This window comes from Weizmannia agrestimuris (genome assembly GCF_943193165.1).
Lineage (GTDB): Bacteria > Bacillota > Bacilli > Bacillales > Bacillaceae_C > Weizmannia > Weizmannia faecalis.
In genome coordinates, this window is the sequence record NZ_CALPDC010000023.1 from 1 (window position 1) to 43,847 (window position 43,847).

The 43,847-nt window shown below is 45.5% G+C and carries 50 protein-coding genes; 18 read left to right on the forward strand and 32 right to left on the reverse strand.

The genetic code is table 11. The annotated features are described in order from the left end of the window. Window positions 1-311 precede the first annotated feature (311 nt). The 4 genes from NFR98_RS09735 to NFR98_RS09750 all read right to left on the reverse strand — a co-directional run bounded on the left by NFR98_RS09735 (window position 312) and on the right by NFR98_RS09750 (window position 6,009). Window positions 312-1,505, reverse strand: a complete 1,194-nt coding sequence (locus tag NFR98_RS09735; RefSeq protein ID WP_026684080.1) for an MFS transporter — start codon at window positions 1,503-1,505, stop codon at window positions 312-314. A 410-nt stretch (window positions 1,506-1,915) separates the two neighbouring features. After that, window positions 1,916-3,100: an amidase gene (locus NFR98_RS09740; protein WP_026684079.1), complete on the reverse strand. Its 1,185-nt coding sequence runs from the start codon at window positions 3,098-3,100 to the stop codon at window positions 1,916-1,918. A 63-nt stretch (window positions 3,101-3,163) separates the two neighbouring features. Beyond that, a complete protein-coding gene (gene ggt / locus NFR98_RS09745; RefSeq protein ID WP_026684078.1) occupies window positions 3,164-4,750 on the reverse strand; it encodes a gamma-glutamyltransferase in 1,587 nt (528 codons plus the stop codon). Next, entirely contained in the window at window positions 4,747-6,009 is a 1,263-nt protein-coding gene (locus NFR98_RS09750; protein ID WP_026684077.1) for an MFS transporter, read from the reverse strand. The genes ggt and NFR98_RS09750 overlap by 4 nt, the downstream gene beginning before the upstream one ends. Window positions 6,010-6,387: 378 nt before the next feature. On the opposite strand from NFR98_RS09750, the gene chrS reads away from it, so the two are divergent. Genes chrS through chrA form a run of 3 tightly spaced genes read left to right on the forward strand, consistent with a single transcriptional unit; the run spans window position 6,388 to window position 8,012 of the window. Beyond that, entirely contained in the window at window positions 6,388-6,864 is a 477-nt protein-coding gene (gene chrS, locus NFR98_RS09755) for a chromate efflux transcriptional regulator ChrS (protein ID WP_013858842.1), read from the forward strand. 12 nt (window positions 6,865-6,876) lie between these two features. Then, on the forward strand, window positions 6,877-7,476 hold the full coding sequence (gene chrB / locus NFR98_RS09760; protein WP_013858841.1) for a chromate efflux transporter ChrB: 600 nt from the start codon (window positions 6,877-6,879) through the stop codon (window positions 7,474-7,476). Continuing rightward, window positions 7,473-8,012 (forward strand): chromate efflux transporter ChrA, encoded by a 540-nt coding sequence (chrA, locus tag NFR98_RS09765; RefSeq protein WP_026684076.1) that lies wholly within the window; start codon window positions 7,473-7,475, stop codon window positions 8,010-8,012. The genes chrB and chrA overlap by 4 nt, the downstream gene beginning before the upstream one ends. Window positions 8,013-8,076: 64 nt before the next feature. On the opposite strand, the gene NFR98_RS09770 is transcribed toward chrA, so the two are convergent. Then, complete coding sequence (locus NFR98_RS09770) at window positions 8,077-10,068, reverse strand: acetoacetate--CoA ligase (protein WP_026684075.1); 1,992 nt, start codon at window positions 10,066-10,068, stop codon at window positions 8,077-8,079. 268 nt (window positions 10,069-10,336) lie between these two features. Here NFR98_RS09770 and NFR98_RS09775 point away from each other — a divergent pair, with 268 nt between their 5' ends. Next, on the forward strand, window positions 10,337-10,531 hold the full coding sequence (locus tag NFR98_RS09775) for a hypothetical protein (protein ID WP_026684074.1): 195 nt from the start codon (window positions 10,337-10,339) through the stop codon (window positions 10,529-10,531). A gap of 58 nt (window positions 10,532-10,589) precedes the next feature. Here the strand turns inward: NFR98_RS09775 and NFR98_RS09780 are convergent, their stop codons facing one another. The 5 genes from NFR98_RS09780 to NFR98_RS09800 all read right to left on the reverse strand — a co-directional run bounded on the left by NFR98_RS09780 (window position 10,590) and on the right by NFR98_RS09800 (window position 16,980). Next, entirely contained in the window at window positions 10,590-10,829 is a 240-nt protein-coding gene (locus NFR98_RS09780; RefSeq protein WP_013858837.1) for a YkuS family protein, read from the reverse strand. Between the two features lie 137 nt (window positions 10,830-10,966). Continuing rightward, window positions 10,967-11,443, reverse strand: coding sequence for a hypothetical protein (locus tag NFR98_RS09785; RefSeq protein ID WP_026684073.1), 477 nt, complete (start codon window positions 11,441-11,443; stop codon window positions 10,967-10,969). Window positions 11,444-11,539: 96 nt separating this feature from the next. Beyond that, window positions 11,540-13,351 carry a M3 family oligoendopeptidase gene (locus NFR98_RS09790; RefSeq protein ID WP_026684072.1) on the reverse strand — a complete coding sequence of 604 codons (1,812 nt, stop codon included), beginning with the start codon at window positions 13,349-13,351 and terminating at the stop codon, window positions 11,540-11,542. Between the two features lie 479 nt (window positions 13,352-13,830). Further along, the gene (locus NFR98_RS09795) at window positions 13,831-15,084 is read right to left on the reverse strand and encodes an MFS transporter (protein ID WP_026684071.1); all 1,254 of its coding nucleotides are present in this window, start codon (window positions 15,082-15,084) and stop codon (window positions 13,831-13,833) included. Window positions 15,085-15,639: 555 nt separating this feature from the next. Then, on the reverse strand, window positions 15,640-16,980 hold the full coding sequence (locus NFR98_RS09800) for a C1 family peptidase (protein WP_026684070.1): 1,341 nt from the start codon (window positions 16,978-16,980) through the stop codon (window positions 15,640-15,642). 231 nt (window positions 16,981-17,211) lie between these two features. On the opposite strand from NFR98_RS09800, the gene NFR98_RS09805 reads away from it, so the two are divergent. Further along, a complete protein-coding gene (locus tag NFR98_RS09805; protein ID WP_013858831.1) occupies window positions 17,212-17,397 on the forward strand; it encodes a DUF8096 family protein in 186 nt (61 codons plus the stop codon). Between the two features lie 365 nt (window positions 17,398-17,762). On the opposite strand, the gene NFR98_RS15825 is transcribed toward NFR98_RS09805, so the two are convergent. The 6 genes from NFR98_RS15825 to NFR98_RS09830 form a co-directional block, all read right to left on the reverse strand. After that, window positions 17,763-17,852 carry an archaellin/type IV pilin N-terminal domain-containing protein gene (locus NFR98_RS15825; protein WP_017554202.1) on the reverse strand — a complete coding sequence of 30 codons (90 nt, stop codon included), beginning with the start codon at window positions 17,850-17,852 and terminating at the stop codon, window positions 17,763-17,765. Window positions 17,853-17,928: 76 nt separating this feature from the next. Beyond that, on the reverse strand, window positions 17,929-19,179 hold the full coding sequence (locus NFR98_RS09810; RefSeq protein ID WP_026684069.1) for an ABC transporter permease: 1,251 nt from the start codon (window positions 19,177-19,179) through the stop codon (window positions 17,929-17,931). Further along, the gene (locus NFR98_RS09815; RefSeq protein ID WP_026684068.1) at window positions 19,172-20,071 is read right to left on the reverse strand and encodes an ABC transporter ATP-binding protein; all 900 of its coding nucleotides are present in this window, start codon (window positions 20,069-20,071) and stop codon (window positions 19,172-19,174) included. Before NFR98_RS09815 ends, NFR98_RS09810 begins: the two co-directional genes overlap by 8 nt. A gap of 407 nt (window positions 20,072-20,478) precedes the next feature. Then, the gene (locus tag NFR98_RS09820; protein ID WP_026684067.1) at window positions 20,479-21,240 is read right to left on the reverse strand and encodes an SDR family oxidoreductase; all 762 of its coding nucleotides are present in this window, start codon (window positions 21,238-21,240) and stop codon (window positions 20,479-20,481) included. A 217-nt stretch (window positions 21,241-21,457) separates the two neighbouring features. Then, window positions 21,458-21,793, reverse strand: a complete 336-nt coding sequence (locus NFR98_RS09825) for a hypothetical protein (protein ID WP_026684066.1) — start codon at window positions 21,791-21,793, stop codon at window positions 21,458-21,460. Between the two features lie 315 nt (window positions 21,794-22,108). After that, entirely contained in the window at window positions 22,109-22,984 is an 876-nt protein-coding gene (locus NFR98_RS09830) for an ROK family protein (protein WP_014095690.1), read from the reverse strand. A 590-nt stretch (window positions 22,985-23,574) separates the two neighbouring features. Here NFR98_RS09830 and NFR98_RS09835 point away from each other — a divergent pair. Both NFR98_RS09835 and NFR98_RS09840 read left to right on the forward strand, forming a co-directional pair. Beyond that, complete coding sequence (locus NFR98_RS09835; protein WP_164931346.1) at window positions 23,575-23,718, forward strand: hypothetical protein; 144 nt, start codon at window positions 23,575-23,577, stop codon at window positions 23,716-23,718. After that, complete coding sequence (locus tag NFR98_RS09840) at window positions 23,715-24,017, forward strand: hypothetical protein (protein ID WP_251460044.1); 303 nt, start codon at window positions 23,715-23,717, stop codon at window positions 24,015-24,017. Before NFR98_RS09835 ends, NFR98_RS09840 begins: the two co-directional genes overlap by 4 nt. Before the next feature lie 329 nt (window positions 24,018-24,346). On the opposite strand, the gene NFR98_RS15765 is transcribed toward NFR98_RS09840, so the two are convergent. Both NFR98_RS15765 and NFR98_RS09845 read right to left on the reverse strand, forming a co-directional pair. Continuing rightward, window positions 24,347-24,481 (reverse strand): hypothetical protein, encoded by a 135-nt coding sequence (locus NFR98_RS15765; RefSeq protein ID WP_014095693.1) that lies wholly within the window; start codon window positions 24,479-24,481, stop codon window positions 24,347-24,349. Between the two features lie 15 nt (window positions 24,482-24,496). After that, on the reverse strand, window positions 24,497-24,658 hold the full coding sequence (locus tag NFR98_RS09845) for a hypothetical protein (RefSeq protein ID WP_225620978.1): 162 nt from the start codon (window positions 24,656-24,658) through the stop codon (window positions 24,497-24,499). 274 nt (window positions 24,659-24,932) lie between these two features. On the opposite strand from NFR98_RS09845, the gene NFR98_RS09850 reads away from it, so the two are divergent. From NFR98_RS09850 to NFR98_RS09875, 6 genes are all read left to right on the forward strand, one after another. Next, a complete protein-coding gene (locus NFR98_RS09850) occupies window positions 24,933-25,079 on the forward strand; it encodes a hypothetical protein (protein ID WP_155641221.1) in 147 nt (48 codons plus the stop codon). Between the two features lie 358 nt (window positions 25,080-25,437). Then, window positions 25,438-25,641: a hypothetical protein gene (locus NFR98_RS09855; protein ID WP_251460040.1), complete on the forward strand. Its 204-nt coding sequence runs from the start codon at window positions 25,438-25,440 to the stop codon at window positions 25,639-25,641. Window positions 25,642-25,876: 235 nt separating this feature from the next. Continuing rightward, entirely contained in the window at window positions 25,877-26,074 is a 198-nt protein-coding gene (locus NFR98_RS09860) for a hypothetical protein (RefSeq protein ID WP_014095696.1), read from the forward strand. Window positions 26,075-26,438: 364 nt separating this feature from the next. Further along, the gene (locus NFR98_RS09865; RefSeq protein ID WP_014095697.1) at window positions 26,439-27,170 is read left to right on the forward strand and encodes an alpha/beta hydrolase; all 732 of its coding nucleotides are present in this window, start codon (window positions 26,439-26,441) and stop codon (window positions 27,168-27,170) included. 67 nt (window positions 27,171-27,237) lie between these two features. Then, entirely contained in the window at window positions 27,238-27,750 is a 513-nt protein-coding gene (locus NFR98_RS09870) for a 2'-5' RNA ligase family protein (RefSeq protein ID WP_014095698.1), read from the forward strand. A gap of 5 nt (window positions 27,751-27,755) precedes the next feature. Further along, window positions 27,756-28,184 (forward strand): GNAT family N-acetyltransferase, encoded by a 429-nt coding sequence (locus tag NFR98_RS09875; RefSeq protein ID WP_014095699.1) that lies wholly within the window; start codon window positions 27,756-27,758, stop codon window positions 28,182-28,184. Window positions 28,185-28,360: 176 nt separating this feature from the next. Here the strand turns inward: NFR98_RS09875 and NFR98_RS09880 are convergent, their stop codons facing one another. The 8 genes from NFR98_RS09880 to NFR98_RS09915 all read right to left on the reverse strand — a co-directional run bounded on the left by NFR98_RS09880 (window position 28,361) and on the right by NFR98_RS09915 (window position 33,965). Beyond that, window positions 28,361-28,615, reverse strand: coding sequence for a hypothetical protein (locus NFR98_RS09880; protein WP_014095700.1), 255 nt, complete (start codon window positions 28,613-28,615; stop codon window positions 28,361-28,363). Window positions 28,616-28,716: 101 nt separating this feature from the next. Continuing rightward, window positions 28,717-28,974, reverse strand: a complete 258-nt coding sequence (gene spoVIF, locus NFR98_RS09885; protein WP_014095701.1) for a sporulation-specific transcription regulator SpoVIF — start codon at window positions 28,972-28,974, stop codon at window positions 28,717-28,719. 1,577 nt (window positions 28,975-30,551) lie between these two features. After that, entirely contained in the window at window positions 30,552-30,683 is a 132-nt protein-coding gene (locus NFR98_RS09890; RefSeq protein ID WP_017551778.1) for a YjcZ family sporulation protein, read from the reverse strand. 84 nt (window positions 30,684-30,767) lie between these two features. Continuing rightward, window positions 30,768-31,124: a stage V sporulation protein AE gene (gene spoVAE, locus NFR98_RS09895; RefSeq protein ID WP_014095703.1), complete on the reverse strand. Its 357-nt coding sequence runs from the start codon at window positions 31,122-31,124 to the stop codon at window positions 30,768-30,770. 190 nt (window positions 31,125-31,314) lie between these two features. Further along, window positions 31,315-32,325 carry a stage V sporulation protein AD gene (gene spoVAD / locus NFR98_RS09900; protein WP_014095704.1) on the reverse strand — a complete coding sequence of 337 codons (1,011 nt, stop codon included), beginning with the start codon at window positions 32,323-32,325 and terminating at the stop codon, window positions 31,315-31,317. Further along, the gene (gene spoVAC / locus NFR98_RS09905) at window positions 32,325-32,801 is read right to left on the reverse strand and encodes a stage V sporulation protein AC (RefSeq protein WP_014095705.1); all 477 of its coding nucleotides are present in this window, start codon (window positions 32,799-32,801) and stop codon (window positions 32,325-32,327) included. Before spoVAC ends, spoVAD begins: the two co-directional genes overlap by 1 nt. Window positions 32,802-32,817: 16 nt before the next feature. Then, complete coding sequence (locus NFR98_RS09910) at window positions 32,818-33,282, reverse strand: sporulation protein (protein ID WP_014095706.1); 465 nt, start codon at window positions 33,280-33,282, stop codon at window positions 32,818-32,820. A gap of 326 nt (window positions 33,283-33,608) precedes the next feature. Continuing rightward, window positions 33,609-33,965: a DUF1360 domain-containing protein gene (locus NFR98_RS09915; protein WP_014095708.1), complete on the reverse strand. Its 357-nt coding sequence runs from the start codon at window positions 33,963-33,965 to the stop codon at window positions 33,609-33,611. Between the two features lie 148 nt (window positions 33,966-34,113). Here NFR98_RS09915 and NFR98_RS09920 point away from each other — a divergent pair, with 148 nt between their 5' ends. Then, window positions 34,114-34,554: a CotY/CotZ family spore coat protein gene (locus NFR98_RS09920; RefSeq protein ID WP_014095709.1), complete on the forward strand. Its 441-nt coding sequence runs from the start codon at window positions 34,114-34,116 to the stop codon at window positions 34,552-34,554. Window positions 34,555-34,601: 47 nt separating this feature from the next. Here NFR98_RS09920 and NFR98_RS09925 read toward each other — a convergent pair whose 3' ends face one another. Further along, on the reverse strand, window positions 34,602-35,306 hold the full coding sequence (locus tag NFR98_RS09925) for a spore coat CotO family protein (protein WP_251460042.1): 705 nt from the start codon (window positions 35,304-35,306) through the stop codon (window positions 34,602-34,604). A gap of 268 nt (window positions 35,307-35,574) precedes the next feature. Between NFR98_RS09925 and NFR98_RS09930 the strand changes: the two genes are divergently transcribed. Further along, window positions 35,575-36,273 (forward strand): hypothetical protein, encoded by a 699-nt coding sequence (locus NFR98_RS09930; protein ID WP_061577773.1) that lies wholly within the window; start codon window positions 35,575-35,577, stop codon window positions 36,271-36,273. Window positions 36,274-36,402: 129 nt separating this feature from the next. Here NFR98_RS09930 and fabI read toward each other — a convergent pair whose 3' ends face one another. Beyond that, window positions 36,403-37,182 carry an enoyl-ACP reductase FabI gene (gene fabI / locus NFR98_RS09935; protein ID WP_035182031.1) on the reverse strand — a complete coding sequence of 260 codons (780 nt, stop codon included), beginning with the start codon at window positions 37,180-37,182 and terminating at the stop codon, window positions 36,403-36,405. A 211-nt stretch (window positions 37,183-37,393) separates the two neighbouring features. On the opposite strand from fabI, the gene prpE reads away from it, so the two are divergent. Then, window positions 37,394-38,131 carry a bis(5'-nucleosyl)-tetraphosphatase PrpE gene (prpE, locus tag NFR98_RS09940; RefSeq protein ID WP_014095713.1) on the forward strand — a complete coding sequence of 246 codons (738 nt, stop codon included), beginning with the start codon at window positions 37,394-37,396 and terminating at the stop codon, window positions 38,129-38,131. A gap of 59 nt (window positions 38,132-38,190) precedes the next feature. On the opposite strand, the gene NFR98_RS09945 is transcribed toward prpE, so the two are convergent. The 4 genes from NFR98_RS09945 to NFR98_RS09960 are packed head-to-tail and all read right to left on the reverse strand — an operon-like array spanning window position 38,191 to window position 40,944. Beyond that, window positions 38,191-39,063, reverse strand: coding sequence for an RluA family pseudouridine synthase (locus tag NFR98_RS09945; RefSeq protein WP_017551789.1), 873 nt, complete (start codon window positions 39,061-39,063; stop codon window positions 38,191-38,193). An 8-nt stretch (window positions 39,064-39,071) separates the two neighbouring features. Further along, window positions 39,072-39,866: an NAD kinase gene (locus tag NFR98_RS09950; protein ID WP_014095715.1), complete on the reverse strand. Its 795-nt coding sequence runs from the start codon at window positions 39,864-39,866 to the stop codon at window positions 39,072-39,074. A 36-nt stretch (window positions 39,867-39,902) separates the two neighbouring features. Next, on the reverse strand, window positions 39,903-40,538 hold the full coding sequence (yjbM, locus tag NFR98_RS09955) for a GTP diphosphokinase (protein WP_172653432.1): 636 nt from the start codon (window positions 40,536-40,538) through the stop codon (window positions 39,903-39,905). Between the two features lie 22 nt (window positions 40,539-40,560). Beyond that, window positions 40,561-40,944, reverse strand: a complete 384-nt coding sequence (locus tag NFR98_RS09960) for a UPF0738 family protein (protein WP_014095717.1) — start codon at window positions 40,942-40,944, stop codon at window positions 40,561-40,563. Between the two features lie 136 nt (window positions 40,945-41,080). Between NFR98_RS09960 and NFR98_RS09965 the strand changes: the two genes are divergently transcribed. Both NFR98_RS09965 and NFR98_RS09970 read left to right on the forward strand, forming a co-directional pair. Continuing rightward, window positions 41,081-41,665 carry a CYTH domain-containing protein gene (locus tag NFR98_RS09965; RefSeq protein WP_014095718.1) on the forward strand — a complete coding sequence of 195 codons (585 nt, stop codon included), beginning with the start codon at window positions 41,081-41,083 and terminating at the stop codon, window positions 41,663-41,665. Next, entirely contained in the window at window positions 41,662-42,456 is a 795-nt protein-coding gene (locus NFR98_RS09970; protein WP_014095719.1) for a lytic transglycosylase domain-containing protein, read from the forward strand. Before NFR98_RS09965 ends, NFR98_RS09970 begins: the two co-directional genes overlap by 4 nt. The last annotated feature ends 1,391 nt before the right edge of the window (window positions 42,457-43,847 follow it).

The following is a 43,847-nucleotide window of genomic DNA, read 5'->3' on the forward strand; positions in this document are numbered from 1 at the left end:
TGGCTTCTTTTAAAACATCCAAATTTAGGTTAAACTGTAAGTGAGTCATTTTATCTCCTCTTTTCATTGTTTATTGTTGTTGAAAACAGTGTTGCCAAGAGTTGATAAAATGACTCCTTCTTTTTACACAATTATACGGACTTAATCCGTCTATGTTAAGGAAGCATGCAGAAGCGTGGCCATTCCTTCACATAGAGGGCGCCTACGTTAAGGAAACGCGGAAAATTGACGGCCTTCCTTTACGATTTTAAAACCTGCTTCCTGCTGCGCTCTAAAAAAAGTAACATTCGCCCTTTCGTCGACCGTATTTTTCAATATTCTTTTATGGAAGTTGTAAAACCGAAAAGCGCAATCAGCATAATGATACAGCCTGCTAATCCTATTGCCGTCGAAGACTTCATGACATCCCCCACTATTCCCCACACTAAAAATCCAACAGGCGATAAAAATGTGGATATGCTTGCAATTCCGAGTACCCTGCTTCTGTATTCTTCCAATGAAAGTTCATACAAAATCAATGTTGATATATAACTTGTGATAGCAAACGAACTTCCTACTAAAAAGAAGATGATATAAAGCAAAAAGGGCGTTTTAACAAAAAATACGGTTGTATAAAGCAGCCCTGCTACACACAAACTCGTTAAATAAATATATCCTCGGAACTTTTTTATTTTATAAACACTCAATAATAAATTGATTAAAAAAGATCCTGCTGAATAAAAAGTAAGGACTACACCGTATACATTTGCGCTTAAATTCAGATCATTTTGGATCATGTTAACGAGGTTAACGTTATAACTAACCACTGCAATATTTGCGAAGGAAATCAGAACAACCGACCAAAAAATAATCTTATTTTCCCAAAAATATTTCAATCCGCTTTTCAAATGATCAAATGGGCTGGCCTTTTTTTGTATCGTTTGATTTTTGTTCTCATATTTTATAGGTAAAGTAAACAGCGCCGCAATTAAAAAAGTAATGCTATTCAGGATGATAAATTGGTTGAATTGCAATTTTATGATGGCTATGCCAGCAAACGTTGGCGCTAATATGGAAGCAATTTTAAATACCATTTGGTTAATAGAAACCAGCCGGGATAAATTATCTGTATTTGCGACCTCGGGCAAGATGGCGTTATAAATAGGATTGAATACCGCATCAATTAGAGACAAAATAAAAGTATAAATATAAACTTCTACGATATTGAAAGCATGATAGAATAAAGAAACTCCCCAAACAAATGTTATGATAAATCTAAGCAAGTCGATAAATAAGATGAATTTCTTTTTGGATATTCTGTCTCCAAACACTCCTGAAATAATTGAAAATACAATTCTCGGTAATAATCCAACTAACAAAACAGTTCCCATAACAAATGGCGACTTTGTTTCATTTATAACGTACCATGAAAGTGCCATAGAGTATACGATCGATCCTATACTGGAAATCCCCTGACCCGTCCATAAGAAAAAAACCGAATGATTTTTGGAAAGAAGTGATCTCATCTTTACCAATTGCCCCCATTTTTAACCCAATTGATAAACCCTTGATATGCAATATCCATCATTTTATGTAAAAAAAACTGCACATAACACTAAAAATCCAGCTTCTCCCCCCACATCTGTGGGCATTTTTTGTCTGGGGAAGCGGTTTTTGGAAATGGCGGTGATTTTGGCACCCACTGCCATTAAAATAGCTTTTTTGTGCCTGGTTTTTTTCTGTTTTTTATCGAGAATCCCTGTATGAGCGTTCGGCCAAAGATTTTTTGTTTAGCAGACCGAAATTTATAATATGCTTATAATGTCATAAAATTTCCATGAATGCAAGTGTTGATTATGTTTCAAATTAATTGGCCGGGGAACACTGCTTTCCCCGGCCTTAACGGCTGCAGCCTAATATCCACGTTTTGCAAGAATCAGGCCGCTGATAACATCAGCTCTTCTACCCAAGCCAAAAGTTTTACATCTTGTCTGTATCCGGCAACTACCGACAGGCCGATGGGTTCTCCTGTTGCGGTGAGAAAAGGGATTGTAAGTTGCGGCAGGCCGGCCAATCCCGCTATACAGCTTAGCTGCATTGTATGTTCCCGCGTTTTTTCTATCTCTTCCATGGATCTCCCGGTTGCGGGCGCCGGGCCGGGGGTTGTCGGCAGTACAAGAAGTCCTGAAGAACCCAGTAATCCCCTTAGTTTATCTCGAATATTCAGTCGAAGTTGATTTGCTTTTTCCCAATGGCTGTCTTCCGTGATCGTAGACGCCCATTTGAATCTTTCGGCAATATCCGGGCCGAATTTTGGGCGGGCCTTTTCAATCCAAGCACCATGTGTTTTCCAAACTTCTCTTCCTTGCAGCAGGCGGAAAGCATGGCTCCACGACTTTAACGTCTGATCCGCAATGGCCGTTCTGACAACATGTTGTACACGATTTTTTAGCAAGTGGTGCCATTTACTTTCAAGTAGCTTTCGCGTCTCTTCCCCTGCCAGCTCCCACGCATCCTCCGCAAAAAATAAGGACTCAAATTGCGGACGGATGTCCTGTTCAGGCTTAAAGAGCACCTGCCCGACCTTATATAAAATACCGGGATCCTTGGACATCCAGCCGATCGTGTCAAACGAGGGCGCCAGCGGAATAACGCCTTCCATTTTGATTACCCCATGAGAGGGGCGGAAACCAAAGATGCCGCAATAGGCGGAAGGAATCCGAACAGACCCGCCTGTGTCTGTCCCAATCGCAAAATCTGCACACCCGGCTGCTACAGCGACTGCGGAGCCGCTGGATGATCCTCCTGGAATACGATCTTTCAGAACAGGATTGACGGGTGTCCCGTAGTGAAAATTTTCTCCATTCAGGCTGTACATTAATTCGTCTGTATGTGTCATTCCAGTTAGCCGTGCGCCTTCATTTAAGAGCAAGTCAATGACAGGGGCATTTTCCCCGGCTTCAGGGTGGAAGTCATACCAATCGGGATTTCCGGCAGCATTTCTGTGGCCTTTTACAGCAAAAACGTCTTTAACAGCAAAAGTATAGCCATCCAATAAGCCATTTCTTTTTGGCCATACAGTCACGTCCGGGTCAATAAAAGCATTCCATTTATCTTCCATATTTTAGCACTTCTCCTTGTTTTATTGTGGCACCGGTATCGAAGTCAAGGCAGAAACCATATACTACCAGCCAATGGCAGCCCCGTCACAGCGCGGGTCTGTTCCGCCGATTCTAAAGCCGTGTTCGTTAATTTGGATCATATGGGCATGCCCCATTACGCCATCATATGCAGAAACTTTTCGGACCACATGCCCGGCTTTTGAAAGCGCATTGCATACCTCACTGCCCACTCTTTCTTCCATTTTTAATTCTTCCGTTGGTTCTCCCCAAGTCCTCCCCCAAACCCATCGTGGTGCAGATACGGCCTGCTGAGGGTTCATGCCATAGTGAACAACTCTTGTGATCAGGGCCGTTTGGGTCTGCGGCTGGCCTTCTCCTCCCTGTGTGCCATATAAAATGCTTGGTTTCCCATCCAAAAACGCCATCGCAGGCATTAATGTATGGAAAGTGCGCTTATGTGGTTCCAAAGTATTCACATGGCCTGCATCCAAAGAGAAAAACGACCCTCTGTTTTGCATTAAAATACCGGTTGAACCCGCTACAAATGCTGAACCGAATTCGAAATAGAGGCTTTGAATAAAAGAAACCGCATTCCCTTCATCATCCACTACTGCTGCGTAGGCTGTGTCCCTCCCTAACGGTTCCGCGTTATATTCCATCGCACGATCCCAATGGATTTCTTCTGCAAGCTTTGCTGCATATGTTTTGCTGAGTAATTTTTCCAGCGGAACAGGGGAAAATTCCGGGTCCGTCAAAACTTCATTCCGATCGTGAAATACTTTTTTCAATGTTTCGATTAAAATATGGTAATATTCATAAGATCCATGTTCGATCAACCTGAAATCAAAATTTTCCAATATATTGAGCGCCATTAACGCTGAAAATCCTTGAGAATTTGGCGGAGCTTGATAAATTTGGTAATCATGGTATTGGGTAAAAATCGGATCGGTCCAATTTCCATAGTGGCTAGCAAAATCGTCAACCAGCAAGTAGCCGCCGTCCGCTTTCATTGCCGCAACAATCTCTTTTGCAATCGGCCCTTTATAAAAAACATCTCTCCCTTTTTCTGCTATTTTCATAAGTGTGCGGCCCAACTCTTTTTGAACAAATTTCTGCCCGATATGCGGCACTTTTCCATTGGGAAGATAGATGTCGGAAGTGCGTTTTGTTTTCATTAAAATGGCACGGGCCATCACTGTATTTTTGTACTGGTCAGGGGACAGCGGAAAACCGTTCAATGCATATTCAATTGCCGGCTCCAGCACTTCCTTGAGGGTAAACTTGCCGTATTCTTTTAAAATGGCGTCCCAACTGTCTGCCATTCCGGGAACAGTAATGGCACTTCTGGCGCCTCTTAAAGGAATCTTGTCCTCATTTGCATAATTTTCCCGTGTGACACAATAGCCTGATCGGCCGCTTCCATTATATGCCCGGAGCACGCGATCGGAATGGTGCCATGTGAGCCAAAAGGAATCCCCGCCCAACCCTGTCATATGCGGATAAACAACAGCCAGACATGCACTAACGGCGACGGCTGCATCAAAGGCATTTCCTCCTTTTTCCAGGATTCTTGCACCTGCGGCCGAGGCAAGGTAGTGGGGGCTGACAATCATTGTTTTTGTACCGATTTTCGGGTCATTTAATTTCATGGATTTTCCCTCCCTGGAACAAATTTGGCTTCATATCGTTGTGCCCGTCTTTGCTTTTTCACCGCTGCTTTAAAAGGTTGTCCATCAGAAAATAAGAAAAGAAAGCCGCCAAATAGCAATAATATCCCTGACAGATAGAAACCAATTTCCATGTTTCCTGTGACTTCAGCTAAATAGCCTGTTATATATGGCGCGAAAATAGAGGATAACATACCTGCAAAATTAAAAATTCCAAAAACCCTTGCATACATAGCAGATGAAGTATGATCTGCGATAAAAGAAATTAAAACCGGATCAAGCGCCAGCTTTCCAATTAATCCGTAAACAACCAATCCGGCAATCATGAAAGAAAAACTGTCGGAATACGGAACAATAAATTGGCAAATCGTCCCTAAGACTGCCAGTGTGAAAACCATTATTTTCTTGTTTTTGATTTTGTCCGACAAGTATCCGAAAAACAGCGCACCCGGAATCGAGGACCAGGGAACCAAAGAAGCGATCACACCTGTCTGTGATCCCGGAACCCCCCGTTCTGTTTGCAAATAATAAGGAAGCCAGGTCATCATACTGAAAAATCCATACAATGAACAGAAAATGAGTACATACGTGATGAGATGATTTTTGCTAAACAGTTCCCTTACATTTTCGGGTTCCGTGACACTTGTTCCCGTTGATTTGACCCTGGAACGGTGATGAGGATCTTTAATCAACAGCCCCATCAGGATGGCGACGAGCACCGTCAAAATACCGAATACATAAAAGGAAAACTGCCAATCTTTTTTTAGTGTAAACGTAAAGTAGCTGGAAGCAATAAATCCGAGCGATATCCCAACAGCCATCCCACTGTTTATCAATGCCGAAGAGATTCCCCGGTATTTTTGAGAAATGGCAACGGATGAAATCGCGTACTGGGGCCCATAGTAAGTGCCTTCGCCCAGGCCGGTGACAAATCTAATCATTAGAAAAGCAAGCAGCCCCGGTGCCATTCCGCTCATTATGGTCCCGACACCAAACAGAATATAGCCTGAAACCAATACTTTTACCCTGCCGATACGGTCTGCTAAAAATCCTGCAGGAATCTGCATGGCAGCATAAGCCAGAAAAAATATGGTTGACATTAAACCCAGTTCACTTTTAGATAAACCCCAATCATCCTGAATAACTCCCATCACCGGCGACAATATATTCCGATCCGCATACATAAAAGCCCAGCCTAAAGCAAATGACACAACGTAAACAACAGGATGCCTCGTTTTCAAATAAACCGCCTCCCCTTTTTAGGTATTGTAAGATTTTCTTACATATATTGCATTATAGCTCTTTTTGTTTCTTATGATGTCATTAAACATAACATGAAAAATTTTGTCAATATTTCACTTTTTCTGCTCGCGCGATGTTTCCGTCTTTTTTCCTTCAAAAAGAAGGGAACGCACCCCATTCTATTTCGTTTAGAAAGCAAAGCCTTATTTGTAAGCGCAACCAATGGAAATTTGTAAAAATTTCAAAACTACTTTTTTACGTTCTGTCATTCATTTTGCAAAATGGATTGTATTTCGTTCGCTTTTTCAGTATATTAATACATATAGATACTTGCAGATTAGAATTTGCTTACATTTTGAAATAAAGGAGAGGAGTCTATGCCCAGGCAATATGATGGTGCTGCCGTTCAGCTGGATGAAATTGACCGCCAAATCATCCAGCTTTTAAACGGAAATGGCAGAATTTCGTTTACAGATTTGGCAAAAGAAGTCAAACTTTCCCGTGTGGCTGTACAATCACGCGTCCATTCCCTGGTTGAAAATGGTGTGATTGAATGTTTTACCGCTGTCGTGAACCCTGAAAAAATTGGCCTTCACCAGTCCGCTTTTTTTAATGTTGAAGTAGAGCCGAAACATTTACAGGAAGTGGCCGAAACATTGGCCAAAGATCCGGCGGTTTCAAGCCTTTATCATATGTCAGGCCCCAGCAAACTTCATATGCACGGCTTATTTAAAGACAACGAGGAAATGGAACTGTTTCTTAAAGAACGGTTATATCCGCTGCCCGGCATTATGAGCGTCGATTGCCAGATTTTACTCAAACGTTATAAAAGCCGGATAGGAATGAAACTGTAAGGGGGTTGCATTGTGGAAAAACAGCAAAACGCTTATGCCCAGCTTGCCATGGCGATGCTGCGGACCGGCATTCTCGGCTATGGCGGCGGCCCGTCTGTCATGCCGCTTTTCCGGTATGAGGCGGTGACAAGGTACAAATGGCTGGATGATGACGAATTCGGGGAAACATTGGCAATCGCAAACGCGCTCCCCGGCCCGATTGCGACAAAAATGGCCGCTTACCTTGGGTACAAGTTGAAAAAGACAACCGGCGCCGTGTTCGCCATTTTATTCCATATTCTTCCGAGCAGCATCGCCATGATTGCGTTGCTGTCGCTTGTATCGGTATTAAGCCATTCAAAGATTGTGGCCGGAATGATCGCAGGGGTCATGCCGGTTGTTGCCGTTATGCTTGGCCAGATGGCTTACGATTTCGGGGAAAAAACGGTCAAGGGCCTTGGGAAGGTTTTCGGAATCGCGATGTTTGTTATTTCCTTTCTCCTACTTCAAACGATCCATCTCCACCCGGCTATTGTCATTCTGATTTTTCTTGCGTACGGAAGCATCCACTTTCGACTCGTTGCAAAATGGGGGAGAGATGAAAAAAAGAAGAAAAGGGATGAAGCGGGATGATCTGGTTCCAATTGATGCTCGGTTTTTTCATTGCAAATATCCTTGGCTACGGCGGGGGGCCTTCCTCCATTCCATTGATGTACCATGAAATTGTGACGCATTACGGATGGCTGAACGACAGCGAATTTTCCAATATGCTGGCACTCGGCAATGCACTCCCGGGCCCGATCGCGACAAAAATTGCCGCATTCGTCGGCTATGGAGCAGGCGGGTGGACAGGACTGTTAGCGGCTCTTGCCGGAACGATATTGCCGTCTGCCGTGGCATTGATTTTGTTGCTGAAAGTACTGCACAAATACCGCCAATCTCCGGTTGTGAAAGGGATGTCTCTGCTTGTGCAGCCGGTCATCACCATCATGATGGTTGTGCTGACATGGCAGATGGCAAAAAGTTCTTTCGGCCAAATTGGCATTTGGCAGTCGCTTGGCATCGCCGCCGTCGCTTTCTGGGCCATGTATATCCGGAAAATCCACCCCGCCCTTGTGATTTGCGCGGCATTTCTATATGGCGGCATCGTGCTTCAGCATATTGTGTAACGGGATAAGGAGAAGATGCGCCACAAAAAACCTGGATGCCTGATGAAGCAGGCATCCAGGTTTTTTACTCTGTTTCAGTTTTCTGATCGTTTAGCGTTTGGGCGAGTTCAATAAAGAAGTCAAGTGCTTCCGGATTGGCCATTGAACCCCTGTTCACGACTTTATCAACCGGAAAGCCGAGCAAAATTTTACGGATCGGGACTTCCAGTTTCTTTCCGCTCAATGTTTTTGGGATTTGTTCAACTTCATAAATTTCATCCGGGACAAAGCGTGGCGAAACTTTCGCCCGGATTTCGGTTTTGATGCGGTTTTTTAACGTCTCATCTAAATGCCGACCCTGCTTCAGGACGACAAATAGCGGCATGAACGATTGCCTGCCGAGATGTTCAAGGTCGATGACAAGGCTCTCGATAATTTCATCAATGCCTTCGACCGCCCGGTAAATTTCGCTCGTACCCATGCGGACGCCCTGACGGTTAATTGTGGAATCGGAGCGGCCGTAAATGACACAGCTGCCTTTTTCGTCGATTTTGATCCAGTCCCCGTGCCGCCATACCCCAGGATAGACATCAAAATAACTTTCAAAGTAACGTTTGTTGCCTTCATCCCCCCAAAAATACAGCGGCATTGACGGCATCGGATCACAAATCACCAGTTCCCCGACTTCATTCACAATCGGTTTGCCTTCCTCGTCAAATGCCTGAATATTTGCACCCAGCCCGCGCGTCTGGATTTCGCCGGCATGAACCGGCAAAACCGGCGAGCCGCCGACAAATGCAGTGCAAAGGTCCGTCCCCCCACTTGTCGAAACGACCCATAAATCCTCTTTGACATTTTCATAACACCAAATAAAACCTTCCGCCGTTAGTGGGGATCCCGTTGACAAAATTGCCTTGAGATGGGATAAATCGTGTTTTTCCTTTGGCTTGATGCCGGATTTCATGCACACACTAATGTACCCGGCACTTGTACCGAAGTGGGTCATGCCGGTTTTTTCCGCCAAGTCCCATAATGCATCCATAGTTGGGTATGCCGGGCTGCCATCGTACAGAACAACCGTCGCCCCGGCCAGCAAGTTGCCGATTACAAGATTCCACATCATCCAACCGGTTGTGGTGAACCAAAAATACACATCATCTGGCTCCACCCCTTGTTCGACTTTTAAAATTTTCAAGTGTTCCAGAAGGATGCCACCCTGTCCCTGGACGATCGGTTTCGGCAGGCCGGTTGTGCCGGATGAAAATAAAATCCACAGCGGGTGATCAAACGGTACAGGTTCAAACGCGAGTTCAGCTTCTTCTTTCAGCACTTCCTTAAAGGAGACCGTGCTGCTGTCCGGTTTTATCTCGCCAAAATCCATATAAGGCACCACGATTGTTTTCTTTAACGTTGGAAGGGCCGCCTGCAGTTCCGTGATGTTTTTTCGTTTGTCAAAAATTTTTCCATTATAAGAATAGCCATCAACTGCGAATAAAACAGCCGGTTCGATTTGTTTAAACCGTTCAATGACGCTCTCGTTGCCAAAGTCCGGGGAACACGACGACCAGACCGCGCCAATGGAGGCACATGCCAGGAAAGCGATCACCGTTTCCGGCATACTTGGCATATATGCCACCACCCGGTCCCCTTTTTGGACACCAAGTTTTTTCAAGTACTGCGCCGTCTGTGCTGTTTTTTCCTTCAATTCCTGCCAGCTAACTTTCCTTTGGCGGACGGTTTCCGATTGGAAAATGAGCGCAGGCTTGTGCTTTCTGCTGTTGCGGAAAACGTGCTCGGCGTAGTTAAGCGTAGACCCGGTGAACCATTTGGCGCCAGGCATTGTCCTCGATTTCAAGACTTGTTCATACGGCGTATGGGAAATGACACCACAGTATTCCCAAATGCTTTTCCAAAACGGTTCCAGCTGGTCCACGGACCATTTCCAAAGATCCTGGTGGTGCTGAAATGTCAAACCGTATTCTTTTTCCAACCATTTACGGTAACGGGTAACCCCTGCCTTTTCAATCCGCTCCCCTGACGGCTGCCATAATAATGCCCCTTCTGTGACCGTCTTCACTCGAGTTCCTCCCCATCTGCGTGATGTATTTTGTAAGCGTTATCTTTTACTATTTTACCAAGACATGAAATATTTCGTCAACGAATGAAAAGGCGGTTTGAAGAAGATGGGAGAAAGCCCGGTACGCTTCTTGTCTCGTTTTGGTGCACACGGCAATGTTCTTGCCGCTTTTCCTTTTACAGAAAAAGACCATCCGTCACCATTTGGACAGCCGGCTGTATAAAACCTTCCCGGATACATATGCTATTGGCTGTCAGGAGGTGATTTTGTGGCAAATCAGAAGAACAACAACCAGCAAAACAAAAATAACATTGCGGAAGATGTAAAAAATACGGCAGGTGCCGCTTTTCACGCTGTCCATAAGGGGCTGGAAACGACGGAAGATGTGGCGATGAATGCTGTAGATGCAACTTCAAATGCAGTCAACAATGTGACGGGCGGATCGCAGAACAATAAAAAATAAAAAGTGCCGGAAGCGGACGCTTTTTGCACGTGTAAAAGGCCGGGACAACCCCGGCCTTTTACATTCTGCTCGCCACTTCTTTTACAATATCTTCAGCAGACATGCCTTTTGCATCAATGACAGGCGCCTTCGTCATCGTGTCATTGATTCCCATTGCGTTCATCTCGCTGCCGGTTACAACACAGCAGTCACAACCCTGTACATCAGATTCGTTCTGAATGGTTTTCACTTCATATCCTTTATCGCGCAGGGCTTCTTGGACATTTGTCAAAGCCTCTTCTACACCAATTACTGCCATGGTTAACACCTCCCTCTTTTTTATCGTACCCATCTCATTTTAGAAAAAACATGTTTTTTCCCCGGCTGCAGCGGGATCTGTGAAAAACCAACTTTTTCCCATTAAAAAAAGCATCCGCACGATTCGACGGATACTTTTTATGCTTTGATGTTGCTGAGAATCCGGTTGATTTTTGTATCATGTATCTCGGTTTTACTGCTGAGATAGTCGATATCAATTTTAGCAATTTTCAATTCTCTTGCGGTGTTCTCAAGAACATTTCTGTGTTCTTCCATCTTTTCCTTTGTATATTTATAGCTATTGCGCAGTTCGAGAGCAAGATTGTCCATTTTTGTTTCCAGCCGATCCTGGTCTTCTTTGAGACCGGCAACATCGGTTTTTAACCATGCGACATCTTTTTCCAATCGCTCCTGCCCATCTTTAAGACCAGTTATGTCTGTTTTCAATCTTGTTACATCTTTTTCCAGCCGTTCCTGGCCTTCCTTAAGACCGTTAACATCGGTTTTTAACCATGCGACATCTTTTTCCAATCGCTCCTGCCCATCTTTGATCCCTGCCACATCGCTTTTCAGGCTTTTCAGTTCAGCCAGTATTTGCTGCAGCATTTCGTCCATAAAATCCCCTCCGCTTTTTTGGATATATGATACCATGCCCCGTATTAAAAAACCGCACAGTTTTTCCAACTGTGCGGTTTTTCTTGGCTTGCGCCTTTACTTGCCGAGCAATTCGTCCGAAAGCCGAATAAATTCCCGGGCATCTTCTGCCATAATGTCAATGCCGGCTGCCCAGAAGTCCGGTTTTGTCAGGTCAACGCCAAGATGTTTTTTAGCAAGATCCTCCACTTTCATTCGTCCGGTATCGCGCAAAAGGGCAATATATTTGTCTTCAAAGCCATCCGGATTTTTCAAAAATTCGGCGTAAATGCCAAGGCTGAATAAATAACCGAATGTGTATGGAAAATTGTAGAACGGCACATCGTCAATAAAGAAGTGGAGCTTGCTACACCAGAAATGCGGGTGGTAGCCGGACAAGCTGTCAGCATATGCTTCTTTTTGCGCCTTTTCCATCAGTTCATTGAGCCTTTGTTCGGACACAATGCCTTTTGAACGCTCTTCGTAAAAACTTTTTTCAAACAGGAATCGGGCATGGATGTTTAAAAACATAGCCGTTGCATTTTCAAGCTTTGCATTTAATAAAGAAACCTTTTCTTCCTTTGACTTTGCATTGGCAACAGTCGCATTGCCGATGATCGTTTCTGCAAAGGTGCTCGCTGTTTCGGCCACGTTCATCGCATATTCGCGGTTCAAACGCGGCAAATCGCGCATGACATGGCTGTGAAATGCGTGGCCGAGTTCGTGCGCCAACGTGCTTGCATCGTTTGTGGAGCCGGTAAATGTCATAAAAATCCGCGACTCTTCAAACTCCGGCAGACTGGTACAATAGCCGCCAGGGCGTTTATTCGGCCGGTCTTCCGCCTCTACCCAGCGGTTTTCAAGGGCGTGTTTCGCAAATGCAGACAGTTTCGGCCCGAAAGAAGCAAAATGTTGGATGACAAAATCGCACGCTTCATCATATGTAAATCGCGCCGGTTTCATATCGCCGAGTGCAACCGGCGCATCAACATCCTGCCAGCCGAGTTTTTCCATCCCGAAAATTTTTGCTTTTTGATTGAGAAAGTCGACAAACGGCTGCTTATTTTCAGAAACGGCTTTCCACATCGCTTGAAGCGTGTCTTCAGACATCCGGTTGTATTCAAGCGGCTCTTCCAGAAAAGACTTCCTGCCATGGGCTTTTTGCAGCGTAATCCGGTAACCGTCCAAGTGGTTGAGCGTGTCGGCAAAAACCGGCGCATATTTTTCCCATGCCGCTTCCCAATTTTCAAACAGCTGTTTGCGCACTTCCGGATCCGGGTCGGCATACATCCGGTTCATCGCCTGGCCGACGGATAAGGATACCGTCTTGCCTTCTTTGTCCGTAAACGGGATGGTCATAGTCGAAACGGCTGTGTCATACAGTCTGCTCCAGCCGGCCAAGCCGTCCTGGTTGAGATCGGCAATCAGCTTTTCCTCTTCTTCCGACAAGAGCCGTTTTCCTTCATCGCGCGTTTCATTGAGGGCAAAGGAGACTTCGCTCAATTCCTTGTCCTGTAAAAACTTTTTCCAGTCTTCGTCCGGGATGGCCACCAGTTTTTTCTGGAAAGTGGTTCCGAGCTTTTGCATTTCACTGTACAAATCCATGATTTGTCCCATTACAACATTTGCATAGTCATCATCCATGTAGGCATCATGCCACATTTGCACAAATGTCGCAGACTGGCTGAGCCCTTTTTCGATCTCTTCCTGTTTTTTCAGGATGGCCTTAAACGGCTCCGGAGACGGGTCTTTTGAAAATGCCCATCCGTCGAGCCGGCTTTTGTATTGCCCGATTTCTTCTTTCAACCCGCGCAGTTTTTCCTGCAGTTCCGGCGATTTTGTGCCGCCCGGAATCACGGCATCCAGATCCCAAGTATTCTTATATTTCATATTTGCAACTCCTTTCTTTCTTCTATTTTACAGGGTGCCGCCCAAAATACCAATATATTTACAATCTCGGTAAAAAATTTCAGGGTCGAATCCTTATCAGGGAGATGTTTCGCATTTTTAAAATCAGAATTGAGATTAAACATGATAACTGCTCCGCTTCCTGATGTATCCCTTTTTCATCCATCCGGAATCGAATCCTTCCCGTGAAAATTTTCGCCTTTTAAAAATCGGAACATGATAACTGTCCCGTTTCCTGATACCTCCCCTTTTTCATCCATCCGGGGTCGAATCCTTTTCGGGGAAATGTTTCGCCTTTTAAAAACCGGGATTGAAATTAAACATGTTAACTACTCCGCTTCCCCTCCCCTTTTTCACCCGGCAGTTTTTTGCCGGTTGTCGTTAATGGGACTTACTGAGCATCATTCGTGCATCACACCAGTTTTATAGCCGGGCCGTTCCGTTATTTTTCCGGCTGGTGTTTAGGATGAAGAAGTGAAGCTTTCTTGATTCGTAAATGCTAATTTTTTCCCTCTAAATCGAAAGAAAAACACAATCCCGAGCACGATCTCCAGTAAAGCAGCAAGTGGCGTTACAGACCTCAACCCAAGATACTGAATGATAATCCCTGTCAAAAAAGCGCCAAATTGCACGGAAACCATGCTGCAAGTATTCCAAAGCCCAAAAACTCTCCCTCTAAGATTGCTTTCAACATGTGTTTGCATCACATGTCGTTCGAATGGGACAATGAATCCGCCGACAAATGCATGTAAGACCATAATGAAAGTGCCTTCAAACAAATTATTGGAAAGCCCAAACACAGCCCAGGTTAATCCCATTAAGATATAACTATAGCCATACCGGTGAATATTTTTGAAAAAAATTTTATTATTGGCAATCCAAAGACCCAAAATGACAGAAGTCAAACCTTCACCAACGTATAACATGCTAATGCCGATAGGGGGAACATGATAAATATGGTTTACCATTTGTTGAATCATCAGGTTAAAAGACCCGGCAATTAAGCCCCCTGTTAAGGCAAAAAGCAATACATATCTAATGTAAATTTGTTTTTTTACCACGGATAAGCCAATCTTTAGTTCGCTGAGAAAGTTTCTTTCCTTTGGCTTTATTTGGGAGTTTTTTAAATTCAATGTCCACATGGTGATGCCGGCATAAATAAAAGATAAAGATGTTAAGATCCAGAAGACATTTAGATTGAGCAATGTTACCAAAACCCCGCCGGAAGCTGCACCGATTAAGCGAATCAAACTGTTCAAAGAAAAGTTTAATGAATTCGCGATGATCAAGTCTTCTTCTTCCATGATTTCCGGAATAATGGTTTGTCTCGCAACGGCAGTCAAGGATGAGAGAACGCCGATAAAAAACCTGATCACAAAGAAAAAAATCCAAGCTGCCCAACCGTCGAACACGGGCACAAGTATAAAAAGGGCATATAGCGGAGATTTCAGCAGTTCAGATACTACAATGATTTTCTTGGTATCCATTCTGTCGATGAGCCCGCCTAATATAAAACTCATCGCAATCGGCACTAAACCGCTTACAGCCCACAGCGTCCCTAACTGCAATCCATTATCCGTTATTTTCCCTAAAAGGACGAGCATTGAAATAAAGGAACCCCAGGTTGTTAACCCTGTAACGGTAGTCGTTGCCAATAACTTTCTATAGTCGGGGGAATGCTTTAACACTCGTATAATATCATTGTTTTTTTTCATCGCATGATCAAGTCCGAACTATTTTTATATTTCATTCAATTGCAACTCCTTTTTTCCATTTTACAAGGCTGGGGAAAATTTTTCAATATTAGAACTGCCGTTTTCAGTAGCTTTCCAGGGAAATATTTTGTATTTTTTAAAAAATTTAGAGGAGGCTGCCTTCCATTTTGGGGCGGGTCCGTTTCCGGGGCATTTTACATACTTTGGGTTCTTCCTTCAGATTGAGCTCGTCTACGTTAAGAAAGCGTGGAAAATTGAGGGTCTTCCTTCACATAGAGGGCGTCTACGTTAAGAAAGCGCGGAAAATTGACAGTGTTCCTTCACATAGAGGGCGTCTATGTTAAGGAAGCAGGAAAAAACGAAGGCCTTCCTTAACTTAGAGCTCGTCTATGTTAAGAAAGCAGGAAAAATTGACGGCCTTCCTTAACTTAGAGCCCGTCTATGTTAAGGAAGCACGGAAAAATGACGGCCTTCCTTAACGTAGAGGGCGTCTACGTAAGAAACCTCAGCAAGCCCTACTTAAAAAGCGCGGCTGATGTCAACCGCGCCTTTTGTTTAATGCATCCAGGCAAGAGAACCCATTGGATCCCAAGGTTTCAGGACAATCGGATCTTGTTCCCATGCTTTTTGCAAATCCTCTGGCAAATATTTTTTGTCAATGACGATTTGGTACGTATATTCATCCATCCAGGCGTCACTCATGACAAAATAACCGTCTTTGCCCACTTTTTCACCCCAACTGTTTTCCACTTTCCATCTGTCCGGTTTGCCGTCAACGAGGTTGACACCGGTCAATACCATTGCGTGCGTCATTATGCTGTCTTTATAATCGAGCCGTTCCGCTTTCGTCATGCCGAACGAAAATCCGAAAGCTTTTTCCAAATCGAAGAGGCTGGTATCCATGATGCCTTCATTCCGGTCTGAGGATGCGGCAACATCACAGCCGAACCAGACGCTGCGGTTATCCTTCAGCTGTTTTACGGCCAGCGATTTGAAGGTTTCAATATCGACATTTAAATATTTGACCGGTTTGCCGCCAACCACATTGCCCAAATACTGCACCGTATACGTTTTGCCGTATGGTTTGTCGCTTGTTGGCGCATTGATAATACTGATGTATTGGTCAAGATCAAATCCGACGTATTTCTCAAAAAATGCCTGTGGTGTGATGTTTTGCTCGCGATGGAACAGTTTGTCGGTATCGCGGAATTCAAAATCAAATGTCTTCGGCGGCTCACCGAGTGCAAAAGCAAGCAATTTGTAAATTTCTGCAAGCATGCCTTCTTTCGCCTGTCGCAATTCTTCTTCCGGCTGTCCTGCTGCGTGCATTTTTCTCAGTTTCACCGCATCTTCGCGGAGCTTGGCATTTAAAAGCGAATTGAGTTCGCGCGAGTTGCTGCTGTTATACGTTTCCGGCATAACCTGTTTTGGCACAACGCCGTATTTTTTAATAAGCGCGACGAGCATATCCCACTGCCCGCCGTCCTGCTGCGGGGTTTCAAGCAGCCAGGAAATGAGCCTTCCTTCTACAGGTTCGTCTGCGGTTTCAATCATCGTTTCCAGGAAGTAATTGGATTTTTCAAATTTGTCCCAGAAATTCGTATAGTTCTGCGAAAGCTCAAAGTCTTTCAATCTGAATTTGGCATTTAACTTATGCGTAAACGTATTTAAGGCGGCAAACATCCAGCAGCGCCCGCTTTGTTTCTGATTTGACACTTTCCCCGTTTCAATTTCGTGGGAGAATACGTGATTCATAGAAACAACAGCATCATTGTTGATTGTTGCGGCCTTCAATCCGTTTTTCATCATTGCATTTTGAATCACTTTGTTTTGCGGCAGTTCGCGGATTTGCTGGGAAAACCGCTCCGCCATTTCCCGTGTAATTTCTTTTGCCATTTAAATCTTCCTTTCCAGTAAGTTCTTTTTTATTATACGCCTTTTTCAATCAGATAAGACAATTTTGCGTTTTGGAAAAGCATGCCTTTCTGAAACGGGACACGGTTCGGTGATTTTTCCTTTGCATTTCCGCTGTGCGGTGAGGAAGGGTTTTTCGTCCGCTTCTTTCACACGTTTTTCGAAATTATGGTATGCTGTTTTACGAGAAAGACTCAAACGGGGTGATGGCAGATGAGTGAAGAAAAGGATTATGAAACAAAAGGTTATGATACAAGTATTGTTTATGATTATAAAGAAATGCCCGACGTCCATCCGGGCCGCTGTGACAATTGTGGTTACAGCCACTTCAAGTCATCGGTCAAACATGGCGTGTTTTTGCGTGAATGCCGGAGATGCGGGATGAAAAAGAGCATTTAACAGGCAAAAGCGGACTTCCTGCAAATGGGAAATCCGCTTTCTTCAATTTAGCATCCGGGGCAGTCGGAATGATTTACGCAAATTCAGCTGCATCAAAATCGCCATTCGCAGAGATAAACCGCTCCCGTCTTCCTATTTCGCAGCATGGCTGTGAGCGTTCTGTTTTCGGAAAATTCACCCAAATTCACGGACGTTTCCGTACGTCTTTAAAGAGTTGCATACACATCCGGATGGGGCCTTAGCACAAGCAGAAGCGCCTGTTCGTTCCGGTGCGTATCTTGTCTTTCAACACGCAATCCTTGCCGCCGAGTCATAAAAAATTTTGGGCAGCCCGGACCTTTATCGCTCATCTATGTAATACGGCTTTATTTGCTGAACCAAATAAAGTAACCGGCAAGCACCACGACGATAAGAAAAAGCACAATGGTACCAAAGACGACTCTTTTTGATTTCAAAATAAAACGCTCCCCTCTGCACGGACTTTCAGTTACATTCAGTTTACCCATCGAGGGGAGAATTCAAACGGCAGGGTTAGCCTTCTTTTGACATTTGCAGCGCCTTCAGAATGTTTTTCAACGAATTGCTTTTGCCGTAAAGCAGCACACCGCCGCGGTAGATGCGCGCACCTGCTATCGCCATGAACACAATCGTGACAACCATGACCGCAACGCCCGAAAGCCCGGCCCACACCGGCAAGTCGAGCATGCCCACCCGCAAAAACATCAGCATCGGTGTAAAAAACGGAATGTACGACAGAACGGTAATATAGCTGGCAGAAGGATTTCCAAGCCCGGCCATCGCAAGGAAGAACCCAATCATGACAAGAAACGTCATCGGCATCATCATCTGCTGGGCATCTTCAATCCGGCTGACAAGCGAGCCGAGAAAAGCCGCCAAAGTGGCATACAGCAAATACCCGAGCAGGAAAAACACCACAGCGTACACAATCGTTGACACCTTTATATCCGAAAATCCAAACACAGAAAAAAAGCCGCCCGTCAAGTGATTGATATTTTGTTTGATGGTCGCATAAGCTGCAACAAGAAGCACCGCCATCTGTGTCAAACCGAGCAGGGCGCCGCTGATGATTTTGGCAAACATCTGTTGCACAGGCGGGACGCTCGAAATTAAGATTTCCATTACCCGGGAAGCTTTTTCAGTCGCCACTTCCATTCCGACTGCACTGGCATAAAAAATGACCGCAAAATAAATCGCAAACAGCAAAATATAAACAAGCCCCCTCGCCTGCGCCAGTTCTGCTTCAGATTTTGCAGCCCGCTCCAGATTTACGCTCTTAAAGGATGCGGGACTGTTTAAAAGTGAAAGCTCGGCAGGCGAAAGCTTCAGTTTTCCTGCCGCCATATTGCTTTTTACAGCCTGCAGTGCCTGCTCCAAACTGTCCGTAGTCCCGGTATCGGCAAGATTCGGGGCTTTATAGACCGCTTTCGGCATGCCGGCTGCATCAAGCGATAAAACAACATACCCTTCATATTTTTCCTTTAATACTTCTTTCCGCAACGCACTTTCGCTTTTTTTGGCCTGCACAAGCCGGATATCTTTATCAACGGTTTTTAATTGCTGCTTAAGCGGCCCGTACAGCGTGTTCGTTTCATCCAGAACCGCAACCTTTTTCTGCTTGCTGCCGGCAAACATATCGATCATCCGGTTTATGTTCCCCATCAGAAGAACAGCAACGAGCAAAATAGCCGTCGTGATCACAAAGGATTTTGTTTTTAGTTTTGACATGTAGGCATGGCCGATTAAAATGCCGAACCTATTCATAGGAAGCCCCCACCTTTTCTATGAAAATATCGTTTAGAGATGGTTCTTCAAGCGCAAACTTGCGGATGAAACCTTTTCCGTTGATTTCATTCAAAATTTTTTGCGCCGCTTCCATCCGGTCAATTTGCAGCTCTGCCCCGAGCGCCGTTTTCTTAAATCGTATGACACCCGGGAAGGCACGTAAAAATGCCAGATCAAAATCAGCATGGATCACGACATTTTGTTTCCCAAATGCACGTTTGACCTCTCTCAGTTCACCATGCACAACCGGGCTGCCATGATGCATAATGCACAAATGCTCGCAAAGTTCTTCAACATGTTCCATCCGGTGGCTTGAAAACACAATGGTCGCGCCCTGATCCCGCAGTTCTGCGACCGCTGTTTTTAACGTTTCCACATTGACCGGGTCAAGGCCGCTGAAGGGCTCATCTAAAATCAGCAGCTTCGGCTTATGTAGAACAGCAGCGATAAACTGGATCTTCTGCTGGTTTCCTTTTGACAGTTCTTCCACCCGTTTATCCAAATATTCTTCGACATGAAAACGGCCAAGCCAGTATTTTAGTTCTTTCACCGCATCCTGCTTGCCCATCCCGCGCAGCCGTGCAAGATAAACAAGCTGGTCTTTTACTTTTAATTTTGGATACAGCCCGCGTTCTTCCGGCAGATACCCGATTTCTGGGCTCAATGTGTAATCCATTTTGCGCCCGTTCCAGGAGATGTTTCCTTCATTCGGCTTTAATAGACCAAGGATCATCCGGAAAGTCGTCGTTTTTCCTGCTCCGTTTGCCCCTAAAAACCCGAACAGCTCCTTTTCCGGGATCATTAACGACAAATCGTTTACCGCTGTAAACGCGCCAAATTTTTTCGTCACATGTTCCAACACCAAGGACATGATTTCCCCTCCTTTGTTCGTACTTACGCAAACCGGCAGGAAAAGTTTCAAAAGTCTGCAGGAAATTTCCCCTGATGATCCATACATTTTAAAAAAGCAGCTTTTTCAATGACTTGTTACTACCCATTTGATGGATGAGTTTTTATAAATTTTCAGTCATATAAAGAAAAATTACCGCTCATCATCATGCAAATTGGTGCCCGGGCTTGATGCAAACTGAAGTTCATTTTATATATAAGTTGAACTAATATTACTACTTCTTTATGTATAGCCAGAAGCAATGTTCAGCTGATTTTGGTGCGAAAAATTTAAGTTCATTTTTATATAGCTGGCTTTGTACATTTGCCAAACAGTGTTTTCAAAAAAAGCAGCGGGTTTTTCTATATTTTCCCGCCGCTTTTTTGAAATTAATAAGCCGTCCACCCAGCATCTGCCGTAATCACGGCACCATTTACGAAGGAAGCATCGTCTGAAGCAAGGAACAGGGCGATAGTCGCAATTTCTTCGGGTTTTCCGCTCCTCGGGTTGATTGCCGACCCGGACATTGCCCGCTCAAGCCCGAAAGCATTTGGCTCGCTCATGGTTGTGCCGATATTCGTTTCCACCCCGCCTGGCGCAATCGCATTGCAGCGGATGCCTTTCAGTGCATATTGAAAACCGACGTTTTTTGTCAACCCGATCACCGCATGTTTGGACGCCGTATAAGCGGCGCCAGCCCGCGATCCGTTCAGCCCGCCGACAGAAGCAACATTGACAATGACGCCGTTTCCTTTTTCAATAAAGATCGGGAGTGACTTCCGGATCGTGCGCATCGGCCCGGTTGTGTTGACAGCAAACACTTTTTCCCACAGGGCGTCTGTCAGATCCCCAGCCGGCACCATATTATCCATGATCCCCGCATTATTGACAAGAATATCGAGTGTTCCATACTCTTTCACGGCGGTATCAATCAAATGTTGCACATCTTCTTCGCTCGCCACATTGGCCTGGACTGCCAGAGCTTTGCCTCCTGCAGCTTCTATTTCAGCAACCGTCTGCTGCACACCTTCCAAATTGAGGTCGGATGCCACCACTTTTGCTCCTTCTTTTGCGTAAAGCGCTGCAATCGCCTTGCCCATACCAGAGGCAGCGCCTGTTACAACCGCAACTTTTCCATCCAGTTTTGCCATAATCCCCTCTCCTTTCTGAATGCGCTTTCAAGTATTCGTGAATGCGCTCACAAATATTATATCCTATCACTATTCATCTTCCAACTTTAAAGATGAACCTAAGTTGTGAAAGTTAAATAGAAGTTAAAATTGAAAAATTCCCCCAAACTTTGGGTAATATCGGGTAAGAACCAAGGTACTTCTCTTGCCTTGCAGAAAGACTAGAAGGTAGCTTCGATTAGTCTTCTTCTGCGACAGAAAAAGTATTATCAAATGAAATGACAGACACTTTTTTCCCATTTTTTTCATAGATGGTCATAGCACCTTCCCGGTCAATTTGCTTCCATCCGCACCACTGGATTTCCTTCCGATAAACATAGGGGAGCCCGTTCACTTCACTTGCTTCCCACCATTTATACATTTCTACGGACTGTTTATCCTTTACAAGCTTTGCGCTTACAGGAATAGGAAAACCAAAAAACTTTGCAGATTGCCGGAAAGCAAAGGCATAGATCCCTGCAGCCAGCAATAGCAGTAAAACAAAAGTTAACACATATTTCCGTTTCTTTATCAAAAAGACTCCCCCTGTATTAGACGAAAATTCAGAATCATATTTATTATAACTTATTCATTCTTTCCGGTCGAGAAACTCTAGGTTTCAGCTACCTCACCGTATTGTTAGGTTTTCAGATTTATTTTTTGGTAGCGCGGCACGAACAGAACAGGGACCTGGCAAAAGTTTTTGATTCAGTCTTTATGCAGGCTCCAAATAAAACTTCATCGTCTTTATGAAGAAAATATACATAAAAAAACGCCAGCCACTCCCTCGATTTATGCCGATTTAAATCGAAAAATCGGAGAAGCAGCCAGCACTCAGCTAAATTTTGTTTTATAATTTACCTGTTTCATATGCCTGTTTTCCGAGCAAAATCGCCCCTGTAATGCCGGCGTCGTTGCCAAGGCCCGGGGACGTAATATATTCGGACAGCGGTTCAGGCAGCTTGATATAACCGTTGATCAGCTCGGTCAGTTTTTTGTGTATCAGCGGGAACAATTGCTGTTGGTGCATCACGCCGCCGCCCATGATGATTTTTTTCGGCGACACAATTAGAATGTATTGCATGAGCGCCTGTGCCAGATAATCTGCCTCCATTTCCCAGACTTCCGGACGGTCCGAGAGTTCTTTTCCTTTCTGCCCCCACCGCGCTTCGATTGCCGGCCCGGCTGCGAGTCCTTCGAGGCAGTCATGATGGAAAGGGCATGCCCCTTCAAAATGATCATCCGGGTGGCGGCGCAAAAGAATATGCCCCATTTCCGGGTGCGACCATCCTTCAAGGAGATTGCCTTTTACAACGGCTCCAGCTCCGATACCGGTACCGACCGTGATGTACAGGCAGCTGTCTAGCCCTTTGGCCGCGCCAAGCACCGACTCCCCGAGCGCCGCCCCGTTCACATCTGTCGTAAAACCGGCCGGAACGCCCAATGCTTTCTCTATCGTTTGCTTAATGGGATAATTTTGCCAGGCCGTTTTCGGTGTTGTTGTAATGTATCCATATGTATCACTTTCCGGATTGACGTCAATCGGCCCAAATGAGGCAATGCCGATTGCTTTTGTCTCGAACTGTGAAAAAAACGCGATTACATCTTTCACCGTTTCTTCCGGATCGCGCGTCGGGAACTCAACCCTTTCCTGAATTTTCCCTGTTTCATCTCCCGTTGCACAAACAAATTTTGTACCGCCTGCTTCCACTCCGCCAAAAAGCATGGTGATTCCCCCTCAATAAAATTGGTTTGAATGGCCTCTCCGTTCATAATGGAGAGGTAAATATCTCTCATTCTAGTATACCGTTTTCTTCAATTGAGTTAAGTGTTTATATATCGGAACCCGCATAAAATGTGACAAATTTGTTTCTCATTTTTTTCTCATTTTTTCTTCATGACTTTTTAGTGTAAGAGGGTTATATTTTAGGTGTAGCAAGGAAAAAGCAACAAACCCTTAAGTTTCTAGATACCCCCCTTAATGTCTAGAAAAAACTCCCCTTACCAACCGGCATTGTGCCGGTTTTTTTTTCGCATTAAAGCCGGCGCAATCTTGATGCCCCGGCCCGTAAGTCTGCTTTACATCTCCTCATCGTCCTCTTCATCCCAGTCGTCTTCCAAATTTTCATCGTCCAGGTCCCAATCTTCCCAGTCCCCTGTTGTGTCCAGTTTGAACAAATCTAACAGGCGCTTGAACATTTGTGGCGTCTCCCTTCTTTTTCCTTATAGGATTTACAGGTTAAAACCAATTTATACGGTATAAGAAAAAGGCCGGGCGAAAAAATATACATAGAAGCAAACCCGGGGGTGGACGATTTGGAAACCTGGTTTTATCTCCATGTGATGAACACGTTATACTTTGTATTTTTTATGTTTGCTGTGCCGCCCGCCATCGCAGCCCTGATTTGCCGGCCCGAAATCAAAAAATATTTGGAAAAGAGGAAAGAAGGCAAGCCATGAAAAACGATGATAAAAGAATTTCTGAAGGGTTAAACGGATGGTTTGAAATGATGAATGCAAAAGGAGATAAAGGAGAAATCGCGCAGATCGTGGAAAAATACAAGGCGCGGGCTGCAGACAGCAACGATGCTGCCCGAACAAGACAAGAAGTAGAGTTTCAACAAAAATCGACAATTCTCATCAAAAACTTATTTTTCTTTCATGATCTTTTAGGAAAAAACCCGTACTATTATACCTGTAGCAAGGACAAGTTACAAAACCCTATACCAACTAGACAACCCCCCCTTTTTGTTGTCTAGCAATACCCCCTTAAAAACCGGCTTTTGCCGGTTTTTTTATTTTTTGCTACTTTGTTGTCGGCTCATTATCATACAAATGGATGACCTTGTCTTCATGTCCGCTATATAAAATAAAACGAAGGGAGCTCGTACTGGCTTATTTTATTAATCAATTGATCTCCCACATATTTGCCTACTATCTTCCAGAAAAAGGGGCTGTTGCGATCTTTATCCCGACTCTGATTTTTTCATTTTGTCTGTTAACCGGATATGCCATTGTAGGCTATATTTTTAAGATTGCTGCAAAAAAATAGTCCGGGGCACCGTTATTCGGTATCCCGGACAAGAACTTAGCGGTCTTCAATCGTTTTCGGCGATACCAGATTGCCGGTGCCGAGCATAATGCTTTCGTTTTGGACTGCGACCACCATGGCAAGTGTTTCATGCTGCTTTTCTTTATATACTTGTCCGATTTTGATTTCCATGGCGCCCCACCTCTATTACAAGTGCGTACGGCGTTTTTTCTGTTCTTGTATCACTTTATTCCGCTCACCGCCGTCTGAAAGTTCTTCGTATTGAAATTCTGTCTCATCACTTTGAGCCGCAAGCAAATCAGCGGACGCCTGATGGTTATTGGGTGCCGCTTGTTCATTCCATTTCACACGGATCGCCTCCTTTCTTTTAATATGCGTCCGCTTCCGAAAAAAATGCGCGCCGGATTGCCGTTTCCATTTTTTGTGGAAAACAGCGTCCCTGGCTTTTTGGAGGATTCTCCTCAGCATGCGGCCGGGTATTACATATTCCTGCAGCTAAATAGGGCTTGCTGAACGAATTAGAATTTGGCATTTTATGGATTTGACAGACCAAGTGGACGCACAACTCCTGTATTGTCCCCGCAGCCATGCCTAACGTCGCTGTAGCAAGGGGGGTTGATAAATGAGTCCCCAAAAATTGGATGTGGGGGTTAAAAGATGGATTTTTGAAGTTTTTAAAAACGGCTCAAAAAGATTTTATCTTATTGAGGGTGGAATACCAGAAAATGATGGACGATACCCGTTAGAAAAAGTGACATTGAAAAAATAACTGATGTGTCCCCTAAATAAACCGAATTGACAGCAAGATATTTCCTCTAATCAGGTTGCTTTTTATTTTGGCGGAATGGGGATGCGGACTCTCTTTATCTCGCCCTGAGCAAGGCGTTAAAAAGAGTCTTTATGTTTGAAGGCGTTAAAAAACAATCGTGAAATAAAAGGTGCTGCAACCAAAAAGCAGAGGAATGATTATAACGTAATCGGTCAATCTCACCTTATAAAAATGGTCATGATTTAGAAGGATTTAATGACGAGGAGCAAGAAGTATTATTTAAACGTAATACAGCTTATAAAAGCTTATCCAGTCAATTTATGAATGGTAGAGTTATATTCGAATTGGAGGAAATCCTATGGATAAAAATAATAAACCATATTCCGACCGTCGTTGGACGGATCCAATTGGAATAACAGAAGATGAGGAAATCAGCGCTATTTCCATAGGAACCAAACATTATGCATCAGAAGAAGAAAGACAAAGAGATATCGAAGAAGGTAAGAAGATTCGAAAAGAATTTTTGAAAATGCTAAAAGAACGCCATAAAAACAATAAATAGAATTTGTCGTTGGAATATTATGATCCATTCCATGGATTCCAACGACATATTAAAAACCAAAATTACTTTTAAAGAATATATATCTTTGAAGGATAGAATGATGCTGCCCAATCGGTAGAGATTTGAAAGGAATTAATGATCAGGAGGCCAAAGTATTATTTAAGAGAGTCAATTTAAAATCTTAAATCAAAAGTTTCAATCCGGTAAAATTTTGTTTGAGTTGGAGGAAATGTAAATGAGCAGCAAAAAACTATTTTCTGACAAACGATGGACAGAACCACCAGGAATGACATCCGATGGTAAATTCACTGCTATTGTAAGCGGAACTAAGCATTATGCTTCTGAAGAAGAACGACAGAAAGATATTGAAACGACAAGACTTATACGCGAAATGTTGAAAAAGAGAATGAAGGAAAACAATAAAAATTTTTAAGTAGGGCTTGCTAAATAAGCAAAATTCCTAGATTTGGCAAGGATGCAGACAGGTTCGGCAAAAAATTAATGAGAATTTTTCTTCATATAAAATGAGCTCCGTTTTTCCCATCCGGATGGATATCACATTCAAATTTAGGATCTCCCTCACGTCTTCGTTTTTCCAAATCTATCCATGCTGTAATCAGCTCTCTTCATCAAAGGTGCTTGGTTTATCCATATCAAGCGTTGCCGGATTCTGGATGTTTTTCGCATGGGCTGGTAAACTGAATTTACAGGCAGCGGGGTGTGTAAATTTTTTCCTGAATGCCATTTTTTCCGGGAAGGCGAGGCAGCCCCCATCTTGAGAAGGAGGTTTTCAACATATGGAAATTGAAAGAGGCACGATTAAAGATGTCCCGTTTGAAAGCAGGGAACTCGGGGAAACGCTCAATCTCTGGGTATACTTGCCGGCGCGTTTTTCCCCGCTTTATAAATATGCCGTATGCATATGCCAGGACGGAAAAGACTTCTTCCAGCTCGGCCGGATTGCACGTGCGGCGGATGAACTGCTTGCAAAAGGCGAAATTGAAGACTTGATTATTGTCGGGATCCCTTATGCGGATATTCCGGACAGGCGCCGGAAATACCATCCTGACGGCGAGCAACATGGCGCTTATATCCGGTTTTTGGCGCATGAACTTGTCCCTTTCCTTGACCGTGAGTTTCCGACTGCGCAAATGGCATCGGACCGAGCACTGGCGGGAGACTCACTGGCGGCAACCGTCTCGCTCATGGCGGCATTCAAGTACCCCCATACATTTGGAAAAGCCGCATTAATGTCGCCGCTCGTGAATGAAAAAGTGATGGAAGCCGCAAAACAATGTACGGATCCAAAGTTGCTGGACATTTACCATATTGCTGGAAAAGGCGAGACGGAAGTGAAAACGACTGACGGCAAGATCCAGAATTTTATCACACCGAACCGCACCCTGCATCAAGTTCTGGAAGAAAAAGGGGTCCCCGGATTTTATGACGAATTTGACGGTGATCACTCTTGGAGGTACTGGCAAAAAGATTTGCCACGTGCCCTCAAGTACCTGTTTAAAAAAGATTAATTTTCGGCAATTTTTCTGATAAAATTGTATTATAACGGCTTAATATCCAGAAAGAGGAGGCCATTTTATGAATTATGCGCTTGTTGTCTTTCCATCAAAAAAACTTCAGGACCTTGTTAACTCCTACCGGAAGCGCTATGATCCGAAATACGCGCTAATCCCGCCGCATATTACGCTAAAAGCAGCGTTCGAGGCATCCGAAGAAGAGGCGGAAGTTTTTCGCGGGCAACTGAAGGAAATTGCCAAAAAATACAACCCGTTTTTGTTGAAAGTAACAAAAGTGAAATCTTTTGAACCCGTCAGCAATACGATTTATTTTAAAGTTGAACCGACGCCTGAACTGGAAGGGCTTTTCGCAGATTTCAGGGACCGTCTGCCGGGCGGGCCGCCTCCGTACCCGTTTGTGCCGCATATTACCATCGGCCAGGAGTTGTCTAAAGAGGAACATGCCGATGTGTTCCGCCAGCTGGAAATGGTTGGCATTGACCACGAAGAAAAGGTAAACCGGTTCCATCTTTTATATCAGCTGGAAAACGGGGTTTGGACCGTTTATGAGACCTATCATCTCGGAAAGGACTAACAAATGTGGACGTAATAATTGTAGAAAATGAAGAACAACTGGAGACGGCTTTTCAAATCCGGAAAAAAGTATTTGTAGAAGAGCAGCACGTCCCGGTTGAAGAAGAAATTGACGCATTGGAACAGGACTGCACGCATTTTCTGCTGTACGATGATGAAGGGAAACCCTCAGGCGCCGGGCGTTTTCGGATGGTGGACGGGTACGGGAAAGTGGAACGCATCTGCATCCTTCCGTCCGTGCGCGGGAAAGGGGCCGGCCGGGAACTGATGCTGGCAATTGAACATTATGCCGCAGAACAAGGCGTGCAAAAATGCAAATTAAACGCACAGACACACGCGATTCCTTTTTACGAAAAACTCGGATACCGTGTTGTTTCCGGTGAATTTCTCGATGCCGGCATTCCGCATAAAGCAATGGAGAAAACGATCAAATAGCATCCGGAAACTGGGGCTGCAGAATCCGTGACAAAGCGGCGAGAAGGAGTTGTGTCTCGCCGCTTTGTCTATAGAATGGCCTTATTTTTTTGCACCAATTTTGTTTATTTTATATAATCGCTTTTTCAACCTTGCTGCTTATCTTGTGAAAAAATTCACACTTCAGCGGGAAAGATTTAAACCGAAAGATCAATATATTGCCCCAGGCCGGTGATTTTTGCGATGATCCGGCTTTTTGCCGGTTTTCTTCCCGGTTGTTCATTTGCTTTAAAATGGTATTCTGTTCCGCCCGTGACGCCGTTTTGCCGCTTAACAGGATAAGCCCTCGAAACGGCATCTGCTTTTTCCACTTCAAGCTGGCGTAAGGACATTCCGTCATAAAGCCGGTACTGGCTTGCCTGATAGTCTGGAATTGGAGCGATCAAACTCATGGCAGTCACCCCTTTAAATGATTTCTATATTCTTTTCCCTCTCTTCTTTCATTTTAAACAGAAAAATGCGGACTTGCATCTGATTTGCAAGCCCGCTTTGGTTACTTTCCGTTGTTCATCATTTTGTTGATCGTGTTAAAATCGAGCTTTTTTCCATCTTTGACAATTGATTCAACAATTTTATCTTCCAGCTCTTTCGGTACCCGTTTGTTTGCAATTTGCGAGACGCGCTGGATGATGCCACGGACGGTATTTTCATCTTTAAAATTCGCGTTCTGCAGGGAATTTGCAAGCTGGAAAATGTCATTCATATTAACGCCTGTCTTCTTTTCGATATTCTTGAAAAACTGATGATCCACCTTCGTCGCTCCTCTCTTCAAGCTGTTTTATCGTATGAAAAAAGAAGCCGGATTGACAGTACAAAAGTGGATTTTCAATTGAAAACGTGTTAGCCGGAATTTTACATTGCAAAAAAGTGCATTTTCCCGGTGCACAAGCTTGATTTACAGCCAGTGCTTTGATGAAGGACAGTTTGATGTTTCATGGCACTTGTTTTGTCTTTCATCAACCTGGTGAAGGACAGTTTGGCGTTTTTCGGCCTGGGTTTTGTCCTTCATTACCCTGATGAAGGACATTTCTGCATTTCCCGACCTGAGTTTTGTCCTTCATCACCTCGATGAAGGACATTTCGGCGTTATCCGCCCGGTGTTTTGTCTTTCATCACCTCGATGAAAGACAATTTGACTTTGCCAGGCCAGTGTTTTGTCTTTCATTACTCCGATGAAGGACAATTCGGCTTTGCCAGGCCTGGGGTTTGTCTTTCATTGAAGCTGCCAAAAGGAAAAACAAGCTGTATTTGGACCCGAAATGCCTTTTTGAACCTGCCAAAAGGACAAAACACGATGCATCCGGGCTCGAAATGTCCTTTTGAAGCCGTCAAAAGGACAAAACACGTTACGTCTGGGTCCGAAATGTCCTTTTGAACCTGCCAAAAGGACAAAACACGTTTCATCCGAGCTCGAAATGTCTTTTTGAAGCCGTCAAAAGGACAAAACACGTTACGTCTGGATCCGAAATGTCCTTTTGAAGCCGTCAAAAGGACAAAACACGATGTATCCGGGCCCGAAATGTCCTTTTGAAGCCGTCAAAAGGACAAAACATGTTGCATCCGGGCTCGAAATGTCTTTTTGAACCTGCCAAAAGGACAAAACACGCTGCTTCCGGGCCCGAAATGTCCTTTTGTAACCGCCAAAAGGACAAAACACGCTGCTTCCGGGTCCAAAATGTCTTTTTGAACCTGCCAAAAGGACAAAACACGTTTCATCCGGGCTCGAAATGTCCTTTTGAAGCCGTCAAAAGGACAAAACACGCTGTATCCAGGCTCGAAATGTCTTTTTGAAGCCGTCAAAAGGACAAAACACGTTACGTCTGGATCCGAAATGTCCTTTTGAACCTGCCGCCAAAAGCACAAAAGGAGTCACGACTGGGTCTGAAATGTCTTTTTGAAGCCGTTAAAAGGACAAAACAAAACATTACTCCGATGAAGGACAATTTGACGGTTCACTTTTGTCTATCCTGAAAAATATGCGCCAGCTGATTTTCATTCTACTGTTGGTGCGCGTTCACTGCAGCATGGGCGTCTAATTGGATCTTCCAATTAGACAAAACACGCTCGGGTTCCGGGGCTTTTGTCCAATTAGACCCGCCAATTGGACAAAGCTTTCGCCGGACAAGGGCCTTTTGTCTAATTGGATCTTCCAATTAGACAAAACACGCTCGGGTATTGGGGCTTTTGTCCAATTAGAGGCGGCTCGGTCATCGTTCCCTATGAAGAACAGTTCGCCGATTCCCGGCCTCGCATTTTGTGCCCGTTCCCCTCGTACGAGCGTTTTTTCTCCGGCTATAAAAAAAGGCGGGGAATCCTCCCCGCAACTTGTCAGCAGAAGCTTGCACCGACAATAATTAACAGAATGAACAAAACAACGATCAATACAAATGTGCTGCCGTAGCCGTAACCACCGCCGTAACCGCCATAGCCGCAGCCGCCGCCATAACCGTATCCAAACATGTTTTTCACCTCACTTCTTGTATTACACTATACAATATGTAAGGTGCAGGCATTCGGTATAGGCGTGTGTCAGGGACGGCATCATTATCCTCTTGGCTTAAAGAGGAGCGAGCCGATAAATCCGAAAATAATCGCAGCCGAAATGCCGGAAGATGTGACTTCAAACATGCCGGTCAATACCCCGACAATGCCATGCCTTTGCACTTCCTGCATGGCGCCAGTTGCAAGCGAATTGCCAAAACTTGTAATCGGAATGGTCGCCCCGGCACCGGCAAAATTTACAAGCGGTTCATAAAGGCCGAGGCCCGATAAAATCGCGCCGGCCGTAACGAGGACACTCATCGTATGCCCCGGCGATAATTTTGCGACATCAAACAGCAACTGGCCAATTACACAAATCAGCCCGCCAATCACAAAGGCCCAGAAAAACATTGCAAGCATTACGCATCCTTCCTTTCTTACAAATACTCGATGGTGCAGGATCAAACAATCCATGCCGCAACCTAAGCAAATACTCGATCGCTCAGGCTCAATCCGTGCTGCAACCCAACCATATGACCCTTTCTTCAAATATTTGATGGCATAGCCTCAAACAACTCGTGCCGCAACGCAACCCAGGCAATACCCTTTCTTACAAATATTCGATGGCGCAGGCGTGCGCGATGCACGGAATGGTTTCGCCCTGCTGATAAGACAAAGGCGACAATAGTGCGCCGGTTGCGACGAGCAAGATTTTTTGGTAACGGCCTTTTTTCATTTCGTTTAGCAAATGGCCGTACAAGACAATCGCTGAACATCCGGCCCCGCTTGCCCCGGCCTGCACGGGCTGGGACTTGTCATATACCATCAGGCCGCAATCCTGGAACTGTTCGCTGCGAATGTCAAGATTCCTCTGTTTGAAAAGATCGAGCGCGATGGAACGGCCAATTTTCGCCAAATCGCCGGTCACAATCAAATCATAGTAAGATGGATCACGGCCGGTTTCCCGGAGATGCTGTTCAATCGTATCGACCGCAGCCGGCGCCATTGCACCACCCATATTAAACGGATCGGAAATGCCAAGGTCCAGTACTTTTCCGATCGTGGCCGACGTAATCCGCGGCGCCGGCCCGTTTTCTTCCGTACCGACCACCGCGAATCCCGCTCCCGTCACTGTCCATTGTGCGGTCGGCGGTTTCTGCCCGCCGTATTCGGTCGGATAACGGAATTGCTTCTCTGTTGTTGCATTGTGGCTCGAAGCCCCGGCCAGCACTTTCTCCGCCCCACCGTGATTAACGATGAAAGCGGCAAGCGCCAGGCTTTCCATCGAAGTGGCACAGGCGCTAAAAAGGCCCAGGTAAGGAATCGCATTTGTCCTTGCCGCAAAACTTGTCGGCGTGATTTGGTTAATCAAATCACCAGCGAGAAAAAACTGAATATCGGTTTCCTTAAGGTTTCGCTTTTTCAGGGCAATGCCAACTGCTTCCTCGATCAGTTTGCGCTGGGCTTTTTCATACGAATCCTCGCCGATCCACAAATCTTCAAAAAACCGGTCGAAATCGTCTGCCATCTGCCCCTTTTTCTCAAACGGGCCCCCGACAACACCGGTTGAAAGAATGGCCGGGCGGTTCGTGAAAGTCCATGTTTGCGATTTTGCGGGCATTACGATCCCCCCCACATCATGATGACGGTCCGGATCAGGACGACAACAAACGCGGAAAACACACCAAATACAATGACGGTGCCGGCAAGTTTAAAAATATTTCCGCCGACGCCGAGCACATAGCCTTCCGTCCGATGTTCAATCGCAGCGGATACAACGGAGTTCCCGAAGCCCGTTACCGGCACCGCGCTCCCTGCACCGGCGTACTGCCCGATATGGTCATAAATGCCAAAGCCGGTCAACAGCATGGATAAAAACACCATTGTCGCGGTTGTCGGGTTGCCGGCCGTTTTTTCGGTGAAATTAAACATGTATATATAGAAGTAAGTAAGGGCCTGACCAGCCAGACAAAAACAGCCGCCTACCCAAAATGCACGGATGCAGTTTTTCAATACCGGCCTTTTCAGCTCATGCTTTTTTTCGAACTGATCATACGCTTTTTGTTCGGGTGTTTTGTTTTGATTTTTGTTTGCCATTATCTCAGCCCTTTTCCTATGTTAATTCCTGTTTCAGCTTGATGATGTCTTTGAAACGTTTTTTTGCCTTGCCGGCTGAAATTTTGTGCTCGTCCATATCTTCCTTGAGGCGGACGGTTTCCAGGAAAATTTTATAGTCGCTGGAAGTAATAAATTTGCGTCCGGGGTAGCGTTTCTTTAAAAAGGCGTTGAGCTGTTTTTCGATTTTCTTCATTTTAAAACGGTGCAGATGCCTGACTTTGTAGGCAACCAATGTTTCTTTTGGCCCTTCAATGATGGCCACATCGTAAATGCTGTCAAAGCCAAGGACATCTTTTTTCAATTGTCCTGAAACGGCCTTATTCCCGGTGTTCGTGAGTCTCACCGGCGACGGTTGTGTTTTTTTCACAAGGGCCATTTTGCTGTCCTTGTGTTCCGGCCCGTTAAAACCGCAGCCGGTGAGCAAACATACTGAAGCTAAAACATACATGATTTTTTTCATACTCATCCCTCTGCGCTTTCAACTTTTACCTCTCTATTTTTCGCGCAAGCGCAGATTTTATAATTAGAAATTCTTGCCGCATCCTGGAAAAAAGGGAAAACAAAAGCGGAAGTGCAATCCTGCCTTCCGCTTTTGTTTTATCGCGTTTTTTTGCCGCCGCAGCCGCATCCGCCTTTTTTGACTTTTTTCTGATTGTTTGTATACGCCGGGACGGATGAAGGGGTGACCGGAATTTTGATGCGTGGTTTGCCCATAATCTTACCATCCTTTCCTCAGGATTCGCGCTTCCTTTTTTATCGTATGCAGCATTTTCACGGTTGTTCACTTCATTCGTCCATGATCCGCAAAAGAACGGTTTCGAGGATACTCGCCAGGCCGGCAATTGCAAGGATCATGACAATAGGCGACCCGATTTGCGGAAAAAGCATCCAACTCCCGTACAGGATGGCCGCGGACCAGACACCGGTGCACCAGTGGCAACTTAATAATTCGCCAATCCACTTTCTGATCCCTGTTCCTTTGATTTCAATATATTCCTCGATTGTTCCATCAGGCGCCATTTCGGTTATTTCTTTATGAAAAGGTTTTCGTAAAAAGGCCGTAATTTTATCATAAACCAACAAGCGCGTCAGTCTGAAACTGGCCAGTGCAAGCAGAACGAAATCAAGCCAATAGGAAACCATTTCCTGCCTCCTTCCCCGGGTACAAAATTCCCTATGCAAGTTGTTTGCCTATTTTTGCAAAAACGCGGGGACATTCGTAACAAAAAAAGCACCGAGACAATATTCTATAGTGTACTGAAACTAAACCATTGAAGGAGTTGAAAAATGAATGAGCAGTAAATCCCATGAATATTCCCGTACTTGCGTTTGTGATGTCGTACATTTCATCAACGATTTGCAGGATGCTGCGGTAGAAGACAGCAGCTGCCCGACCAACTGCTTGAATCCCGTGCTCGGTGCCAACAGGGAAAAACATTCACATGTCAACACACGTCCATTCATTCTATATACAAAAGACGGTTGTGCTTTTGAACCATTTTACAAAAATCACCACTTTGACAGCTGCGACGACTTCTGCGAAAAATCGAAATTTTTAAGAGTTGAAAATGTGGAAGGGTGCTGCGCTGTTGTACGGGTTTTAAAATGCGTCTGCGAACATCACGACGGCCATTCACGGGTCCATTTCGAAGCAACCGATACATGCATCACACTTGATTTAACCGACTTCATTGCCATTCAATGCCTCGAAGACACTTTTGTCAATTTGTAATGTATGAAAGTCGATAAGTTGCCGCTTATCGACTTTTTTCCGTGGCTTTACTGAACCAGTAATTTAATGTCCGTGATCTCGTCCAGATTGATCCAGGCCATTTCCATTGAAGAAAAAGGCATGACGGACAATTGGTCTTCCATCCGTTCAAGGATCACGGCACGATAGGCGATGCTGTTCGTTTGAATCATGACGGGGATTTCCGGTAGAAAACCTGGCTTATGAATTAAATAGTCAATTTTTTCATGGACCGTCATTTCTTTGAACCGTTTTCTCGATGGCGGTTGAATGGTTTCTTGTTCCGGCCAGGTGTCGGCTTTGTCAGCGCCGTCCGTTTCCAAATCCGTCTCCGCTTCCACCGCTCCGGCGGGTTCCGCAACATGTTGCTGCCCCATGGCATTTGCCGATTCCTCATGTTCCGCAGGATCTGCCGTTTTTGTCTTGGATGAAACGTTTACGACTCCCCCGCGTTCTGCAGCTCCTTCTGTTTTTTCCTGTTCTGCCGCTTTATTTGGTTTGGGCTGTTCCGGTTCTGTTTTTTTCTCGTGTGCGGCTGCATTGTTTTTTTCTTCGGCATGCCCTGTATCGCCGCCGGCAGGCATTGGTTCCACGATCGTTCCATGGCCGGCATGTTCAGGTTTTTCGCTCACCACATTTCTGTACACTTTCTGCATCTTGATCGCGAGCGGAACATTTTTCGGCTGGATAATATAAAGAAGCGGTTTTTGGCTGCTGTACTGGCTCTCCTCCATGTTTCCAAAATCCCTCCTCCTGATTTCTGGCTCGCTTTATAACTATGCATGAAAATAAGAAATGTGCCTAGAGCTTGAATCTCCCAATCATTTGCTATTTCTGCCTTATCGTATGTTTTGGGGACAAGGAACGGAACCGCGGTTTCCACAGCATATTGGCACAAATGGATAAAGCAGGGAAAAATGTGCTTTTATACGCTACCATCCGTCTATTCCAAAAATATGCGAATGAGTAGAATATAGTAACAAAACGAAGGGAGGCATTTAAATGTCTTATTACGACTCAAACGACAGCTGCTATGATGATCATCGCCGCCACAAACGGCAAGACGAGGAAGAACGGGGGCTTCTGTCGGAATTCGATGTGGATCAATCGCCGTCCGTACCTGTATCCGTGACAGGCGTCTTTAACATGGCAAACGCCATTGCGGAAGTAGATGTAAAAGTGGATGATTATGATGACCGTGTTTCATTGCTCGCAACTGTCGAATGGTCGCCAGCAGACCTGCCACTCGGTGTAACACTTGCAGCCTTAATTGGGGCAATTACAGGAGCAGGACCAGGGATCGTCATTCCGTTAACCATTCCGGCAGTCTTTAGAATTTGGAGAAGAAATTCTTCCGGTACGACACTCATTTCCCAAAAACGGGATGAAAGCGGAATTTCCGGCATTGGCATTCTTACAGCCGGCGGACTCGTTACAGTACTCTTTGAAAACGTGACAACGACGGTTCACGCCGTAGATACCGATCCGTCCAAAGGGAAAAACGAATACTTCTTAACCATTGAACTCGGTAATTTCGCTCCAGATACAACGATTCCGGGGGTTGCACCTACCCTGCTTGGAACCATTACACTGACGCCTCAAAATGTTGTCAGCTACACATTCTCTGCTGCAGAAATTGAAGATAACGACCATTATCACCATGACAGCAAAAAAGGCCATAAAAAAGATTACAGGGACTGATGCGATGTCAAAAAAGCCAGGAAGGTTTCACCTCCTGGCTTTTTTTATTTGCGCTTTTGGACAAGCCGTTGCATTTTATGATAGCCGGCATTCGGAAGGACCAGTTTTCGAATCGTCCGTAATTGTCGGTTAGCCCATAATATGATAGCCGGCATCCACATGAATGTTTTCGCCTGTAACAGCGCGCGACAGGTCACTAAAAAGAAACAACGCGGTATCGCCGACTTCGCGTGTATCCACACCGCGGTGAAGCGGCGCCCTTTCTTCCATCACTTTCAAAATGCTGTTGAAGTCGCTGACACCTTTTGCCGACAAGGTGCGAATCGGGCCGGCCGAGATCGAGTTGACGCGGATATTGAGCTTTCCTAGGTCATAGGCCAAATAGCGGACGCTTGCATCGAGGGAAGCTTTCGCAACGCCCATTACATTGTAATTTTCCATGACGCGTTCGCCGCCGAGGTAGGTCAGGGTAACAATGCTGCCCCCGTTAGGCATGAGTTCCAGCTCTTTCACCGCTTTGGCAACGGCCGATAGCGAATAGGAACTGATATTATGGGCCAGTAAAAACCCTTCACGCGTCACGTTTGTGTAGTCGCCTTTTAATTCTTCTCTGCGGGCAAACGCAACACAGTGGGCAATACCGTCGATCGTGCCAGCTTCCTTTTTGATCGTTTGAAAGCATGACTGAATCTGCTCGTCGCTTTCCACGTCGCATTGAAGGATCAGATAGTCCTTTCGATTCAGCGTTTCAGCAAGTTCGTGGATGCTTTTTTCATTCCGGTCGAGCGCATAGGTAAAAATAATCCTTGCGCCTGCTGCATCAAGCGATTGGGCAATTCCCCAGGCAATACTGCGCTTATTTGCAACACCCATCACAACAAATGTTTTATTTTCCAAAGATAACTGCATCGTGTTAACTCCTTTATTTACAATTTATATACGATTTTTAGTACCTGATACCAATTCTACATGAACTTTCCGGGTTTGAAAAGCACCTGTGTTTTATTTGTTGCAGGATAATCGTACCGGGACCCCGGGGAATACCAACCTTTTTTCAACTACCCGGCATTTGTTTAGGCGCGCCGGACAACATAAAATAGAGTTGGAAGGAGCGAGTTCAATGAAAATCGATATCATTGGGGATATACATGGCTGCATGGCGGAATTCAGGAAGCTTACGGAAAAACTGGGGTATCAATGGGAAAACGGTATGCCCGTTCATCCAGGTGGCCGGCTGCTTGGTTTTGTCGGTGATCTGACAGACCGCGGGCCGGCATCTTTGGAAGTGGCCGATACTGTCTATCGATTGTGGAAAAAGAAGCTTGGCCTGTATGTCCCCGGCAACCACTGCAACAAGCTGTACCGATATTTTTTAGGGAGAAATGTCCAGCAGAAGCACGGCCTTGAAACAACGGTGGCGGAACTGGAGGCGCTCCCCGTAAAAGAGCGGGAACGGCACAGCAAACAATTTATGGAACTGTATGAGAAATCCCCGCTTTATCTTGTTCTAGACGGCGGCAAGCTTGTCATCGCCCATGCCGGGATCCGGCGCAAGGATATTGGGAAGATGAATAAATCGGTCCAGACTTTTGTGCTTTACGGTGATATTAACGGGGAAACCAATCCGGACGGGACACCGGTGCGCTGCGACTGGGCGAAAAATGACGAAGGGGAAAGCTGGATTGTATACGGGCATACGCCGGTGAAAGAACCGCGATGGATCGGCCACACGGTCAATATTGATACCGGCTGCGTATTCGGCGGCAAACTGACAGCACTCCGGTATCCGGAAATTGAAACCGTCTCCGTCCCCTCTTCAATGCCATATGTGGAAGAAAAGTTCAGGACGTTCGCCTGAATTTTAAAAACATCCATAAGGGCATAAGCGGAAGCATGAAAATCTTCCGGGTACCATCACTAAAGGAGATCCAAAAAGGGCGGTTTAGAAAGAAAATGCATTTCTTTCCCTGAAACCGGGTGCTGAAATGAAAGCTCACTGCAATGGAGCGCCTGCCGGGTGAAGCGGCTCGTGTTGCCACCGTACAGGCTGTCGCCGAGAAGCGGGTGGCCGATATAGGAAAGATGGACACGGATCTGGTGCGTCCTGCCGGTGTCAAGCCGGAGACGCACATGTGCATATGCCGGAAATTGCCGGACCACTTCATAATGGGTACGCGCAAACTGGCCATCGTCCCGGACTTCGCGTTCTATAATGCTCGTCTCTTTTCTCCCGATCGGGGCTTCAATTGTGCCACTTTTTTCAGTAAAAGCCCCTTCCGCGAGCGCTTCGTACGTCCGACAAATTTCATGCTTTTGCTGCATCAGGCTGCATAAATGGTGGATATAACGATTTTTTGCGATCAGGACAAGCCCGGATGTGTTCCGATCAAGCCGGGTCACAACATGGACTGCGGATTCTGTCCCGCTTTTTCGGTAATGGCCGAGCACTGCATTGGCAAGGCTTGCAGACGGGTGCTCGCGGGAAGGAATCGTATTCATAAACGCCGGCTTATCGGCAACAAGCACGCTTTCATCTTCATAGACAAGGCCGAACGGAATGTTTTCGGGCGTAAGATTGGGGCTCGGGGTTTCTTTTGGAAAAACAATGGCGGCCGCATCGCCCGGTTGCAAGCGATAGCGAACCGTTACTTCGCGGCCGTTCACAAGGATCAGCCCGCCGCGGAATTTAATATCCGCAAGCGCCCGTTTCGAGATATGGCGCGTTTTTAAAAACTCTTTCAATTCCTGATGTGCCTCATCTTCTGTAATTGTCCACGATAATGTCAACATGTTTTCACCTAATCCGAAATAAAAGAATCATGCACCCTCTTCCAGAAAGGAAACGGCCTGAAGCGGGCAAACCGGATTTTTTCTTTTGCCACGCGGTACTGGATGGACCGGACTTCCTTATGGAGCAATGTTAAATGGTCAACTGTTACCAAAAAATCTTTTTGCCGGACCGGGCGTAACACACAAGTATGGTGCCCCGGCAAAATAAGTGGCGAGCCGATTGTCCGGAACACTTTATTGTTAATGGATGCCATCTCGGTGAGCTGGATCGATTGCAGGGAAGGGTGGACAATCGCCCCGCCGAGCGCCTTGTTATAAGCCGTACTGCCGCTTGGTGTGGCAAGGCATAATCCGTCACCGCGGAAACGCTCAAAATGCCGGCCATTGATCTCCACATCGATGACAAATGTGCCGTCCACGCATTTGACCGTTGACTCATTTAACGCAAGGTAACGCGTTTCGTGGCCACCGTGCTCATATGCAATCATCGCTTCAAGAAGCGGGTAGTCCACCGTCGTGTAAGTTTTATGGGCGATCGCGTCGACCAGCTCCTCAATTTCATCCGGCACCCAGTCAGCATAAAAGCCGAGATGGCCGGTATGCACCCCGACAAAAGCCGTCCGGTCAAGCCGGGAACTGTAGCGGTGAAAAGCATACAGAAGCGTGCCGTCCCCGCCGACCGAGATCACGATATCCGGTTGTGCCTCGTCGTAAACAAGCCCGAAATCCTGCAAATAAGAACGCATTTTATGCATCCATATATTGGATTCCGTATCCCCTTTAGAAGTGATGGCAAATTTCAAGCTGCTTCTCCTCCCCTTCTTTTTTTGCCGCCGGTTTCATGGCTTTTTTCGTTCCGCGCGCTCTTTGTTTTTCGAAAAATACATTTGGGCTTCCTGAATTTCTTCACGGATCTCAGACATTTCTTCATCAAGGCGGAAAGCGGCTTCGGCAGCCCGCTTCAGCCGCAAATTAATTTCTTCGGGAAACCTGCCTTTATACTTATAGTTTAAAGAATGTTCAATCGTCGCCCAAAAATTCATCGCCAGCGTCCGGATCTGGATCTCCGCAAGAATTTTCTTTTCCCCGCGGATCGTTTGTACCGGATATTCAATAATGACATGATAAGACCGGTAGCCGCTCGGTTTTTTATTCGAAATATAGTCTTTTTCTTCAACAATCCGGAAATCGTTCCGGCGTCTGAGAAGCCCGACGACCAGTTTAATATCATCGACAAACTGGCACATCATCCTGAGCCCGGCGATATCTTGCATTTCCGCCTCCAGCCGGTCAAGCGGGATGCCTTTTATGTTCGCTTTTTCTATAATGCTTGCTACCGGCTTTACCCGCCCTGTCACAAACTCAATCGGGCAATGGGTATGCTCTTTTTCAAATTGGGTGCGCATCCCCTTTAACTTTACTTTTAATTCATCAACAGCCTGTTTATACGGGGTTAAAAATTCCTCCCAATCCACTGCCTGATCACCTCTTCGGATCTCATTCCAATGCAAAAACGGCCTCTACCTTATCCAGCATCTTTTTTCCGTAATTGCTGTTGCCTCGGATATTATCGAGCAAAAATTGAAGTTCCTCATCAAGCCCGGTAAGCTCCAATTTCCCATCTTTTGAAACAGCAACCACTTTTTTATGTTCAAATGCCGCCGTCCGAATCTCTTTCCAAACCGGAACAGGCAAATATAAATATGTATAATCTTCATCGCCGTCGTCTTCAGCCAGATAGATAAAGGCACAGGCATCCGAATCGACGATCATTTGCCCTCCCGGCTTCAGGTGCTGCATGGAAACGTCCGGGCGCTCAGCATGCAGTTGAAGGATCCCGTCTTTCCATTCAGGCTTTCCCAGTTCAATGATATTGCGCAATCTGCTTCCCTCCCTCTCCTTCCCGCCGGAAAACAAAGTTTCAATTCCATTTTATTTTACCATATCTCCACAGAGAATAGACACTTTAAGGAAGGGATTCGCTTTAGTATAATGAAGATGGAAGTGAGGGCTTATCATGAGCAAAGAAATTGAAATTGAATGTAAAAATATGGTCACCTGCCGCGATTTCTGCCGGCTTGCCCGGGCTTTTGGCATCGCGGAACATGATTTTAAACAGCAGGAAAACTTTTATTTTGATACACCTGATTTTGCTTTAAAACATGAAAGATCGGCCTTGCGTGTCCGGAAAAAAGCAGGGTACTTCCAGCTCACCCTAAAAACGCCGGAGGAAACCGGACTGCTGGAAACAAGCCAAATGATTGGCGAAAAGGTTTTTCAAAAGCTTAAAAATGGGAGCGGTTTTCCGGAAGGCGAAGTCATGGAAAAATTAATGGAACTAGAAGTGGCGCCAAGTAAATTGGTGTATTTTGGAAAACTTACAACGAAGCGGGCTGAAATCGCATATGAAGGCGGGCTGCTCGTATTTGACCATAATTTTTATTTAAACGAGGAAGATTTTGAGATAGAATATGAAGTAAGTGAACTGGAAACAGGCACAAAGCAGTTTTTAAAATTGCTGGAAACGTACGGCATCCCGCACCATCCGGCAAAAAACAAGGTTCTCCGCTTTTATGAGGCAAAAAGGAGCAATGAGAAATGAGTACAATCAGCCAACTCGCGTCTTTAATGGAACTGGAGGCGCTGCGGTCGCTTTCTCCCGGCAGCAATGCTGCTCAAACGGGCAACAGCACCTCCCTTTTTCAAGAGATGCTGTCAAGCTTTTTAGAAGAAGCAAAGGAAAATGAAACGGCTGCTGGCGCAAGCGGTAAAGACGAATCCGGGGTGTTATCATCCCTGGCAGCAACTTTAAATCCGGCGTTCAATTCATTGTCTTCTTTAACAGGGGAAAATCCGGTGCTTACCACGTTGCCTGCCTTTACGGGATTAAGCACTTTGTCCGGTAAAGCGACAGCAGCTACTGCGCAGGCAGGAACAAGCGCGGCTTTTTCCGCTTCTGCACAAAATTCAGCTTCAGAAAGCACGCAGACAACAGCCGCTTCCGGCAGTGGTGGAATCCCGGCGAAAATCAGCCAGGCGATTCAGCAAGCATCGGAAAAATACGGCGTGCCAGAAAAGCTCATTCAAGCTGTCATCAAACAGGAATCCGGTTATCGTCCGGATGCAGTGAGTGCGGCAGGCGCAGCAGGGCTGATGCAGCTGATGCCAGAAACGGCGGCCTCGCTCGGGGTAAGCAATGTACTTGACCCGGAACAAAATGTGGACGCCGGCACAAAGTATTTGAAATCTTTGCTGGGAAAATACGACCACAATGTCCAGCTTGCATTGGCCGCCTATAATGCAGGCCCCGGCAATGTCGACCGATACGGCGGTATTCCGCCATTCAAAGAAACACAGAAATACGTCTCATCGATTATGAATCATTTGGCATAACGATTAAAACCCGCCGCTCTGTGCGGCATTTTTTTATGGGGAAATTTCTGACTGGAGCCGATGAAGAACATTACCCGGTCAAGGCTCCGCTTTTTTGTCTTTCATTTGTCGTGTGAAGGACATTTTAATGGTTGGTGGCCCGCGCTTTGTCCTTCATTTGCCCGATGAAGGACATTTTAATGGTTGGTGGCTCACGTTTTGTCCTTCATTACCTCGATGAAGGACATTTCTACGGTTTCGAGCTCGTGTTTTGTCCTTCATCAACCCGGTGAAGGACATTTTCCCGGTCTCGGGCCTGCGTTTTGTCTTTCATCTGCCCTATTAAAGACATTTCAATGGTTGGTGGCATGCGTTTTGTCCTTCATTAACCCAATGAAGGACATTTTCACGGTTCGGGGCTCGTGTTTTGTCTTTCATTTGCCCGATGAAGGACATTTCAATGGTTGGTGGCATGCGTTTTGTCCTTCATTAACCCAATGAAGGACATTTTAATGTGTGGTGGCACGCGTTTTGTCCTTCATTACCTCGATGAAGGACATTTTCATGGTCTCGGGCATGCGTTTTGTCCTTCATCAACCCGGTGAAAGACATTTTCACGGTCTCGGGCTCGCGTTTTGTCCTTCATTTGCCGTATGAAGGACATTTCAACGGTTTCGGGCATGCGTTTTGTCCTTCATTTGCCCGATGAAGGACGTTTCAATGGTTGGCGGCCCGCGTTTTGTCCTTCATCAACCCGGTGAAAGACATTTTCACGGTCTCGGGCTCGCGTTTTGTCCTTCATCAACCCGGTGAAAGACATTTTCACGGTCTCGGGCCTGCATTTTGTCCTTCATTTGCCCGATGAAAGACATTTCAATGTTTGGCGGCTCACTTTTGTCCTTCATCACCCCGATGAAGGACATTTCAACGGTTTCGGGCATGCGTTTTTTCCCTTTTACAGATTCAAAAGGACGTTTCGGGCCTGTATGCAGCGTGTTCTGTCCTTTTGACAAGTTCAAAAAGACATTTCGGGCCTGGGTAGAAGTCAATTTGTCCTTTTGACGGTTTCAAAAGGACATTCCGGGCCCGGTTACGGTGCGTTTTGTCCTTTTTGACAAGTTCAAAAAGGCAGTTCGGGCTCAAACGTCACTCCTTTTGTCCTTTTGGCGACATCAAAAAGACAGTTTGAGCCCGGATGCAGCCTGTTTTGTCTTTTTGACAGGTTCAAAAAGACAGTTTGAACCCAGACGCAGCCTGTTTTGTCCTTTTGACAAGCTCAAAAAGACATTTCGAGCCCGAATGCAGCCTGTTTTGTCCTTTTGACAGCCCCAAAAAGATTAAGTCCGTATAATTGTGTAAAAAGAAGGAGTCATTTTATCAACTCTTGGCAACACTGTTTTCAACGACAATAA

Bases quoted from the DNA above. Each gene is read 5' to 3' on its own strand.
- NFR98_RS09735 (WP_026684080.1), bottom strand. From the start codon at position 1,505: ATGAGATCACTTCTTTCCAAAAATCATTCGGTTTTTTTCTTATGGACG.
- NFR98_RS09740 (WP_026684079.1), bottom strand. From the start codon at position 3,100: ATGGAAGATAAATGGAATGCTTTTATTGACCCGGACGTGACTGTATGG.
- ggt (WP_026684078.1), bottom strand. From the start codon at position 4,750: ATGAAATTAAATGACCCGAAAATCGGTACAAAAACAATGATTGTCAGC.
- chrS (WP_013858842.1), top strand. From the start codon at position 6,388: ATGCCCAGGCAATATGATGGTGCTGCCGTTCAGCTGGATGAAATTGAC.
- chrA (WP_026684076.1), top strand. From the start codon at position 7,473: ATGATCTGGTTCCAATTGATGCTCGGTTTTTTCATTGCAAATATCCTT.
- NFR98_RS09780 (WP_013858837.1), bottom strand. From the start codon at position 10,829: ATGGCAGTAATTGGTGTAGAAGAGGCTTTGACAAATGTCCAAGAAGCC.
- NFR98_RS09785 (WP_026684073.1), bottom strand. From the start codon at position 11,443: ATGGACGAAATGCTGCAGCAAATACTGGCTGAACTGAAAAGCCTGAAA.
- NFR98_RS09790 (WP_026684072.1), bottom strand. From the start codon at position 13,351: ATGAAATATAAGAATACTTGGGATCTGGATGCCGTGATTCCGGGCGGC.
- NFR98_RS09795 (WP_026684071.1), bottom strand. From the start codon at position 15,084: ATGAAAAAAAACAATGATATTATACGAGTGTTAAAGCATTCCCCCGAC.
- NFR98_RS09800 (WP_026684070.1), bottom strand. From the start codon at position 16,980: ATGGCAAAAGAAATTACACGGGAAATGGCGGAGCGGTTTTCCCAGCAA.
- NFR98_RS09805 (WP_013858831.1), top strand. From the start codon at position 17,212: ATGAGTGAAGAAAAGGATTATGAAACAAAAGGTTATGATACAAGTATT.
- NFR98_RS09810 (WP_026684069.1), bottom strand. From the start codon at position 19,179: ATGAATAGGTTCGGCATTTTAATCGGCCATGCCTACATGTCAAAACTA.
- NFR98_RS09815 (WP_026684068.1), bottom strand. From the start codon at position 20,071: ATGTCCTTGGTGTTGGAACATGTGACGAAAAAATTTGGCGCGTTTACA.
- NFR98_RS09820 (WP_026684067.1), bottom strand. From the start codon at position 21,240: ATGGCAAAACTGGATGGAAAAGTTGCGGTTGTAACAGGCGCTGCCTCT.
- NFR98_RS09830 (WP_014095690.1), bottom strand. From the start codon at position 22,984: ATGCTTTTTGGCGGAGTGGAAGCAGGCGGTACAAAATTTGTTTGTGCA.
- NFR98_RS09840 (WP_251460044.1), top strand. From the start codon at position 23,715: ATGAAAAACGATGATAAAAGAATTTCTGAAGGGTTAAACGGATGGTTT.
- NFR98_RS15765 (WP_014095693.1), bottom strand. From the start codon at position 24,481: ATGGAAATCAAAATCGGACAAGTATATAAAGAAAAGCAGCATGAAACA.
- NFR98_RS09850 (WP_155641221.1), top strand. From the start codon at position 24,933: ATGAGTCCCCAAAAATTGGATGTGGGGGTTAAAAGATGGATTTTTGAA.
- NFR98_RS09855 (WP_251460040.1), top strand. From the start codon at position 25,438: ATGGATAAAAATAATAAACCATATTCCGACCGTCGTTGGACGGATCCA.
- NFR98_RS09860 (WP_014095696.1), top strand. From the start codon at position 25,877: ATGAGCAGCAAAAAACTATTTTCTGACAAACGATGGACAGAACCACCA.
- NFR98_RS09865 (WP_014095697.1), top strand. From the start codon at position 26,439: ATGGAAATTGAAAGAGGCACGATTAAAGATGTCCCGTTTGAAAGCAGG.
- NFR98_RS09870 (WP_014095698.1), top strand. From the start codon at position 27,238: ATGAATTATGCGCTTGTTGTCTTTCCATCAAAAAAACTTCAGGACCTT.
- NFR98_RS09880 (WP_014095700.1), bottom strand. From the start codon at position 28,615: ATGAGTTTGATCGCTCCAATTCCAGACTATCAGGCAAGCCAGTACCGG.
- NFR98_RS09890 (WP_017551778.1), bottom strand. From the start codon at position 30,683: ATGTTTGGATACGGTTATGGCGGCGGCTGCGGCTATGGCGGTTACGGC.
- spoVAE (WP_014095703.1), bottom strand. From the start codon at position 31,124: ATGCTTGCAATGTTTTTCTGGGCCTTTGTGATTGGCGGGCTGATTTGT.
- spoVAD (WP_014095704.1), bottom strand. From the start codon at position 32,325: ATGCCCGCAAAATCGCAAACATGGACTTTCACGAACCGCCCGGCCATT.
- spoVAC (WP_014095705.1), bottom strand. From the start codon at position 32,801: ATGGCAAACAAAAATCAAAACAAAACACCCGAACAAAAAGCGTATGAT.
- NFR98_RS09910 (WP_014095706.1), bottom strand. From the start codon at position 33,282: ATGAAAAAAATCATGTATGTTTTAGCTTCAGTATGTTTGCTCACCGGC.
- NFR98_RS09915 (WP_014095708.1), bottom strand. From the start codon at position 33,965: ATGGTTTCCTATTGGCTTGATTTCGTTCTGCTTGCACTGGCCAGTTTC.
- NFR98_RS09920 (WP_014095709.1), top strand. From the start codon at position 34,114: ATGAGCAGTAAATCCCATGAATATTCCCGTACTTGCGTTTGTGATGTC.
- NFR98_RS09925 (WP_251460042.1), bottom strand. From the start codon at position 35,306: ATGGAGGAGAGCCAGTACAGCAGCCAAAAACCGCTTCTTTATATTATC.
- NFR98_RS09930 (WP_061577773.1), top strand. From the start codon at position 35,575: ATGTCTTATTACGACTCAAACGACAGCTGCTATGATGATCATCGCCGC.
- fabI (WP_035182031.1), bottom strand. From the start codon at position 37,182: ATGCAGTTATCTTTGGAAAATAAAACATTTGTTGTGATGGGTGTTGCA.
- prpE (WP_014095713.1), top strand. From the start codon at position 37,394: ATGAAAATCGATATCATTGGGGATATACATGGCTGCATGGCGGAATTC.
- NFR98_RS09945 (WP_017551789.1), bottom strand. From the start codon at position 39,063: ATGTTGACATTATCGTGGACAATTACAGAAGATGAGGCACATCAGGAA.
- NFR98_RS09965 (WP_014095718.1), top strand. From the start codon at position 41,081: ATGAGCAAAGAAATTGAAATTGAATGTAAAAATATGGTCACCTGCCGC.
- NFR98_RS09970 (WP_014095719.1), top strand. From the start codon at position 41,662: ATGAGTACAATCAGCCAACTCGCGTCTTTAATGGAACTGGAGGCGCTG.